42 protein-coding genes (2 of these 42 cut by a window edge) are annotated in these 57,671 nt (G+C 54.2%); 13 read left to right on the forward strand and 29 right to left on the reverse strand.

The window, feature by feature from the left end; genetic code table 11:
- On the reverse strand, positions 1-3,116 hold the 5' portion of the coding sequence (locus DYY88_RS18040) for a two-partner secretion domain-containing protein (protein WP_084607172.1). 196 nt of this gene lie to the left of the window's left edge; the window shows 3,116 of its 3,312 coding nt (coding positions 1-3,116); the start codon lies at positions 3,114-3,116; its stop codon lies off the left edge, out of view.
- Positions 3,117-3,861: 745 nt separating this feature from the next.
- Here DYY88_RS18040 and DYY88_RS18045 point away from each other — a divergent pair.
- The gene (locus DYY88_RS18045; RefSeq protein ID WP_130199505.1) at positions 3,862-4,335 is read left to right on the forward strand and encodes a hypothetical protein; all 474 of its coding nucleotides are present in this window, start codon (positions 3,862-3,864) and stop codon (positions 4,333-4,335) included.
- 31 nt (positions 4,336-4,366) lie between these two features.
- On the opposite strand, the gene DYY88_RS18050 is transcribed toward DYY88_RS18045, so the two are convergent.
- From DYY88_RS18050 to DYY88_RS18060, 4 genes are all read right to left on the reverse strand, one after another.
- Positions 4,367-8,125, reverse strand: a complete 3,759-nt coding sequence (locus DYY88_RS18050; protein ID WP_130199506.1) for a two-partner secretion domain-containing protein — start codon at positions 8,123-8,125, stop codon at positions 4,367-4,369.
- Positions 8,126-8,316: 191 nt separating this feature from the next.
- Positions 8,317-9,717, reverse strand: coding sequence for a BBP7 family outer membrane beta-barrel protein (locus DYY88_RS18055; RefSeq protein ID WP_039728987.1), 1,401 nt, complete (start codon positions 9,715-9,717; stop codon positions 8,317-8,319).
- 94 nt (positions 9,718-9,811) lie between these two features.
- On the reverse strand, positions 9,812-9,961 hold the full coding sequence (locus DYY88_RS24530) for a hypothetical protein (protein WP_207223353.1): 150 nt from the start codon (positions 9,959-9,961) through the stop codon (positions 9,812-9,814).
- Positions 9,954-12,212 (reverse strand): S8 family serine peptidase, encoded by a 2,259-nt coding sequence (locus tag DYY88_RS18060; protein WP_052288651.1) that lies wholly within the window; start codon positions 12,210-12,212, stop codon positions 9,954-9,956. Before DYY88_RS18060 ends, DYY88_RS24530 begins: the two co-directional genes overlap by 8 nt.
- Before the next feature lie 391 nt (positions 12,213-12,603).
- Between DYY88_RS18060 and DYY88_RS18065 the strand changes: the two genes are divergently transcribed.
- Together DYY88_RS18065 and DYY88_RS18070 are read left to right on the forward strand one after the other, a co-directional pair.
- Positions 12,604-15,348, forward strand: coding sequence for a CHAT domain-containing protein (locus DYY88_RS18065; RefSeq protein ID WP_084607171.1), 2,745 nt, complete (start codon positions 12,604-12,606; stop codon positions 15,346-15,348).
- Between the two features lie 420 nt (positions 15,349-15,768).
- Positions 15,769-16,095 carry a hypothetical protein gene (locus DYY88_RS18070; RefSeq protein ID WP_039728985.1) on the forward strand — a complete coding sequence of 109 codons (327 nt, stop codon included), beginning with the start codon at positions 15,769-15,771 and terminating at the stop codon, positions 16,093-16,095.
- Positions 16,096-16,210: 115 nt separating this feature from the next.
- Here the strand turns inward: DYY88_RS18070 and DYY88_RS18075 are convergent, their stop codons facing one another.
- The 12 genes from DYY88_RS18075 to cobS form a co-directional block, all read right to left on the reverse strand.
- Positions 16,211-17,293, reverse strand: coding sequence for a transposase (locus DYY88_RS18075; protein WP_160299610.1), 1,083 nt, complete (start codon positions 17,291-17,293; stop codon positions 16,211-16,213).
- 36 nt (positions 17,294-17,329) lie between these two features.
- Positions 17,330-17,557, reverse strand: a complete 228-nt coding sequence (locus DYY88_RS18080; protein WP_039728982.1) for a hypothetical protein — start codon at positions 17,555-17,557, stop codon at positions 17,330-17,332.
- A 197-nt stretch (positions 17,558-17,754) separates the two neighbouring features.
- Positions 17,755-18,324, reverse strand: a complete 570-nt coding sequence (gene cobU, locus DYY88_RS18085; RefSeq protein ID WP_039728979.1) for a bifunctional adenosylcobinamide kinase/adenosylcobinamide-phosphate guanylyltransferase — start codon at positions 18,322-18,324, stop codon at positions 17,755-17,757.
- Between the two features lie 50 nt (positions 18,325-18,374).
- Positions 18,375-18,683: a TMEM14 family protein gene (locus DYY88_RS18090; RefSeq protein WP_039728978.1), complete on the reverse strand. Its 309-nt coding sequence runs from the start codon at positions 18,681-18,683 to the stop codon at positions 18,375-18,377.
- 54 nt (positions 18,684-18,737) lie between these two features.
- Positions 18,738-21,131: a CPBP family glutamic-type intramembrane protease gene (locus DYY88_RS18095; RefSeq protein WP_130199507.1), complete on the reverse strand. Its 2,394-nt coding sequence runs from the start codon at positions 21,129-21,131 to the stop codon at positions 18,738-18,740.
- A gap of 299 nt (positions 21,132-21,430) precedes the next feature.
- On the reverse strand, positions 21,431-22,141 hold the full coding sequence (locus DYY88_RS18100; RefSeq protein WP_039728976.1) for a Uma2 family endonuclease: 711 nt from the start codon (positions 22,139-22,141) through the stop codon (positions 21,431-21,433).
- A 144-nt stretch (positions 22,142-22,285) separates the two neighbouring features.
- Entirely contained in the window at positions 22,286-23,950 is a 1,665-nt protein-coding gene (mutL, locus tag DYY88_RS18105; RefSeq protein ID WP_039728975.1) for a DNA mismatch repair endonuclease MutL, read from the reverse strand.
- A gap of 93 nt (positions 23,951-24,043) precedes the next feature.
- A complete protein-coding gene (locus tag DYY88_RS18110; RefSeq protein ID WP_044151408.1) occupies positions 24,044-24,823 on the reverse strand; it encodes an amino acid ABC transporter ATP-binding protein in 780 nt (259 codons plus the stop codon).
- A gap of 164 nt (positions 24,824-24,987) precedes the next feature.
- Complete coding sequence (locus DYY88_RS24740) at positions 24,988-26,562, reverse strand: amino acid ABC transporter permease (RefSeq protein WP_236146392.1); 1,575 nt, start codon at positions 26,560-26,562, stop codon at positions 24,988-24,990.
- Positions 26,563-26,565: 3 nt separating this feature from the next.
- Positions 26,566-27,744, reverse strand: a complete 1,179-nt coding sequence (locus tag DYY88_RS18120) for an amino acid ABC transporter permease (RefSeq protein WP_039728974.1) — start codon at positions 27,742-27,744, stop codon at positions 26,566-26,568.
- 589 nt (positions 27,745-28,333) lie between these two features.
- Positions 28,334-29,689 carry an efflux RND transporter periplasmic adaptor subunit gene (locus tag DYY88_RS18125; RefSeq protein WP_039728973.1) on the reverse strand — a complete coding sequence of 452 codons (1,356 nt, stop codon included), beginning with the start codon at positions 29,687-29,689 and terminating at the stop codon, positions 28,334-28,336.
- A 100-nt stretch (positions 29,690-29,789) separates the two neighbouring features.
- Positions 29,790-30,599 carry an adenosylcobinamide-GDP ribazoletransferase gene (gene cobS / locus DYY88_RS18130; protein WP_044151407.1) on the reverse strand — a complete coding sequence of 270 codons (810 nt, stop codon included), beginning with the start codon at positions 30,597-30,599 and terminating at the stop codon, positions 29,790-29,792.
- A 435-nt stretch (positions 30,600-31,034) separates the two neighbouring features.
- Here cobS and DYY88_RS18135 point away from each other — a divergent pair, with 435 nt between their 5' ends.
- The 5 genes from DYY88_RS18135 (at position 31,035) to nth (ending at position 36,142) form a co-directional block, all read left to right on the forward strand.
- Positions 31,035-31,487, forward strand: coding sequence for a hypothetical protein (locus DYY88_RS18135; RefSeq protein WP_039728971.1), 453 nt, complete (start codon positions 31,035-31,037; stop codon positions 31,485-31,487).
- 195 nt (positions 31,488-31,682) lie between these two features.
- The gene (gene tgt / locus DYY88_RS18140; RefSeq protein ID WP_039728968.1) at positions 31,683-32,810 is read left to right on the forward strand and encodes a tRNA guanosine(34) transglycosylase Tgt; all 1,128 of its coding nucleotides are present in this window, start codon (positions 31,683-31,685) and stop codon (positions 32,808-32,810) included.
- 119 nt (positions 32,811-32,929) lie between these two features.
- Positions 32,930-34,213 (forward strand): serine--tRNA ligase, encoded by a 1,284-nt coding sequence (serS, locus tag DYY88_RS18145; protein ID WP_039728966.1) that lies wholly within the window; start codon positions 32,930-32,932, stop codon positions 34,211-34,213.
- Positions 34,214-34,355: 142 nt separating this feature from the next.
- Positions 34,356-35,447 carry an RIP metalloprotease RseP gene (gene rseP / locus DYY88_RS18150; protein WP_039728965.1) on the forward strand — a complete coding sequence of 364 codons (1,092 nt, stop codon included), beginning with the start codon at positions 34,356-34,358 and terminating at the stop codon, positions 35,445-35,447.
- Entirely contained in the window at positions 35,444-36,142 is a 699-nt protein-coding gene (gene nth / locus DYY88_RS18155) for an endonuclease III (RefSeq protein WP_039728964.1), read from the forward strand. The genes rseP and nth overlap by 4 nt, the downstream gene beginning before the upstream one ends.
- A gap of 1,124 nt (positions 36,143-37,266) precedes the next feature.
- Here the strand turns inward: nth and DYY88_RS18160 are convergent.
- The 9 genes from DYY88_RS18160 to nfi all read right to left on the reverse strand — a co-directional run bounded on the left by DYY88_RS18160 (position 37,267) and on the right by nfi (position 45,548).
- Positions 37,267-37,680 (reverse strand): nuclear transport factor 2 family protein, encoded by a 414-nt coding sequence (locus DYY88_RS18160; protein WP_039728962.1) that lies wholly within the window; start codon positions 37,678-37,680, stop codon positions 37,267-37,269.
- Positions 37,681-37,779: 99 nt separating this feature from the next.
- Positions 37,780-38,277 (reverse strand): orange carotenoid protein N-terminal domain-containing protein, encoded by a 498-nt coding sequence (locus tag DYY88_RS18165; protein WP_039728960.1) that lies wholly within the window; start codon positions 38,275-38,277, stop codon positions 37,780-37,782.
- 385 nt (positions 38,278-38,662) lie between these two features.
- Entirely contained in the window at positions 38,663-39,019 is a 357-nt protein-coding gene (locus DYY88_RS18170; RefSeq protein ID WP_039728958.1) for a Spx/MgsR family RNA polymerase-binding regulatory protein, read from the reverse strand.
- Between the two features lie 89 nt (positions 39,020-39,108).
- Positions 39,109-39,600, reverse strand: coding sequence for an REP-associated tyrosine transposase (locus DYY88_RS18175; RefSeq protein WP_236146391.1), 492 nt, complete (start codon positions 39,598-39,600; stop codon positions 39,109-39,111).
- A gap of 181 nt (positions 39,601-39,781) precedes the next feature.
- Positions 39,782-41,539 (reverse strand): tetratricopeptide repeat protein, encoded by a 1,758-nt coding sequence (locus DYY88_RS18180; RefSeq protein ID WP_052288648.1) that lies wholly within the window; start codon positions 41,537-41,539, stop codon positions 39,782-39,784.
- The gene (locus DYY88_RS18185) at positions 41,527-42,306 is read right to left on the reverse strand and encodes an ATP-binding protein (RefSeq protein ID WP_044151406.1); all 780 of its coding nucleotides are present in this window, start codon (positions 42,304-42,306) and stop codon (positions 41,527-41,529) included. The genes DYY88_RS18180 and DYY88_RS18185 overlap by 13 nt, the downstream gene beginning before the upstream one ends.
- 9 nt (positions 42,307-42,315) lie before the next feature.
- A complete protein-coding gene (locus DYY88_RS18190) occupies positions 42,316-42,639 on the reverse strand; it encodes a hypothetical protein (RefSeq protein WP_039728955.1) in 324 nt (107 codons plus the stop codon).
- A gap of 186 nt (positions 42,640-42,825) precedes the next feature.
- Complete coding sequence (locus DYY88_RS18195; protein WP_044151405.1) at positions 42,826-44,625, reverse strand: hydantoinase B/oxoprolinase family protein; 1,800 nt, start codon at positions 44,623-44,625, stop codon at positions 42,826-42,828.
- Between the two features lie 194 nt (positions 44,626-44,819).
- Positions 44,820-45,548 carry a deoxyribonuclease V gene (gene nfi, locus DYY88_RS18200; protein WP_039728954.1) on the reverse strand — a complete coding sequence of 243 codons (729 nt, stop codon included), beginning with the start codon at positions 45,546-45,548 and terminating at the stop codon, positions 44,820-44,822.
- A gap of 98 nt (positions 45,549-45,646) precedes the next feature.
- Between nfi and DYY88_RS18205 the strand changes: the two genes are divergently transcribed.
- The 4 genes from DYY88_RS18205 to DYY88_RS18220 all read left to right on the forward strand — a co-directional run bounded on the left by DYY88_RS18205 (position 45,647) and on the right by DYY88_RS18220 (position 53,251).
- The gene (locus DYY88_RS18205; RefSeq protein WP_052288647.1) at positions 45,647-47,494 is read left to right on the forward strand and encodes a lipase family protein; all 1,848 of its coding nucleotides are present in this window, start codon (positions 45,647-45,649) and stop codon (positions 47,492-47,494) included.
- A 41-nt stretch (positions 47,495-47,535) separates the two neighbouring features.
- Positions 47,536-50,346 carry a UPF0182 family membrane protein gene (locus DYY88_RS18210; protein WP_242517641.1) on the forward strand — a complete coding sequence of 937 codons (2,811 nt, stop codon included), beginning with the start codon at positions 47,536-47,538 and terminating at the stop codon, positions 50,344-50,346.
- 395 nt (positions 50,347-50,741) lie between these two features.
- Positions 50,742-51,530: a DUF362 domain-containing protein gene (locus DYY88_RS18215; RefSeq protein WP_039728952.1), complete on the forward strand. Its 789-nt coding sequence runs from the start codon at positions 50,742-50,744 to the stop codon at positions 51,528-51,530.
- A gap of 329 nt (positions 51,531-51,859) precedes the next feature.
- Complete coding sequence (locus DYY88_RS18220; RefSeq protein WP_039728950.1) at positions 51,860-53,251, forward strand: proton extrusion protein PcxA; 1,392 nt, start codon at positions 51,860-51,862, stop codon at positions 53,249-53,251.
- A gap of 320 nt (positions 53,252-53,571) precedes the next feature.
- On the opposite strand, the gene DYY88_RS18225 is transcribed toward DYY88_RS18220, so the two are convergent.
- The 3 genes from DYY88_RS18225 to DYY88_RS18235 form a co-directional block, all read right to left on the reverse strand.
- Positions 53,572-54,921, reverse strand: coding sequence for a hypothetical protein (locus DYY88_RS18225; RefSeq protein ID WP_039728948.1), 1,350 nt, complete (start codon positions 54,919-54,921; stop codon positions 53,572-53,574).
- Between the two features lie 208 nt (positions 54,922-55,129).
- Positions 55,130-55,879 carry an exosortase-dependent surface protein XDP2 gene (locus DYY88_RS18230; protein WP_039728947.1) on the reverse strand — a complete coding sequence of 250 codons (750 nt, stop codon included), beginning with the start codon at positions 55,877-55,879 and terminating at the stop codon, positions 55,130-55,132.
- Positions 55,880-56,175: 296 nt separating this feature from the next.
- Positions 56,176-56,850, reverse strand: coding sequence for an L-threonylcarbamoyladenylate synthase (locus tag DYY88_RS18235; RefSeq protein WP_039728946.1), 675 nt, complete (start codon positions 56,848-56,850; stop codon positions 56,176-56,178).
- An 87-nt stretch (positions 56,851-56,937) separates the two neighbouring features.
- Between DYY88_RS18235 and larC the strand changes: the two genes are divergently transcribed.
- On the forward strand, positions 56,938-57,671 hold the 5' portion of the coding sequence (gene larC / locus DYY88_RS18240; RefSeq protein ID WP_039728944.1) for a nickel pincer cofactor biosynthesis protein LarC. Its footprint extends 691 nt past the window's final position; only the first 734 of its 1,425 coding nucleotides appear in the window; it begins with the start codon at positions 56,938-56,940; its stop codon lies beyond the right edge, outside the window.

Raw genomic sequence — 57,671 nt, forward strand, 5'->3', positions numbered from 1 at the left:
ATAAAGCTGCCATCCGCCGTGCCATCAGCGACTAGGCAACTGCCCGCCACCAGCAAGTCGGTACTCAAAGGCAAATCGGGGAGTTCTGACAGGTTGTTTTCAATGGCGGTAGTATCAGCCGTGGCGATGTTGACCGTGCCGTTGAGGCCAAAGTCAGAGGTGGCGGTAATGTCGCTGAGGGGGGTGAGGCGATCGCGAAACTCAATGCCAAATAGCGCCCGTGCCGTAATGCTGACGTTGCCGCCGTTGCCTAGCGAGGCACTGGCCGTAATGTCGCTATTCTCCCCCGGTATCGCAATGATGAACGGGGTGTTGATGGTGATGTTGCCGCCGTTGCCCGTGCCGGGGGGCGGCACAATTAGCCCGAGAGGATCGCCCGCATTGGCAGAGATCAGCGATTGACGACGGAGGATGAGGCGATCGCGGGCAGTCAGAAAAATGTTACCGCCGTTCGTTGAAGGCGCGGAAACGATAATTTTGCCCTCATCTTCAAGCTGCACGGTGCGTGCATTAATGGTGATGTCCCCCGTTCCCGAGGTTTCTAAAAAGCCTCTGGCCGCAACTTCGCCCTGATTACGAATTGTCAGATCGTTGGCTTCCACAAAGACTGCGCCTGCATTGCCATCCCCAAAAGAGTTGGCTTCAATCAGGCCGCGATCCACTAAGACCCGATCCGCTCGCACCGATAAGTTACCGCCGTCGCCAGTCCCGACTAACGTACCGGTGCTGATGAAACCGTTGTTGGCAACTTCAACCGTGTTTGCTCGAATCGATAAATTGCTGCCCCCGCCCGCGCCAAACGTCGCTGTGGAAATAAAGCTGCGGTTATTTACAACCAAATCATTAGCCCGGATATCAAAAACACTCCCGTTACCGGCAGCAAAAATATCTCCCGAAAATACACTGTCGTTAGTTACCAAAAAGGTGCCCGAAGCATTGACATTGACTTGCCCCGCATCGCCAAAAATGCTATTCACCAGGACTGACCCTCGATCTAAGGTCAGGTCTTCTGTCTCTAAATTGAGTGTGCCGCTACGGCCAAAAAGCTGTGCCGAGAGGTCAATTGAACCCCCATCACGAATGCTGACGTCCTTAGCCTGACGAATGGTGAGGTCTCCGGCATTGCCAAATCCCAGGGTGCGATTCAGGAAGCCACTCGTTTCGCCCGCCTGGGATGTGCCGCTAATGCTAATGTCATGGGCGGTGACGTCAATCGTGCCGCCATTGCCAAATAGTCCTAACGCGCTAGCCCCGACAAATGCGCCATCCGTCATTGAGAGGCGATTAGTGGCGAGCGTCACGTTACCGCCATTTCCGCCCGCGTTCGTTGAGGCTGAAATGCTGCTGCGAAAACCAGGGGCCGCTGCCGATTCGCCAAGGAGTTGAATCTGATTCGGGGCATTGACCGTGATATCCCCGCCTGGCTGGCCGTTAATGTTTTCCGCTGAGATTGCCCCCCCATCAAACAACAACAAGTTGGGAGCATTCACCTCAATGTCGCCACTCGTGCCCGTACTGAAATTGACCAAACTACGACTGATGAAACCAGACTGACCAAAGTTAAACGAGTTGTCGGTACCCACACCGGAAATGCTGACCGTGTCACTGACATTGACCGCAATATCGCCGCCAGCCCCGTCAAAAAAAGGCCCAGTTTTGAGCTGTGCCCCATCCGTCAGAATGAGATTAGTCGCTGTGACAGTCAGATCGCCGCTATCACCAGTGAAAGGAGCTGTATCGGCTTGGCTAGCGTCCAGTAGCGAGATGGTGCCATCTGCGATGAGGTCAATGTCGCCACCGTAGCTCCAAGTAAAGGCCGTGACGTTGCTGTAATTAATGTTGCGTCCAGCGACGAAGCGCAGATCTCCCGTGCCCCGCGCCTCGATCGCCCGATTAATATTGATGTCTCGTCCAGCTTCTGCGGTGAGCCCCACCCCTGGAGCTGTGAGCGCAATATTGGCGTTGAACGTAATGTCGCGATCCGCCTGCAGCAGGACGTTTGCCAAAGACCCACTAATGGCGATCGCTTCGGGAATGTTTACCACAATATCAGTGGGGTCGAGCAGCAATGTTCCCACAGTCCCCACGGGCGCACTGGCATCGGCTTGTCCGGTATAGCTCAGGGTGGCTGCACCGGATACTTCGATCAAACCGCCATCGCCAGCCAACTCTCCGCCCCGAGCGCTGGCAAATCCGGCGAATTCAGTGGTGTCATCAGCCCAGACGATAATGGTGCCGCCGTCACCTTGGGCGATCGCATCGGCCCGCAAGGTGCCCCCCGCTGCGACCTGGGTTTGGCTCGCAGTCGGCACGGTTCCCTGGCCTTGAAAATCGCCTCCGATTTGCATCAGCCCCCCGCCCCGCTCGCCAGAGACATCTAAGTCAGCGGTATCAGTCAGGCGTACGCGATCGCCCAGCAGTCGCACGGTTCCAGCGGGAACGGCGATCGCCCCAGTCTGCTCCACCTGATTGCCCAATAGGGTCAATGACTCGCCAGCAGGCAGTTGCAAATTCGCCGCATTCCGAATCTCGCCCTGGGGCGGTACCCCTGTCTGCAAGCCCAGGGGAATGCTGACCGTCAAAATCGAATCGCCCGCTTCAGGATTGGCGGCATAGGTCGTGCCGTCGGCAAAGGTGAAATTATCAGCAGTGCTGACAAACAGCGACCCGGCAATGTCTAAACTGGCGTCAGGGCCAAACATCACCCCATTCGGATTCAAGAAATACAGGTCGGCAGTGCCCGCAATGCCCAATAGCCCATCAATAATCGAAGCTTGATCTCCTGTCACGCGGGAAAAGATGTTCTCGACGCCCAGCGGATCGGCAAAATAAACCTGTTGCCCATTCTCAATGCCGAACTCTAAAAAACTATGGAAGAGATTTTGCGATCGCTGTGCCCCCCCTTCAATCAAGAAAGCGGGCAAGCCATTCATGACATCGCCAGTCACGAGGGAGCTTTCGTCACCCAAGCTGTTGTCGGGTATCGGTTGGGCGATCGCCACGCCATGAATCAAAAGTGGTGATGCAATGCTCAGCAGAGCACCGCATCGTTGTCGTAGTTTGGCTGGTAATGTTTGAGGGGCTTTGCGAACATCTATCCCTGAAGTGTCGTTCATGTCTTGATTAAGAGCTAATCCTGTAGGGGTTTTGTACGAGCCTATCAGAGAATCGCAGACACCTCGTTTAGCAGAAGCTAGCGGTGATTGTATAGACTAAGTTGACNNNCCAGGTGTCAACGTATTGGCCACTGCCATTGAACGTTTCTTCTTTGTCAAACAGGGCGCTGCAGCTGTTTCTAAACCCCTACAAGATTAGGATTAAGAGACGGGTGATCTTAAGCAATTTTGTTTCGTTAGCTTAGCGGGAAGTTAATAATGAGGAAAGTAGCTATTGTTCTACTCAACACAAAAATTTTTAGTTATTGCCGCGATCGCTGTAGATAGAGATCTGCCGTTGTGCAAGTCATTTTCTATGCCCAGTTACAGCGGAGATGCCATTGAGGTTGACATAGTCTGCCTGAGTAATAGTGCCGACAATCGCCATCCCGGCGGAAATCGTATCGAGTTATGTATGGCGTCAATACCAACCTAGAGGACCTTCAAACAGTCGTTTCGACTGCCACGCCGATTTGCCACTCTTTTTGATTTTGCCGTCTTTGACTCAACGCATGTAGAGTACCTGGTTAGCGATCTCTACTCACGCCATTCTGGTTTCCCTAGGTGATTCCATCATTCTGTTAGGAGTGCTGCGATCAGCCCTGCCGATTTTGCTGGAAGCGGCAATCTAATTGGTCTGAGCCGGAAATTCTGGCGCTCGTGATCGCCCTAGCATAAGGAAAATCCTTGATGTGTGGAGGCAATTGTGAAAAAGCTACTGGCCATATCGATCCCCCTAATTCTCGGAGTAGTTGTCGCTAAAGTGCAGTCTGCTGAAGCGTTCTGCCCTCTGGATACCTACGATGGCTGCAACTATTGGGAGTTGCCTGGTTATCAGGGGCCTAATGTCACGGGTGGCTCTACAGCGGGCGCTGCAAGTGGCGGTGGGGCAACGATGACGGAGGCCGATTATCGGGCGCTGTACGACGCGGCGGCTCAGTTGCCGCCAGATGTGCAGGCTGAATATGCGATGGCGATCTTAGCGTCACTGTATTCGGGGTGTACGGATGTGGGCTATCCGACTGCCAATTGTCAGTGCCTGGTGAATGATCTGCGAAATGATTACAGCGATTTCCGGCTCATGTACATTGCCATCTATAACGGTTACTACCAAGGTCTGGGCCAGACTGCCCATCCGTATTTGCAAGATGCTGGTAGGGCCTGTGGGGTAGCGATATGAGGCTGCGCGATCGCCCTGATCAGACACCGACCTAGCGACACGACACGCTCAACACCAAGCGACCATCCGCTAACTGATAAACGCCATCCGGCTCTCGGATCGTCGCGGCAGGGGCGTCGGACAATGCTCGCACCTCGCCCGTGGGAAAGGCCGACACGGAGTCACCGTCTGGACGCTGGGGCAGGCCCTCGGCTCCGGTGACAACAAAGGAGCCCTCGGTGTCATCGCTGCGGGCAATGCAGCTCCCGGCAGTCAGCGTAGCGGTATCTACCAAATCACCGGACAACTCATTCAGACTGTTTTCAATCACGCTGACATCTGGCACAGATATGTTGCCTGACGACAAGCGACCAGTTGCATTGATATCAACTCGGTTATTCAAATCAAACGGTGGTGGGCTGCCCGGGACGTAGTTTTCGCCAAAGAAGGCGGGGGTGTCAAGAATAATATTACCTCCACTCCCTTCAGGTGCAAATGCAAGGATATCGCTGTCATCCAAAGCTATGATAAGGTCGGCTGAAAGAATTATATTTCCCCCAAATCCTGCACCTAAGGGGACAAATGTTGAGATATCACTATCTCCGAAAAGTGTAATTTCATCAGCACTTACAGTGATATTACCACCCGATCCTTGAGCAGAAATAGTAGAAATATTTCCATCTTCTAAAGTAAGCGAGCCTAAATTGATCACAAGATCACCTGCATCAGCAGAGCCGAAGCTATCTGTCCCAATTTCCCCTCTGTTACTAATATTTAGAGCATTTGAATTGATCTGTATATCGCCGCCACTCCCAGTTGCCTCCGATACTAAAAACTCTACATTTCCGAACTGGTCAGCAGACTCGTCAAACGAGAATAAACTCCTAGCAAAGATACCACTTGAGAAGTTTCCATCTTGAGAAAATCCTCTGATGCCTATAGATTCTGTTGCAGAAATCAGGATATTACCAGCATCTACCTCACCAAAAGTACTTGTAACAATTTGTCCTCCGTCTAACAACTCAAGTCTTTGAGTTTCTAACGATATGTTGCTTGGCTGACCACTAGCAGCTGGGCCTACCGTTGCATTGATTAAGCTAATACCTCCATTCCCTGAGATAATTCTTGCTAAGTTGCTTACATCAACATTAATAGAACCTCCCTCGCCACTACCCAAGTTTTGAGCTAGTAAACTTCCCCCATCGATTAAAAATAGATCTCCTGTGCTGATACTGAGATCACCTGAGTTGCCCCTGCCTCCATCTTCAACTGCTACTGAGATGCTAGTAGGGTTATCCCCGTCTAATGTTCTTCTTCTAAGTTCGATCAGTTCAGACGCTTCAATAATGACATCGCCAGCATTTCCAAAGCTATTGACTCCAGCAGAGGACGCAATAAAGCCACCATCTTCAGCAATTAACTGACGAGTAGCAATATTGACATCTCCCGCATTCCCAACTGAATTCCTCTCAGCTGATGCGTTTATACTACTTGAAAAAGATTGATCGGGAGAACCACCAGAAACCAAAACTTCATCAGCGATTATGACGAGGTCGCCGCCATTTCCGAAACCATCTGTTTCTGTCGAAATTGCTCCACCATCTCTAACAATTAGTTGCCCGGTAGACAGTGAAATATCTCCAGCTCTCCCAAATCCTCTTGTCTGAGCGAATAGTCCACTAGCATCCGGTACATCACCAGCGTTCAGATCTGCCAGTGAAACCCCACTGATTTCAACAGAATTACGAGAATTAATCGAAATATCACCGCCATTACCAGTACTGTCTTCTAAAGAATCAGTGCTGATAAAGCCTCCGCTGGTAATCTTTAAATCATTTGTTTCAATCACCACATTGCCCGCATTCCCCCTGCCTCCGGTGCTGGCAACCAGTCGTGATCCATTGATTACTGCCAAGGATCCGGTCCGAATTGCCACATTGCCCCCGGATCCTGATGCTTCAGATATCCCTGCTGCCCTAGAGGAGACGCCGCTAAAGGCATAACTGCCCCCGTCAAAGACAACTGTGTCACGGGACTCAATCACTATATTTCCTGCATTTGCCCTGAAAAAGGTGTTGCTACTTAGGCTTGCCCCATTGATCACTTCTAGGTCAGTCGCCGTAACGCGAATGTCTCCCCCAGATCCCACTGCACCTGCTACGGATACCCCAGTAAAACGATTTTGCCGTTCAAATCGAACCGTATCACCTGCATTGATTACCACATCACCTGCACCCAAAAAACTTTGGGTGTCGATCAGGCTATTAGTAACCACAACATGATCTCGGGCATCGACATACACCGCCCCTCCTGGCCCCAACAATCCACCCCAGGTTCTGATACCAATGCCGCGAGAACCTTCTCCGGTAACCCAAATACTCCCCCCCGCTATGTTGGTATTTGGCTGGTATTGAGTCGTTAACAGCACCAAACCGCTGGGAGCTGCCATGAACACATCGCCGATAGTAACGTCAGCGTTTGAAGGTTCCCCAGTGACAAACGCATTCCCCCTAAAGTTATCCGTATTGTTGTTAAAGCCTGTCAATAGTTGGAGGGGCGGTTCTCCCAGCGCTTCCGGTGAGACTCCTGCCCGTACATCTAACGTCGGCTGAGCACCGCCATCGATCTGCACTAGGGTGCCATCAGACAGCGTGATATCCTCTCGCAAAAAGTCGATGTTTAGCTCTCCGGCATCAGGAGCGGTAATCGTCGCTGTCCCCAGGTCAACAGAGCCACCCGCCAAAATGTGCAGCGATGACCCCTCGTATTCATCAATCACCACATCGCCAGCGGTGCGAATGATGGGATCAACGGGACTGAAGAGATCGCCGATTTTGCCGTCCAGGGTTTCGACGCGAAAACTGCCCGCACTCCAGTAGTGGGCATCACCGCCGACGGGATTCGCAGACCTGAGCACCATATCCCCATAGCTATACAACCCACTATCAGGATGGCTCAGCGCCACAATATCAACTTGCTCATTGCCCTGCACCAGCAGATCGCCCCCCGCAAACCCAATGAACGGCACGTCCGCCGAATCACGAATCTGCACCACCTCCCGGCCCAGCAACGTCAAGTCAGCCCCCGCCGCCACCTGTCCCTGCAACTCGAGCCGATTCCCCGCCAGAGTCAGATTCTCCCCCGCCGCCAACGCCCCCCGACTCTCAATATCCCCCGACGCCGCAGTCAGATAGTTGAAAAACGACACCTCCGGGCGCACCGTCAGCAACGTACTCTGCTCCGGGTCGGTGGCGCTAAATAGTCCTTCGTCGCCCAAGAGAATCGCATCCGCCGTTGTGCCATAAAACGAGCCGGGAATATCCAGCGTCGCGTTCTCCCCAAACACAATGCCGTTGGGATTCACTAGAAACAGATCCGCAGTGCCCGCCACCCCCAACGTGCCGAAGATATTCGACGGGTTGCCCCCCGTGACGCGACTGAGAATCGACTCAATGCCCAGCGGATTGGCAAAGTAAATCGCCTGCCCATCCCCCACATTGAATTCCAGAAAGCTATGGAAAAGGTTGCTCTCCCGAATCGCGCCGCCCTCAATCAGCGTGGTAGGCAGCCCCTCGATCGCCCCCACCCCCACCGTCGAATTTTCCGCTCCCAAAGTGTCGTCGGGAATGAGTTGCGCCCCTGCCTCGTCCATCATCAAGGTCAACGACGCGATACCCATCAGGGTCGAGGCGAACCCCAGGGACATCGTAAAGCGAGGGGCAGTCATGCAATTTTTCCCTGATAAGACAATTTCGACGCCATCATCATAAAGTCCGGGCGTACGCGGCTTTTCATAAGCCTTAATACCCACGCTTTAGAGCCTCAGCTAAGCTCAGTAACGGTAGAGATGAAGGGGGATTTTGCACCATCCATCAAGAAATCCAGAAGTCTACAAGAGACCTCTGGGTGTAGCATCACGCAAAACCAGCTCACGCAGTCTTCGGTCAGATTCAACGGTGAGGTTCCCCGACTCAGGCGACACTACCTCTACTACAACGCGCCCTAAAAGCGGAGCTCCAGCCCCACAAATGGGCCATGGTATAGCGCCGAACTCCGCTCTAAGTCGCCGAGGTCTTCCAACGGGCCATACTGCGAGGGGGCCGTCGCGACATTGCCCACTGCGAGAAACTGATATCCCGTTTTGAGGGTAAAGTTGTCCGTCACATCCCACCGAGCTGAACCCTCCACCTGAAACATCGGTGACAGGCTAGTGTCGCTGTCCGACCCCGTCAACACCGTAGGGATGCCATTGTCATTCACAAACTCGCTGCTCTGATCGTTGAAATTGAGCATCAGCCCTGCCCGGGCACTCAGGCCGAGACCCAAGGCGGGCGTCAACTGGACGCCGCTGTCGAGGCCGATTTGCACCCCCACCAAGTCGTTACTGGTGTCGATTTCGTAGGTGCCGATATTGCCACCCAATCGGGTCGCCCCGTCATCAGAAATCAGGTCAAAACCTTCGTCAATGCTCATGTACCGTAGTCCGGCGATCAGAGTAGCGAAGGAGCGCTCCGATGGCGGCGTTAACGCATGACGATAATTGAACTCTAAACTGTCGAGTTCGGATTCGTATCGCAAAGTGTGGGATCGGGCCTGCACAAAGTCTTCCACCTGGTCGGTGTTGTTGGGGCCGAGACCTACCGCATCATCCTGCCCTGCCCGCACGGGGTCAATAAAGGCCACGCGCAGGTTTTCGTTCCCGGCGCTGACAAAGGTTTCCGTATCCCGCCAGTCTTGCAAACCCATAAACGCAAGTTCGTAGCCAGTTTGCGGATCGGGGTAATAGCCGACTGAAAACCGCGCTCCTGTATCCAAGCCAAAATCTAAAGCACCGGTGCCCAAAGCATTCGTATTTCCTAATAAGGAGCCATCATCGGGATTGATTTGGCCATCAATGGACGTGGTGACGTTGGGAATGCTGCGTCGTAAAAAGACCACATCGGCCCCAATTTCCCACTGGGCCTCACTGCCCAAAACGCGAGTCTCGATCGGCGTTGGTGCAGTCGTGGACTCAGTCTCGGTCGCAGCGTCTGGATCGGCGTCCTCTGCTTGGGCGATCGCTGCCACATTGCGATCGCGGACCGTGGGAGCCAAATCTCCAGCAGTGGTGGAATACGGGGCCGGAAAAACTTGAGCGATCGCCGTTGCCTCAGTCCGGTTAGCTCTGGGGGAGACCGTTCCATTACCCTCAAGGAAAACTTGTGGAGAGCGTTCATCCACCACAGTTCCTGAACCTGAACCATCTGCTGCAAAATAGTTTGAGAGATTGATTGCAGGAGACGCAGTCGTTGCTTTTTCGTCCGCTTCTGTCTGCGCGAGGGCTGGCCCTGTACCCAGAGCCAAGCTAATGGACAAGACCGCACAAAGGCGTAGATCGATACCAGATACAGTGCCAAAGTTCATGGTTCACTCCTAAACAAGAATAGTTTTCGCAAAAATTGCAGGTAATTGTTGAGGGCTGTCGCGTCGCTAGTAGTGGTGGCAGCGGGGTTAGCCTTCAAGTCAATTCATTGAGAGCGCCAGCCAACTGCAGCAGCAGGGTTAGCGGGTTGCTGTCACCGGCCTTGTTGGTCAAGTCGATGACAGTGAACGTCTGGAGATCGCCGGTCATCCTTGAGGCGATCGCTGCCTCCAGCTGATTAAGCAAAGGCGAAGTCAAACATCGGGTCGACATCGGTAGTGTCTTGCACGACCCCCACCAAATCGGTTTGGTAATAGATCAAGGTGTCCTGAGCAAAATCCCCCGCCCAATCGCCGAAGCCCAGCGAATAGTCAGCGAGGCTGCCATGGACCCGGAAGCGATCGCCCTCAGTCCAATCAAAATCGGTGATCAGGGCATAGCCTAAACCGCTGTAAAAAGCTTCGAACTGGTCACCCAGGACAAAGGTGTCAGCGCCAGTGCCGCCGGTCAGCACGTCATACTGACCTGACCCGGCATTCCAAACGGTAGGGTCTGTGCCATTCAACACATCATTGCCCGCTCCGCCGTTCAGACTGTCGTTGCCTGCTCCGCCAATCAAGACGTCATCTCCCCTCATGCCCGACAGAGTATTGCTGGAGCTATTACCGGTAATGACGTCATTGCCGTCGCCCGTCACGACATATTCAATGCTGCTGATGCTCACTGCCACGCCATCAATTTGCCCCGTGCCAGTGGCGAGATTGACCACTGTATTGGAGTCCACCGCCGCCGCGTTAATCGTATCGCTGCCCGCCCCGCCATTGATGAAGGTCGAATGGCCAGCCCAGCCAGATGCCACGTTGGAATATTCTTCGGTAAAGATGAAGGTATCGTCTAAGGTAGCAGCACTGCCATGGAAAGTTAAATCAATATCATTGATAACGATGGGAGAAATTTGAGTGCTATCCGCATCAAATAGTTGCACCGTCCAATTGCCAATTGTGTCTTCACCCCGAAAAGCATTCGAGAAAAACTGCCACCTAGATGCAGTGCGTCCGCCAGCTAGAGTGCCGTTATTTTCGCCGTTGTTGTCAATCAAAATGCTTGAAGTGCCATCGGGCGAAATCAATCGCACCTCTAGATCACCCAAGTCATACCATTGGGCAAAACTGATATCGACCTCCACATGCTCGATAGCCATATTGGTCGTCATAAATTGGTTAAACGACGTTCCCTGCTGACTAATTAATACCGAGCTATTTAGTAAATCAGCCGTTAACTCAACTTGGTTAAAGCTCGTTTGGGGAGTGGCCTCCCAAGTTTCCGCCAGCCGCACGGCTGCCTTTGCATCAACCAGGCCAAATCCATAATCATTCGAAAAATGCAGGCCGCCACCATTCCAGTTATCGGCCCCGTTGAAAGTCCAGCTATATTGCTCCGCACTCCAGGGATTAGGGCTAAAGGTCGAGCCGAGCGAGCCTACTCCCCGGGCCGAATAGGCCAGAATCTCTTGCACGTCACGCCAACCCAAATTTGGATTTGCTTCGAGCATTAACGCGACTACTCCTGACACCATCGGCGCAGCAGCAGAGGTGCCATTAAAGTCAAACATGTAGTCGCCAAAGGGATTGTCACCAGCAATCCCCACCCGATCTGTCGTGAAAACTTGCCCTGGGGTGCCAAAAGCAGAGACTAAGACAGACGCCCCTAGCGTACTGTAATCAGAGACGTAGCCGTTTTGATCAACCGCCGCTACTGAAATGGTGTGGGGGTTCGCATTCCAAGATGAGGCATTGGTATTTTGATTATCCTGACGCGCGTTACCTGCTGACTTGACTAAAATCGTCCCTAGACCGTTACGACCGACGACAACAGCTTGATCAATAACGTTGTTTAGGGCCGTCATATCTTGAGAACTTAAAAAAGAGTCAAAGAAAGATTGATCCGAGTTTCCAAGACTGATGTTGACGATATCCGCTTCCCCATCATATCCATCTTGATTTTGACCAGATGCATAAAAAATTGCATTGGCAATTTGCTGGAAGGTATCGACTTGATAGCCAAAGATAGTGGAGTCGTAAGCAATTCCGGCCCCGCCAATACCATTATTTCCGGTTGCGCCGATAATGCCGGCTACAGCAGTACCGTGGTTGTCGCTAAATTCCCCACTAGCACTGGTGTCACCATTTTCAAAATCCCAGTCCTTAAATGTCGAGTAGTTGCTCGCCAAATCGGGGTGCCACCACTGCACAGCATCATCAACAATTGCAACTTCTACGCCTTGACCAGTGTAGTCTTGCCACACATCAACAACGTTTAGATCTAATAGTCCGGGGGTGGGATTATGTAAATACCATTGATAGCCAACTAGCGGATCAGCGGGAAACCCTTGGGTGGTGCTGTTAGTACCCGTAACATTACTGTTCGCAACGAGAAAATTGGTTGTCGTTGTGTTTTCGGAAGCTAGAGTTTTGGGGCTGTAAAGCGTTGTAGACATGTGATCATCTTTCCATCTTTTAGGGGCAGCCAAGAACAGCTTTGACAATGCTGAAAGCCTGCTTTAAAAGCATCTTTATGATTGGCTTTGCTGTTCTCTTGTTGTGTAAAAGATATGATTTTCGCGAATGTCAGTCATGTACGCTTTCTGTGAAGCTAGTTAGCAGTTTCGCCCGCTCGATTTCACCATCATGACAATCGTGATTGCCTACTTTTTGCAAAATATATCTGTTTGCTGACAAGCCAGATTGCCGCTTTCGGCCAGCGCGATCGCCACAGTCGTTAGTTACACCTTCTCAAACTCAAAACGATTGTGAAAAACCATCCCAGATTTTCAGGGAACTGATAGCCTAATTAGGGTTATTAGTCCGTCTGGTCATTTCTGATATCAAATGAGACATCTACTGCGTCGGCTTTCTCTGCGGCCCTGGTTATCACTACTCTTTGCCGGAAGTTTGGGGCTCGCTTTACTGGTAGGACATCCTGGGTACACCCACGGTCATGGCTTGGGTATCGCCGCGCTCGCGCAGGTGCCGCAATCATCAGCCCTGGTTGAGCAAGGGGTTTCAGCGTATCAGGCGGGCAACTATCGACAGGCGATCGCGCTTTGGCAGCAGGCTATCCAAACTGACTCAAAAGCGCCATCCGCCGATCTAGCAATTGTTCACGAGAATTTGGCACGGGCTTATCAGCAAGTGGGGGAAACGCAAGCCGCGATCGCCAACTGGGAGGCCGCTGCCGCTGAGTATCAGGCCAGCGAAAATACCATACAGTTTGGCCGCATGTTGACCGAACAAGCGCAGGTCTATATCGGTTTGGGCCAGCAACAGCGAGCTGCGGCTTTACTCTGCGGTGATGAAGTCGATGCGTCGATCTCAGCAGAAGTCACTGCGTTGAGCTGTGCCGGGGGCGCTTATGCGATCGCAGAGATGACTCAAGATTTGACTGGGCAGGCTGCAGCGCTGGGCAGTTTGGCCGAGACCTACCGACTCCGAGGCAATAATGAAACAGCGGCTTCTCTCTTAGAGATTGGCTTGGCGTTAGTCGATGGTGAAGCTGACCTAGCTCAGTATCGAGCGCCGATGCGCAACAGCCTGGCAAATCTCAATGCCCGCATCGCCCGGACTAAGGCCCTGCGGGCAGAGGCAGCTGAACTACTAGGTCTGGAAGACACCCTCGAAAATGATGACAGAACGGTGGCGGAAAGACTCCGTGCCGAGTCTGCCATAGCTCGGCAGTCGGCGTTGAAATTGTTTGATGAGGCAATTGACGCTGCCCAAGTAGCAGCTGACTTAAATGCAGAGCTGCGATCGCACTTGGGGTTAATGTCTCTAGGCACGCGACTAGGGCCTGATCGTAATACTTTGGCGACTTCTCAATCGCGAGTGGCTCAGCTGATCAGTCAGTTATCGGCCAGTCGCGAAACGGCCTACGCCGCGATTACCCTGGCTAAGTCCTATCGCCAGACTCCGCAAAATTTTGCTTGTGCCGATCATCAAGCCAGCACTGACGCTGACGCGGTCACCACGGACGTTGATGTGGTCACCTGGTTACGAGTCGGTCAGCAAATTGCCCAGCAAATTGGGGACGACCGAGCCGCCTCCTTTGCTTTCGGCGAGCTTGGCCATATTGCTGAATGCCAAAAGGATTGGGCAGAAGCAACTCGGCTAACCAACCTGGCGCAACTCGCGGCTAACGACGCCCTAGAATCGGCCGATAGCCTTTACCTATGGGAATGGCAAATGGGGCGAATTCTGAATCAGCAAGGACGCCTGACCGATGCTGCGACCTTTTATCAAAAAGCGATCGCCACTTTAGAAAGCATTCGGGCCGATATTTTGACCGCTAACCAAGACTTGCAGTTCGATTTTCGAGACTCGGTTGAGCCGATTTATCGTCAATATCTGGAGCTCCAGCTAGCCTCTATCTCACCAAGCACAGCGCTCAAGCAGACTTGGGCGACCTCCTTACCAGTAGATCCGGTAATTATTGATGATGCGCTTCAAACTGTCGATGCGCTGCGATTGGCCGAACTCCAAAACTTCTTTGGTGACAACTGCGTACTGGTAGCGTCAGTCAATGCTCGGGAGAGATTGCTAACAGACGATATCCCGACAACTGTGATCACGTCTGTGGTCCTGACTGACCGCACCGCTTTGATCGCCAACTTGCCGGATGGCACAGCCAAAATCAATTGGATTGATGATACGCAAAAACTAGAGGAAACCGCCGACAAATTTCGCGACAAGCTAGTCCGCTTTACCGATAAGGTATATGACGGTTCTGATGGTGCCAGCCTCTATCAGCAGCTGATTCAACCTTTAGAAGCAGAACTGAAGCGCACTCAAACGGAAACCTTGGTATTTGTGCAAGATGGCTTCTTGCGGAACATTCCGATGTCGGCGCTCTATGACGGAAATCAATATCTGATTCAGCAATATGCGATCGCCACTACCCCCTCTTTGAGCCTGACCGCCTCCAGCTCAGGCAATCGAGAATATCGAATGTTGGCTGTGGGGATCGATCAAGAAGTCGTTACCGACAATGGGCGTCGCTTCGATGAGACAGGCGTTCGGGGAGTGCCGCAAACAATCGAAGCCATTGTGGCTTTGCTGCCAGGCAGTCGGAGTTTGATCAATGAAGAGTTTACAACTGAGCAATTTGCGGCAGCCTTACAAGCAGCCTCCTATTCCATCTTGCATGTTGGCTCCCACGGTCAGTTCAGTACCGTACCAGAAGAAACGTTTATCATCACTGGCCCCAATGACTCTGGCTTAGCCGAAGAAATTACGTTCAACCAATTAGAATCCTTGATTCGGCAGTTCTCGTTGAAAAACGAACCGCTAGAACTGATCACTCTCACTGCCTGCCAAACGGCGACAGGTGACGATCGTGCCACTTTGGGCCTGGCCGGAGTCGCGATTCAGTCGGGTGCCCGTAGTGCGATCGCCTCCCTTTGGAACCTACCTGGAGCCACCTCTGAGGCCCTCATGCCGAAATTTTATAGTCAATTAACAGACCCCACAGTTAGCAAGGCAAAAGCATTACAGACCGCCCAAATCGAAGCCATTCAGAATAATCCAAATGGCAACCCTGGTCGATGGGCTCCACTTATCCTCGTTGGCAACTGGCAATAACTTAGGTACAGCAGAGCAGCATGCGTAGGATGAATTATCCTCATGCGAAAATATATCTGGGTCTTGCCAGCTTTTTGCAAGCCTTGGCTCACCAATATAAATTGATCTCATAGCAAATCTAGCCCGGCTCAGCTAAACGTGTTTCGCTTCAGCTCTCGGATCTTCGAGCGTCTCGAAATGGACTAACAGTGAGCTCGATTCAACTTCGAAAGCACCCTTACTCATGGGACAGCCTCCTTCTACAGCTAGCCTGAAGTATCACCCACTCAGCGAGTATGCGTTTGCCCTGCTGAGGGGCACCCTACCGAAGAAGTCTGGCGAAGGAAGGGGCAATAAACAGCGCTATATTCTCTTGGCCTAGAGGCAAACCCGAATGGTGCCGAATTCGCTTTAGCTAAAGCTCAAAAGCTTGAGTCTGACTTGCGCTATGAAAAGTTTCAATGGGCTGATTGGGAAAAAAGTGGATCAAGCCCTGGAGAAAAGACTGCTGCCGACTGGGGTAAGGAATTTGGAGTAATCAAGGCTGGAACGATTCAACCCGACTCTTACAGTGCCAACTATGAAGAACCGCTGAGTTCTCTACCTGAAAAAAGTCTTACTGAAGAGTTGTTGGTTGGTCATATTTTGAGTCGTAGCGAGCCCAACTTGTGGGGACGCAAAAATGACTGCATGGTGTTTAAGCAAGTTGCCCACTTCGCTGGTATTGGTGTGTTTGATTTTGGACAAGTAGACTTGTGCCTGCGCTGAGAGAGCAGGCTTTAAGTACTTCCAAAGGTTGACTAAGCAGATTTTGGAGCGTCTTTGCAAGGACAGAGCTTTTGGGGCGGGTGAAACTTTACCAGTGGACAGGGCGGGCGGGGTTTCAAGCGGATGCCTTTAGGTCGCCGGGGGGGATACCTCGGGTTTTGGGCAGCGTAGCCAGGGAACCCATCTGCTGAATAAGTTGGGCAAAGCCACGTTGCACCTGTCGGGGTGTGCGTTGCTGAGTGTGTGCGCTGGGTGAATATCGTTGCCAAGGTAATGGCAATGTGTCCACGAGGTGACGTGCCAACCAGAGTTGGCCGTGGGCGAGGCTGGCCAAGCGCACCGCGTTGATTTCGTGGGATGTGAGGCAGGTTTGGAAGGCCGTTAGGAGCAGATGGGGTTTGGCGAAGCCAAAGAAGTGCTCCAGCCGGAAGCGTTGTGCATAGGCCTGTTGCCCTTGTGACGGGGTAATTTGCTGTCGCGGTTGTCCCCAAATGAGCAGCCAGAGGGGCGGACCTTGAGGTTGCGCGTCGCCATCCAAACGTTGGCAGCGGAGCAGATCGAAGGGAAACTGATGCATCGGATAGGCGCGGGTGCCACGCATCAACCGGTTGGTCCACCGCATCAGTTGCCAGGAACGGGGTAGGCCGTTCGGTTGCGGGCAAGTAAGCGTCTCTTGCTGAGCGGGTGGGGGCCAAGTCGTGGCGTCGTTGAGCTGAAAGCGTGGACCGTACCAGCGTGGGCGCGTCGGGCCGCTGACCGGGTCGGGCTGACAGTAGAAATTTCGGTTTCGGCGCACTCGGGCAATGACGACCAAATCACGATACTCTCGCAAGCCATATAAAAAAGCCGGAGTGGGATAACGGCTATCGACGGTTAAGATCTTCAGGGGCCAGTTCGTGCTTTGGGGATAACTCATTAGTTGCGCAATTTGGTTGTGCGCGACCTCGATAGCATTGCTCACACTACTGACCCCTTCCACACTCAGGGGCAGTGCCCATTGCGACCAATCAGCGGCCGCCGCTTCCGGAAAAGCGGCTAAGACCGAATAGTTGTGCCCTTCACTCACGCGACGTTGAGCCACCACTGGGGTCGAGCGATGGATATTCTGGCGGTCACTGAGGCACCGCGCAGATACCCGCTCGTTCGGCGTCTCATCCAAGCCAAATACGGGATAAGGCAACTGTGTAGGAGAGGGCAACGTGTTCAGCAGCACCGCCCCTTGCTGGTACGCTTCTCAGCTACAAACCGGGTAATCACTCTCGAGATAAGCCACCGTAATCGCTTTGTACAAAGCGCTGTACTGGCGACGAAAGCAAGCGTTCAGACTCAGTTCCACGATAGAGCGTGCCCGGTCATTGCTGCTGAAGGCGTCTAGCAGGTCCATGATGCTATCGCGGCGCTGCGGAAAACTGGCGTAAATCGCTTGGCGAAACTGGCGTAGCGGTTCAAGATAGGTTGACATTGGTGGTAGAGGCAAGACGATTGATATCCTCTACCACTTTCCTGGTTCTCATGCACACCGATTGTCCAAAGTCCAGAAATTGTTGTCATGATTAGTCGAGGGCATTGAGGGCGTCGCGTCGCAGTGGAAAAATCGTATTTCGGTTGAGCAGTGTGGATGGGTGTGAAGGTTCAGATTTGCACTCAGAGGGCGAGACATCATGCCTCACCGGAGGCACTATCAGGTTGTGGCGCGGCGATGAGGGTGCCCATTTGGCGTAAATCGATCGCGAACCCGGCCACCACGAGATAGGTGACATCGACGATCGCGGCCACCTGTCGAGTCAAACTGCCCAGGCGATCGCGAAAGGTGCATCCCAGGGGATAAGCGGGCACGACCCCCCAGCCAGTTTCTTCCGCCACCAAGATCAGCGTGCCAGGAAAGGGGGCGATCGCGGCCAACAGCGCTTCCACCTCCGCGTTCCAATGTTCTTCCGACTGTTCCAGGCGATTGGCAACCCAGGTGCCGAGCGCATCCACCAGCCAACATTCCGCTGTGGTGGCTTGCTTCAGCACGGTTGGTAAAGCGGTGGGCACTTCCAGCGTTTGCCAGGTCGGGGCGCGACGCTGGCGATGGGCAGCGACGCGCGCCTGCCACTCGGCATCGTCAGGATGCAGGCGCGATGTCGCGACATACACGACGGCCTGTGATTGTTGAGCCGCCAACTGCTCGGCCCATTCACTTTTGCCCGATTTGGTGGGGCCGGTGACTAAGATGCGGGTTCCCATAGGTAATTTTTGAATTGGAGAGCAGGCGTGACCGCCGACCTATACAGGCATCAAATCAGGGGAAATAATGCGATTAACGTGGCCACGCCGACAATGACCATCAGGCCAGCGGGCATAAATTTGCGGGTTTTAATCAGGCGGATGATGAAGGTGATGACGAGTAATAGGGAAACCGCGATCGCGAGCCAACTGCCCCACACCGCCGCCTGAAGCAGCCCCACCCCAGCGATGAGCAACAAAACGCCGGTAATGACGCCCGAAATTAACGACGGCTTGCTGCCCGCTTTTTGATAGCCGATGACGCCGCCAACCATAGACAGCACGGCATAAATAAAGGTCATGACAATGGCGGGAGACATCGCAGCTTTTCTCCTGGGGGATTTGTCTCAGCATAATTGACGATGCGCCGCCCTTCACCCATCCGCTACTGGTGGCTGCGCGAGGGTCGCCAGCTGCTGTTGCCAGAGCCACGCCCCCCAATGAAAGACGGTCACGGCCCAGAGCGACCCCGTGCTGAAATAAATCACCATGGCGAGGATGCCCAGACACAGGCAAGGATACAGATCGAAGGCAAGCGCACCATGGGGAGTTGTCTGATGGCGACGGCGCGATCGCCAACTACAGTAAGCCACAAACAGTCCCAAACTCATCCCCGACCAAATCAGCCCCGTGACCAGCCGCACCGCTTCCGTCGGATGGGGCAGCAGCAACACCCGAAACAGCAACTCTTGCACGAGAGCCGGAGTCAACAGTCCCAAACTGGCGAACTGGAGCGAAAAGCCAGGGTGTCCCTCACGGATCAGCCGCGACATGGCATCTGCCGGGAGGCGCAAGTCGAGCACCTGCATGGCGGCAAAGATTGCCAACCCCAGCAGCACGACGCCCCAATCGCGCCAGCGCGGCCACCGCAGGGACTCAATGACGCGCGAGAATGCCGTCGGAATCACGGTATATTCCCCCAGCAGTTCTGTCGGGGCGAGGGGTCGGATCGTGGGATCGGCACCGCCGACTTGATTGGTCCGTAAAAACCAGAGTTCCGCCCCGTGATTGAGCAAAATGGCGGTGACATTGTCGTAAGCGACCCGTGGCATCACCGTGCGCCAACTCAGCAGGTTGTTGAGCGGGGTGTTGACGTTGCGGGCAGGGCGATCGCTGGCTGCGATGCCCACCAGCACTTGAGCGTTGTCCTGCCAATCGGGACGGGCAATGCCGAGGGGCACCAGTTCGCGTTGCAGGCTTTGCCCTAGCGCGATTAAATCTTGAAACAGCGCCGTTTGCGGGTCATCGGGGTGGGTCTTGAGCCAAATGCCGATCTCAGGCTGTGCGGTCACCTGCGATTTGATAGCCTGAATCGTCTCGTATAATGCTTGGTTGGAATCTTGGACACAAGACTGGGCCGGTGTGACGATCGCCGCCCCGCTCCCATCCCCCGTGCGATAACGCGCCATCATGACCGCCAGTTCTCGCTGAAAAGTGGCGAACGGATTGAGGGTCGTTTCGCCAAATCGATAAACGTGACTCAGGGAGGGAATTTTGACCAACACATCAGAAATGGGTCGGGTGCCCAACCAGCCTCGCTGCAAGTTGCCCGCATACTCAGCCCACAGCGATCGCCCCGCCACAATGCCTTGGGGATTGTGCGAATACACCTGGTCGTAAATGATTTGCAGTCGCGGGGTTTGGGTAAACGGATCGAGGACCACTTCCCCAAAACCGTAGGCGTAATGACCGGTGACGGTGCCCACAACAGATCGCGGCTCGGCCTGATTGCCCCCAATGCCGCCAAAGAGATGAATGACTAAAAAGCGATCGCCCATTTGCCAATTGGGCAGCGCCGTGGGCACGTTGGGCGTCGCGAATACTGACTGAGCCGTGCCTTTGCGCTGAGGCGTCTGACGCCAGTTGCCAAAGTTGATGTAGTTCAGCGCCTCAGTCCGGCCCGTCACCAGCCGTTGCGGCGTGAGCTGAAAGAGACTGTTTGGGGAGATCGCCTTCACCCCAAACAGGCCATCGCTCTGCTGCGCGCCATAGATGTACCAGCCCGCTGCGCCGGCGGGCGATCGAGCAATCCATTGCGAGGTCGACGGGTGCACGCCATTTTCCCCAGCGGCGGCTTGCGGCCAGTAAACCGTTTCCACCGCTCCATCAAACGCCTGAGTAACCGGGTTGTAATGCCGCACCTGCTGATACTCGGGCGGACACGGTTGCCGACTGGGGCAATCAGTAGCGGGCGGATAAGCCTCATTTGGCCCAAGCACCGTCACTAAGCTGTAAAACCGCTCAGGAATTTGGATTGGAATGGCCGCAATGCGCAACACCGCATTCGCGACATCAACTTCCAAGCGATCCTCCGGTAGCGCTACGATCATGTCGTCTTCGGGGCGCGTGCCCGCAAGGGATTGCAGCGGCCCGACGTTGGCCCAGCCGTTCAGCCGAGTCGGGTGAATGCGCCCCAACTCAAGACTCGCGATCGCCGCCTCATTAAACTCAATGCCTCGGGTTACGGTCTGCAGATACGCCTGAATTTCTGGGCTGTCTTGCCACTGCAACCGCATCCACTGGCCTACCAGCACGGGATCTGGGCTGGTGTAAATTTCTAGCCACACCCAATCCATCGCCTCGGCTTCAGCGTCCGTCTGATTGGGCAAAACTAACCGCCCTGACCAAGCCGACACAGGCAAATAATCGGCTTTGGGAAACTGCTGCGCCGGATAGCTGGGGGGAACAGTGGGCGTGACCAGACCCGTTTGCGCGGTCGTGGGCGTGAGTTGCGTCAACCCCACCAGACAACATGACCAGACTGCCAAAACGATGCAGGTCCAGCGTTGGCCTATTCGGTTTTTGACATGGCGGGAAAGTCTGCCAAGCATAGGCATTTCTTGGGTTTAGCGATCGCGGAGCCAGGAGTCGGGCCCAAGGTCAGCCTAATTTTAGTGAAGAGTCCACAAAATGAACGGCGATAGCCCAAATCTGTCGATTACGTCAACCGTCATTCCAATTGCCTGACATATTGAGAAGTTTGAGCAGCGCTCAGAGAACGTCTCTAGGCAAAGCGCTATGCATAAGTGTTAGTGAGCAGTCCCCTTAGGGCATAAGAACTGCCACCTTATACCTGATCAGGATCAATGCCCATCGCTCTGAGTCGCGCTGCTAGTCGATCAGCTCGCTGCTGTTCTGCATCAGCTCTTTGCCGCTCTGCCGCTGCTTGTTGCAGGGCTTGGTCACGCGCCTCCGCTAATTCCACTGTGGTCAAAAAGCGATCGCCATTGGGCATATGGAGACCCAGGGTTTCGTCAGTAACCTCAAAGCGAATGCCCAGCCGAGGACTAACCCACCCTTGTAAATCAGCAATTGCCACCAACGCATTATTCTCCCGCTGCGACCCCACTAGTTCATTCGCATCTGGATCGTATTGGTAATACTCTTCCACGCCGTACTGCTGATAAAAAAGTAGTTTTCGCGTCATTTCCGTCCCCGTGTTGCTAGGAGACAGGATTTCAAATACAACCTGGGGCGCAATGTTGTTCTCTTTCCACTGTTGATAGGAGCCGCGATCGCCCTTGGTTCGGCCAAATACCACCATCGCATCGGGGGCTTGGCACAGCCGATTGTTCCCTTCTACTGGGTACCACAGCAAATCGCCCGCGACAAAGACTTCTGGATCGTTGGCAAAGAGAATCTCCAGGTTTTCCTTAATGGTGACAATCCATCGAAACTGAAGGGTATTGTCAGCCATCGGCTTACCATCACTGTCGGGATAGGTAATCTCTACCGCCGTGCTCGCTGTGGCGGGATTGGTCTGCGGAGAGGCCGTCATGATACTGGTCTGTTAGCAGAATGTGCTTACGTTAGCACAGTGGTCTGATAGCAAAATTCAAAAGGCAAAATTCAGAAGGCAAAATTCAGAAGGCAAAAGCACAATTGGAGCATGGGATGGTGATGAAACGCGGTGGCTCCGTCTCTAAGGTTCTAGCCCGTGGCTTTTGCCGATGACCCAACTGCGCCGAAAGTAGCGGGCGAGGCTGGATTCGTTAAGGGTGAGGCAGATAGGACGCCCGTGGGGACAGGTTTGCGGTTTGCGGGTGCGCTGCCAGGCGTTGAGGATTTGCTGCATGGCAGCGGGTTCCAGCGGGGTGCCGTTGCGGATGGCGGTGCGGCAGGCGGTGGCGACTAGTGCCGCGTCGAGATTACCGGTCTGGCTCAGTTCGCGCAGAGCCGCTTCGCAGTCGGGGCGATCGCGCAACGGGGCAGGCACCGTCCGCACCGTCCACAAATCAGGGCCAAAGGGTTCCACAGTCAGACCCAGGCGTTGCAAGTGCTCCACTTGGCGATCGCTCAGGTTCGCCAGGGTCAAGGCTATGGGCAGCTCGACAATTTCCCAGCGATCGCACAATGCCTCGTACAGCACCCGTTCGTGGGCGATGTGCTGCTCCACCAAACAGAGTCCGGCGGGGTGTTCCGCCAAAATGTAGCGATTGTGAACTTGGGCAATCGCCTTCAGGCCCAAGGGGCTGGGCGGATCATCCCCGCTTTCATCAGCCGTCTGGTATTGCCCCCCGGGTTCGGCTAGTTTGAGCAACTGAGTCAGACGTTGATGGCCGTCGCCAGCGGGAGGCTCAATCTGCGCGGTTTGCAGTAAGCGTTGAATCACCATTTCCACCCCGGTCAACCATTGCGGCAAATGCTGTAGATAGACCTTGGATTTATCAGGGGCACGGTGCCAGTCGATGTGGTGTGGTGCCGCTTGTAAATGCAAAAAGATTACCGGAAAGCGATCGCGGGGCAGCGATCGCCGCAGCCATTTCAACAGTTGTTCAGTCAACTCTGGCATCTCGACCATGCGACCGTTCAGCGCGGTAAACAACGCATCCGGACGGCGACGATGGCAGCGATCGGGCAAGCCCATCAACAAATACAAGCTGCCGCTGGCCTCGGGCAGCGCCACCATCTGCTGCATATCGCGCAAATCGGTAACATTCAGGCGCGGCAACAGTTGTGGCAATAGATTGAGCGCAGAAGCCCCCGGCCACAGGGTAAACCAGGGGCGATCGTTCAAGAGCGCCTGCCAAGTCACATGGGGATGGCACAGGGCCAAATGCTGCAGGCTTTGCTGGATGGCCCGCAACTGCGATCGCTCACTGCCCGCGTGCTGTCGCGACGGCATGGGATAAAACAACTCTTCCACCAACACACGGGTACCAGGAGCCATGGCCACCGGAGTGACTTGGGTGGGGCGGCCAGTGCGATCGCATTTCATGCAAAAGCCGCTGGTCGCCTGAGCCTGAGGCCGACTGCACACCGTCAACCGCGACAGGCGACTCAAACTATGCAACGCCTCGCCCCGAAAGCCCAAACTGTGAATGTTCCACAGATCAGCTTTTTGGGTCAATTTGCTGGTGCTATGGGCGGTAGCGACCTGGCGCAAATCTTCGACTTCTAGCCCTGCGCCATTGTCCGTCATTTGCAGCTGCCAGAGCGGTGATCGCACTTCCAGCACAATCCGGGTTGCGCCCGCATCAATGGCATTTTCGGCGAGTTCTCGCACCACCGCTGCGGGCGAGTCGATCACCTCGCCCGCAGCCATGAGTTGCACAATGTCAGGTGGCAGCGGTTGAATCCCGGCCATTTAGTGGCATCCCAGCAAACAAAAAGGGTGAGCCATTCAGCCCACCCCCCATGCTAGCGATAATTGCGCTGGCGACTCCTGAATTTGCGACGATTAGAGAATCTGCGACAGGAATTTCTTCGTCCGGTCTTCTTGCGGATTGTTGAAGAAGGCTTCGGGCGTATTTTCCTCTACCAAATAGCCGCCATCCATCAGCACCACGCGATCGGCCACCTCCCGCGCAAAGCCGACTTCGTGAGTCACACAGACCATCGTCATCCCTTCGGTGGCGAGCTGGCGCATCACGTCCAGCACTTCCCGCACCATCTCGGGGTCCAGGGCAGAAGTCGGCTCGTCAAACAGCATGACCTTGGGCTGCATCGCTAGCGAACGGGCGATCGCCACCCGCTGCTGCTGGCCGCCGGAGAGCTGACCAGGAAATTTCTGCGCCTGCTCTAAAATGCCGACCCGCTCTAACAGTTGCATCGCCACTTCTTGCGCTTTGGCTTTTGGCCAGTGGCGCACCCAGATGGGTGCCAGGGTGACGTTTTGCAGCACCGTTAAGTGGGGAAACAGGTTGAACTGCTGAAATACCATGCCGACTTCGCGGCGAATGGTTTCAATATTTTTTAAGTCGTGGGAAATCTTGATGCCATCGACCTCAATGCTGCCCTTTTGATAAGGCTCCAGCGCGTTGAAGGTACGGATAAAGGTGGACTTACCCGAACCCGACGGCCCCATTACCACCAGCACTTCGCCCTTATAAACGTTCATGCTGACGCCTTTGAGCACGTGGAAACCGTTGTCGTACCATTTCTCCACGTCCTGCGCCACAATTACAGGTTCGCCAGCCTGACTGCTAGCTGGAACGGTCTCGGTTTGAAACTGAGTCATGGGTCAAATCTCTATATATCAGAAGGAGTTGGCAAGAGTTGGATAGTTAGTAGAGGCGTTGATCACGCTGGAGCCACAGGGGCAGCAGGCCGTCAGCTATTCACATTGTGCATCAGGATATCGGTCGCCTCACTTTTGGGCTGTCAACTGTTACACGAAGCCAGTTAGTGACCCGTGTTGAGTTTCTCTTCAATTTTGCGACTGCCGAGGGACATGGCGTAGCAAAAGAACCAGTAAATGATGCCGATAAACAAATACACCTCGGCATAACGGCCCAGATAACTCGGGTTCGCCAAAATCGAGCGGCTGATGCCCAAGAGTTCGGCCAAGCCGACGATCGCGAGTAGCGTCGTATCTTGGAACAAACTAATGAACTGACCGACAATGGCGGGAATCGCCGTTTTCAGCGCCTGGGGCAACACAATCAGACTCAAGGTGAGTGGGGTGTTCAAACCCAGAGAAGCCGCCGCTTCGCCTTGGCCACGGGGCACCGCCTGCAAACCGGCCCGCACATTTTCGGCCAGGTAAGCCGCACTAAAGATGGTCAGACCAATGATGGCTCGGAGTACGCGGTCGGGGCGCATCCCTTCGGGCAAAAACAGGGGAATCATCACCTGGCCCATGAACAAAATGGCAATCAACGGCACGCCGCGAATCAGTTCGATGTACGCGATCGACATCCATTTCACAACAGGCAGGCTACTGCGGCGACCCAGCGCCAAGATGACTCCCAGCGGGAAACAGAGGGAGATACCGCTGACCGCCATCAGCAAGGTGAGGACCAAGCCGCCCCAGTCGTTGGTGCTGACAGGTTCAAACGAGAAGCCAACAAACCCCAGAACTAACCGCAAAATCGCAAAGGTGATGATGAACCCGAGAGCGAAGACCCAAAAGGTGAGCTGATAACTACGGGGAATGATAAAGACCACCAGCCCCAGCAAACCGGCAGCCACCGCGATCGCCACCACCCACGCCACTGGAGGAATCAAATATTGAAACAGAATCCCCGGCAGTACGAACAGCAACGCGACGGCAGCCGCCGACGAGAGCACCGTGGCCACGATTTCGCCGCCTTTCTGACCTCGCTCATTAATAATGGGGACGAGCTTTGACGACAGCACCCAGCCGACGACTAAGCTCACCACCAGAGCAATGAGGCCCGCCAGCAACGTCTGACTAAAGGGGCCGCCGCCAATCAGCCAGATCGAGATGAAATAAGCGACAAACCAGAGGGACGAAATCCACGCGCCGATGCCTGAAACTCGCTGTCCCAAGCTGCGACCGGCCCAGGCCATCGCGGCAACAATCGCCACCATTAGCAACAACTTCGGACTACTCGGGCGCGTCGGCGGAAAAATCACAAATCCTGCCGCCACGACCCCAAAGCCAATCAAGACATTGCGGCTAAAGAGCTTGGGCAGATTGCGGGCCAAGACGCCCCAAGACAAGCCAGATAGGGCACACATCAAACCCAGCAAAATCCAGATGCGCCAATACTGGTCAGTCGGATATAAACCCGACATAAACAGACCGATATTGTTGGGAATGACGACCCACTGGGCCACTGTCACCGCCCATTTGAACATGCTGAACAGGCCATAGCCCAAAATCGAGACCACCACAATGGTCAAGATGCTGTTGAACCAGTCGCTAAATAAATTCTTCTTTAGCCACTCCCCAGCGCCCAGGCGTTTGACTTCAGGAGCGGTTGACATATTGTCAGGTGTCGTTGTGGTCATGGTTTAACGCTCCTTAAACTGCACAGTTTGGTTCAGCGTATTCATCCCCAAAGTGATCAAGAGGTTGATGATGAGATAAGTCGCCATCAAAATGACAAAGACCTCAATCGGTCGGCCCGTCTGGTTGAAGGTGGTATTCGCCACGGAATACAGCTCAGGATAGGCGACGGCAAAGGCCAGTGATGAGTTCTTCGCCAGGTTCATAAATTCGCTGTTGAGTGGGGGAATGATCACTCGCAACGCCTGGGGGAATACCACGAGTCGCATGGAAAGGCCAGAGGGCAAGCCGAGCGATCGCGCCGCTTCCCACTGGCCTTTCGATACCGACTGAATCCCGGCCCGTACAATTTCCGCAATAAACGCCCCGGTATAAAACACCAGCGCCGTCAGCGAGGCCACATATTCTCGCGAGAGGCGCAGGCCGCCAGTTGCGCCGCCGCCATCTAGCACCTCGGGTGGCGCCCAGCCCAAAGCAAAGAAGAAAATGCCTAAGCCCACCAAAGCCATGACGCCCAGAATGATGAGCTGCTGCTGACCCGAGTCGCCCTGCTCAACCATTTTCTTAATGCGCCACTGCCAAACAAAGGAGGCCGCGATCGCCAAAGCGATTAATACCAGCAGCCAGGCCCAAGCGCCACTAGCGCTCGGCCAAGGAATATAGATGCCTCGATTACTCGCGATGATCAGATTGCCGACATTAATTTGCGCGTCTGGGGTGGGCAATAAACCGTAAATTGCAAAGTACCAAAAGAATAATTGCAAGAGCAGCGGCACGTTACGAATCAGACCCACGTAGGCGCGGCTGATTTTATGCACGAGCCAATTTTGTGAAAAGCTCGCCACACCAGCGGCAATCCCTGCGGTGGTCGCCAATATGATGCCAATGATCACCAGGGTGATCGTGTTGACCACGCCCACCACTAACGCCTTACCGTAGGGATCATTGGGGCGATATTCAATCACACTTTCGCCAATGCTAAAACCAGCCGGACTGGATAAAAACCCAAATCCAAAACTTGATCCCTGCTGCGCCAAGTTGGCGTTGAGGTTGAACACGAAATACCCCAAGATTGCCGCCACGACGACCACGGTAATGACCTGAAAGGCCACTTTCCAGAAGCGATCGTCGCGTAGCAGTTGTCTCAGGCTGAATTTTTTCGACTCGCTAGCGTCGCTAACCATCTGTGCAAAATTTCCAGCAAATGAACAACGGGCTCCGTAGTTTGCCCGAGAATTTTTAGAACTCTATGACAAAACCCTCCTAAAGAAAAGTTGTATCTGTTACGGAGCGATACAAATGACCTTGCTGAAGGTGGCGTGGTTGAACTTGCTGACAGAACGGGATGCAGGGGCAAGGGGGATGCAGGGGCAGGGGGGCAAGAGAGTAAATGGGGACAGGACAAGATGATGGGCTGATGAGAGTTGCCTCAATCAAATCAGCGACAAGCGACAGCCCATGACGCTGCTGAGCCGCGTCAAACAATAAAAAAGAGGGGAATATCGCGAAGGCGCTAGGGGACAGGTCCCTGTCGGCTCAAATCAGAATTGCCTGGAATCTTCCAAGGGACCCGTTCCCTGATGGAGCGATTTTCAGGGCAAGATATCAAGCCAGGCTCGCCATAAAAATTGGCTAGCCCGCACACGTGACTGCACCAGCCATCTAGCCACATTGGCTGGCATCGCGCTAACCCTCGATACGCTTCTGCGATCGCCTGCCCCTCTTGCCCCCTTGCTCCCCTGCTCTTCCGACCTGTCTGTGCCCCTCAAACCATCAGGGCTCCTCTTCGGACGCTGCATCACGACCAAAGGTGAGATTTTCTAGCGTTTCCCCCGGGGGCAAATCGACGAAGACAAGATCGCCTTCTTCAAGCCCCTCCACTATCTGGATTTGGTTGCCAGCCTGAGTGCCCAGCGTCACCGGGCGAAAGCGGGGGCGATCGCGATCGCCGGGCACTAACACGCCCGCTTGTCCTTCTTGAGTTACCACCGCCACCGTCGGCACTACGAGGGCATTGGCGAGATCATCGCCGATAAATGCCACGGTCACATTCATGTTCGAGCGCAACAGATCCTGCCCGGTGGTCAGCTCAATGCGCACCTGAAAAAGCGTGACATTTTGCCGCTCGATCGCTTCGGGGGCAATCAGCCGCACGCCCCCCTCAAAGACCTGATCGGGATAGGCATCAGCAATGACTTCAACCGGTTGCCCCGGACGAATCTTGGCAATGTCAGCTTCTGGGATTTCGGCCACAATTTCGAGATCGCTGGCGATCGCCACAATCGCAGTCGAGGTCGCCGAAGTGGCATTTGAGGCCGAAGTCGTCGGCGTCACAAACGCCCCTTCATTGGCAAACTTTTGGGTGACAATGCCCGCAAAGGGTGCCCGAATTTGCGTATCGGCCAGCTGCACCTGCGCTGCCTGTAGCTGGGCTTGGGCTTGGACTAGTCGAGCTTCCGCTTGGGCGATCGCTTCGGGGCGCGGTTCGTTACGCACATCAGCCAAGCGTTCTTCACTCTCCCGGACCTGCGCCTGGGCGCGTTCAACGCTGGCTTCAGCACTCTGCACGGCTTGTTTGAAGCTATCCAACTCATTGGCCGAAATCGCCCCCTGGGCCGCCAGGGCTTGATTCCGCTGGAGCCGCGATCGCGCCAAATCTAGCTGGGCTTGCAAATCTTGTACGGTGGCCTCGGAGGCGACCACTGCCGCTTCGGCTTGCGCGATCGCCTCCGCGTCACTCCCTCGCCGCACATCGGCCAGACTGGCCTGCGCTTCTGCGACTGCCGCCTCGCGCTGGCGCACTACCGCCGCCACATCCTGGCTTTCCATCTGCGCGATCAACTGTCCTGCAATGACCGCATCCCCTTGCTCAACCAGCAATTGCTCTAAAATGCCAGACGTTTTGGGGCTAAGGTTTACTGTCTGCACAGGCTCCACCGTACCGCTGGCCGTAATGCGTACCGTGAGGGCCGTCGTTTCCGCCGAGACGGTCAGCGCCGCCAAGTCATAGCTGGCTTCTCGATTGCGAACCACAAAGGTAATCGCGCCTAAGGCCAGGGCGATCGCGGCCACACCGCCCGCCAGCCAAAGACCCGGGCGGCGCACTTTACCCACTAAGGGAAATTTCATGAACGAAATCGTCCTAACGCTTGCACCAAAACTGTTCTAACTATAGCGAGGGAACCTTGCCCTCAGGGCAAGCCAGCTGTGAAGGCCCCTCCTCACACCGTCACACCCAGCCTTGCAGTCCTACCATCACCCCCAACACCAATACCTCCGTCCACTCGACGATCGCGCCATAGGTATCGCCCGTGTGTCCCCCCAGTTGTCCTTGCAGCCAGGCTCCCATAGCCAGGGCGATCACGCCGCCGCAGAGCGTGACCTCCAGCAGCCATAACCCGATCTCGGGGGCGATCGCCCCCGCCAGGCCAGAGATTCCCAACAGCGCTACCAGCCCCCACAGCCAGTCTGTTGTCGGGTGAGCATGGATTTTATGCAGGGCTCCCTTGCCCGTTTCACGCAGGTAGGGATAACGAGCGATCGCCACCACCTGACCCCACCGCCCCCAACCGGCCGCTAGGGCAAACGCCACCCAGCGCCCAGTTTCTAAGTCCATTAAACAAACTGTTTTCAGCCCCAGCAGCACAATCGCGACCATGACGCCAAAGGCTCCCGCTCGGCTATCTGCCATCACGTCTAAGCGACGCGCGGGGTCCGGTACAGCTAACCCATCTGCCGTATCCATCGCCCCATCTAAATGCAGTCCGCCGGTCACCCAGAGCCACAACGCTACCAGCAGTGCGCACCGCGTTGCCAACGGCAGCGCCAGCGTGGCGAGCCCCCAGTCAATCGTGGCTAACCCCATGCCAATGCCGATCCCGACCCAGGGGGCAAACCGTGCAATGCCTTCAAATCGCATTAACCAGTGATGGGGTATAGGAATCTGAGTATAAAAAGTCACCGCCCCCAACAACTGCTGCCCCCATAGAAGGGGTTTGCTCGGCTCCCGATCATCCGACTGATCTCTTGAAACCGACATATCTTAGAGTCTCCAAATGTCTGCGATCGCAGCTAAAAAATGACGATTTCAAGTCTTAGCTACTAGATATAGCGTATGGCAATTGCCGACATGACTAGAGAAATTGATATGAGTATGAGTTCAACATGCTGCACCTGATCGAAAAGAGTCTTTACCTTCGGTAATTAATGTTCAGCGATCGCCCAATCCCGACGCTTTCTGGGTTATCTGACACACTTGTCACGATTTACCATGTAAAAGCTGAGGTCTTTGGCTGTCAATGCTTTGAGGATTTTGATTGAGTCTCTGACTCAGGCGATCGCCCACAAAAATTAGAAAACCGTCCCATTTCGGATTCCCATTCTGGAATGATCGACTATCGTGAATATAGTCTCTGGAAACGACCCAACTTTTTTGGTGTTTTTCAGGACCAAAGTTTGAATTTGTGATAGTCCAATGACCCACGATTCTGCTGGTTTGTCCAATGTGCCTGCACCATGTTTGGTTGATCAGGGCATTGTGGTTAATAAAACTGACATGCTGAGGCTGCTCAGTGATTTGGGGCAAGTGAACTACACAGATATGCACGAAGACGGTGTACTCAGCAGTGGCACCGGTTATGTGATGGACGTATTTGCTGAGCCAGGTGTTTCCACCCTGGTAGCCAATCAAAGCCTTTATCTCAACGTCTACAGCTTTGATTACATTCAGCTTGATAAGTTGCCTGACAATCAAACCTGTTTCAAGCTCTTCCAAGAAAGCCGTTGCTTACAGCTGGTGCCGCTCACTTCTCCCATCAAAGAGCAGGCCAAGCGTGACCTCGATGCCGCTGCGATCGAAGAAATCGTCGCTGAGGCCCTCTCCGCCACTTGGGATGCTTGCCTCGACGATGACGGGCCGCTAGCATAAGCTGCTTCTGCCTCGACAAATTAGCATTTTTGCGGGAAGTCCCGTCAAACTGCTTTACCCATTCATCCGCTTAAGCCAGAGAGGCGGTAAACTGCTGGCTGCCCTGCTCTCAGTTTTTGCCAAAGAAACTGCTGGGTAATGCCCATGCCATGAGCATTGGCATCCTGACCGCTCACCGCCCTGGAGTCCCGAACGTTGAAGCCTTTTGAATATCAAGTAGAAGCCACCTGCCAGTACACCGCCGCCCGCGCAGGCAAGTTTCAAACTCCCCACGGCATCGTCGAAACGCCTCGGTTTATGCCTGTGGGTACCCTCGCCAATGTGAAAACCGTTACCCCCGATCAGCTGCAGCACACCGGGGCACAAATGGTATTGGCTAACACATATCATCTGCACCTGCAACCGGGCGAAGCTTTAGTGGAGATGGCTGGCGGGGTGCATCAATTTATGGGCTGGCATGGCCCCATGCTCACCGATTCCGGTGGCTTTCAGGTCTTTAGCCTCAGCGACATTCGCACCATTTCGGAGGCCGGGGTCCAGTTCAAATCGCCCCGTGATGGTCGCATTATCAACATGACGCCGGAGGAATCCATTCGCATCCAAAATGCTCTGGGCGCGGACGTGATTATGGCCTTTGACGAGTGTCCCCCCTATCCCGCCAGTCGCGAAGCAGTAGCAGTGGCGACCGATCGCACCTATCGCTGGCTACAACGCTGTATTGCCGCCCATCAACGCCCCGACCAAGCCCTCTTTGGCATTGTGCAGGGGGGCGTTTACCCTGACCTACGGGCCCAGGCTGCCGCCGCCTTAAAGGAATTAGACTTGCCGGGCTACGCCATTGGCGGAGTCAGTGTAGGGGAACCCCCGGAACTGATCGAAAAAATTGTCCGCGCGACGACGCCCTTGTTGCCGCCCCACAAGCCCCGCTATCTCATGGGCGTCGGCACCCATCGGGAAATGGTGCAGGCGATCGCCGCTGGCATGGACTTATTCGACTGCGTGATTCCCACCCGGTTGGCCCGTCACGGCACCGCGATCGTGCAGGGCGAGCGGTGGAACTTAAAAAATGCCCGCTTCCGCCAAGACCTGACCCCGTTGGACGAAACCTGTGGCTGCTACACCTGTCGCACTTTCACCCGCGCCTACCTGTGCCATCTCATCCACGCCCACGAAATCCTCGCCCACACGTTGCTGTCGATTCACAACATCACTGCGTTGGTCAGCTTTACCCAACGGATTCGGGAGGCCATTTTGAGCGATCGCTTCGTAGAAGAATTTGGCCACTGGCTCTCCCCTGAGACCGCCCTTTCGGAACTGGCCTAAGCCGCCCAGGGTCAGGTTCTCCCAAACTCCCGCTGCATGTATCTTGGCAAAGGCGTGATACCCTGACATTCTTGTATTGGTATTGGGTACTGGGAACGCAGGAAAGGGGAAGCGATCGCGTGCTGGATTTGAAAACGATTCGCCAAAATTTTGACACGGTGCAGGCCACCCTCAACCGTCGCGGGGGCGGCTACGATCTGCAGACCGTAATCGATTTAGATCAGCAACAGCGCGAGATCGAAGGCACGCGATCGCAACTGCAAGCCCGCAGCAACGAAATCGGCAAAGCCGTCGGCCAAAAAATTCGCGAAGGCGCTGACCCCAAAGGCCCAGAAGTCGCTGCTCTGCGAGAAGAAGGCAACCAAGTCAAAGCCCAACTCGGAGAGCTAGAACCCCAAGAGCGGGAACTCAAAGCCCAAATTGAAGCCATCCTCCTCGGCATTCCCAACCTACCCAGCGACACCACCCCCGATGGCAAAGACGAGTCGGAAAATGTGGAAGTGCGCCGCTGGGGCGATGAATATTTGCCCAAAGACAGCGCCGCCCTCAAGCCCCACTGGGAAGTGGGCGAGGCGATGGGCATTTTGAATTTTGAGCGATCGGCCAAAATTGCCCAAAGTCGGTTTGTGGCACTGATGGGCGTCGGGGCCGCGCTAGAGCGTGCCCTCATTACCTACATGCTCGATCGCCACACCCAACATGGCTATACCGAAGTCATCCCCCCCTACCTGGTCAACACCGCATCGCTCACCGCCTCAGGCCAACTCCCCAAATTTGCGGAAGAGAGTTTTCAGTGCAAAAACGACGATCTCTGGCTCTCTCCCACAGCAGAAGTCCCTGTCACCAATTTGCACCGCGACGAAATTTTAACCGCTGAAGATCTGCCCTTTCACTACTGCTCTTTCACCCCCTGCTTTCGCCGCGAGGCGGGCAGCTACGGACGGGACACTCGGGGACTCATCCGCCTGCACCAGTTCAACAAGGTCGAGATGTACAAGTTTGTGCGTCCCGAAACCTCCGAGGACGAACACCAGGCATTGGTCAAAGACGCCGAAGCCATTCTCCAAGGGTTGAAATTGCCCTATCGCGTGATCGAATTATGTACTGGCGACCTCGGCTTCTCGGCCAACAAAACCTATGACCTGGAAGTCTGGCTGCCCTCCTCAAGCACCTATCGCGAAATTTCCAGTTGCTCGAACTGTGGCGACTATCAAGCCCGGCGGGCCAACATCCGCTTTAAGGAATCCGGCAAGAAAGGCACGCAGTTTGTCCACACGTTGAACGGCTCCGGTCTCGCGATCGGGCGCACCATGGCCGCCATTTTGGAAAACTACCAACAGCCCGATGGCTCGGTGAAAGTGCCAGAAGTCCTACAGCCCTATATGGGCCGGGAATGGCTATAGGTTCGTGAGCAACTTCGAGTTGTGCCGCTTGGGATGGCCCCACGATAGGTAGATTCGCAATCTCCGAAACAAGTTTTCCGGTGATAAATGGTCCAGGCAGATAGAATAGGGAAACGTATTTGTTGCGACACTTAAGAAATCTATGTCCGTTTTGGCCGCGATCGGCGTCATCGCTCTGCTGGTATTTGTTCACGAATCTGGGCACTTCCTAGCCGCCCGACTGCAAGGCATTCACGTTAACCGCTTTTCCATCGGCTTTGGTCCCATTTTGTGGAAGTACCAAGGGCCAGAAACTGAATATGCCGTGCGGGCCATACCGTTAGGAGGCTTTGTCGGTTTCCCTGACGACGATCCGGATAGCGAGATTCCTCCTCAAGACCCCAATCTGCTGAAAAATCGGCCTATTTTGGATCGGGCGATTGTTATCAGCGCCGGTGTAATCGCCAACTTAGTGTTTGCTTATCTCGTATTTGTCGTCCAATTCGCATCAGTCGGCATTCCCCAGTCTTTTACCCCCGAACCTGGGATTCTGATTCCGCAGGTCGTGTCTGAATCCTCGCCTGCAGCCCAAGCAGGCATTGAATCAGGGGACGTGATTTTGTCCGCCAACGGCACCGACTATGGCACCGATGAAAGCGCTGTCAAATTGTTTGTTGATTTGATTCAAACCAATCCCAATCAGTCCATCGATTTAACCATTGAGCGTGATGGCCAGATTCTGGATCTCACCGTCACGCCAGAGTTAAGTCCTGACAACACCGCTGTCATTGGTGTGCAGTTACAACGCAACGGTGAGTTCGAGTATCGTCGTGCCAATAATGTGTTCGAAGTTTTCACCCTAGCGGCGAGAGAGTTTCAAGACATGCTCTTGCAGACGGTGCAGGGCTTTGCCATGCTCATCACCAATTTCTCGCAAATGGCTGGGCAAGTGGCAGGGCCAGTCAAAATTGTGGAGCAGGGAGCAGGCTTAGCGGCTTCCAATGCGGCGACGCTATTTCCGTTTACTGCCATCATCAGCATCAACTTGGCAATTATCAATATTCTGCCGTTACCCGCACTCGACGGCGGGCAACTCGCTTTTCTGTTGGTAGAAGCTTTGCGTGGTAAACCCTTACCCGATCGCGTTCAAGAAAACGTGATGCAGACTGGCTTAGTCTTACTGCTGGGTTTGGGCGTCTTCCTCATTGTGCGTGACACCTCACAGTTGGCAATTTTTCAGGAATTGCTCCAGTGAGTTCCCGCCGAAAACTGTTGCCGAAGAAAAAGCGTGCTCTTGAAGCCTTGTCTCGGCTCAAACAGCTGTATCCAGACGCGACCTGTTCGCTTACCTATGAGACGCCTGTCCAGCTCCTAATTGCGACGATCTTGTCAGCGCAATGTACAGATGAGCGGGTCAACATGGTGACGCCGGCTTTGTTCGATCGGTTTCCCGATGCCCATGCCATGGCGGAAGCGGACTTGGCCGAGATTGAGCAATTGGTCAAATCGACAGGTTTTTACCGCAACAAGGCGAAAAACATTCAAAATGCCTGCCGCAAGATCGTCACTGATTTTGGCGGCGAAGTCCCCCAAACGATGGAAGAGTTGACGAGTCTACCCGGAGCAGCCCGTAAGACGGCCAATGTCGTTTTGGCTCATGCTTTTGGCATCAACGCCGGGGTCACAGTTGATACCCATGTGAAGCGTCTGAGCCGCTTGATGGGATTCACCAAGCACACCGACCCCAAAAAAATCGAGCAGGACTTGATGAAGTTGATTCCCCAAGTCGATTGGGAAAATTGGTCGATTCGGCTGATTTATCACGGTCGAGCTGTTTGCAATGCTCGCAAGCCGGACTGCGATCGCTGCCAACTGGCTGATTTATGCGCTTCCGCCAAACTCACTCCAGTTCCGAATGATGCGGAACCATCAACCACATCAGCTCGCTGAAGACGACATAGGCAGTCGTTCTTAGGAGATTCTCTGAAAAAGAAATTACCCGAAATAAGGTGCGGTGTAGGTTGCCGTTGACGTCAGGAAACCCAACAGCATCAAGGATTCAAGCATGTTGGGTCTCGTGCCTCGACACCAACCTACGATGGGAAATTTGTTTCTAGAGAACCCCTTAACCCATGTCAGGTAACCAGCATCCTGGCAAGAAATTCACCCATTGTGTGCCGACGGAGTCGTCAGTAATTCTGGTTGAGTTCGTTGACCATAGCGGCCAACCAATGTTCAAAGGGCTACAGTCGGCGCGTCATTCCCCGGGTATAGCGTTGCGCAGATCGCTCCGTTCATCTCTTCGGCAGAAAAATGAGGGGCTTAGGAAGCTGGCAGATAAAGTCCATCGTCTTGTCGCGCAGGCATCTTGCCTGTGTCGGGACAGCCGAGACGGCTGCCCACACTGAGATTGAATGACCAGCTTTAACTCTCGACACCTGACTGCGGATTGTCATAGAGGAGGAGATAGCGAAACGTGACTTCGATCACATCTTTCCCGTAACACAATCACATTGGGGGTTTGTTCGCGTCACGGGAAAGAGTCTCGCAACTAAATATGATTTGAATACATAAATCTCTTTGATTTTGGCTTGAAAGATGGCTAATCCCTGTTGCCGACCACTAAAGCAGAACCCGTTTAATTCGTACCGTGATCCCGCTACTGGTAAATGGATTGTGGTAAAGCCTCGGGCCTAGAAAATCAAGACGATCGCTTAACTGATGAAGAGCGATCGCCGGCTAAATCTGCTTGATTTTCGTAAGGCCATGCACGTTACCAGGGCGCATCATCCATCAACTTCAGAAACTTATTAAGGCGAAGAGTGGCCGCATACTCCTATCTATTGCAACAGCCGCGATCAGTCGGTCATGAATTTTGAAGGTGGCACCAATAATAATGCCAGTCACTAGTAGCTACTAGTGACTGGCATTAGACGAATTAATACAGTAAGGAATTAGGATTTTATAAAATCCAAGTTTTGTCGGGCCAGGCATCTTGCCTGCGCTTGAACAGCCGAGACGGCTGTTCACACTTAATCAAATTCCCATTCCTAAGTATTCCGTCTACTTGATCTTCAAGAGCGTAAAGTGAGTAACTCTTGCATCGAGGCGAGCAGTTTTACCCGAACAAAGTAAATTTGCTCATTTTCGTTGATCTCAAAAATCCAGGCTACGTTGACCTTAAAAACTATCGCCTTCACTCGACCTTTGACGACAACCCGACGGCAGCCCGCGTCTAATTTCTCGACTTCGAGGGATTCTGGATAGGCTTGCATCCCTTCGGCTTCGGCTTTGAGATAGCGAGCGATCGCGGCATTACCGACAATCGGTGACTCAAAGGGCGGATTCAACGTGCCATCAGCGGCAAACAGGGCTGCCGTCGCGTCAAAATCGCCCGCGTTGAAGCTAGTAAAGTAGCGCTCAACCAACGGCTCAGCCTGCAAAGCGCTGACTTGAGTTGAGTTGGAATGGGTTTGGGTAAGGGTCATAAAAGGTTGTGGCAAGTTTACAATCACGATGAGCCGCCATGGTTGGCTGTGCAAGATACCCGAGGGCAGCGCCTGTCAGCCAACCATGGCAAAGTCTATTTACGCTAGAGGATCAACACCCATAGCGACAACGGCTTGGCGCATCACAGTAATCTGCTGACCAAATTCCAGTCGGGAGATATCGTCAAAAACCCGCAACGCAGCATTCGACAGCTGGTAATAATCAGGCACTGGAATGACGACGCCGTCTTCCATCAGAACCGCAAGTTGATACCAAAACGCTAGTTTGGTGTTGTTGGTCAACACTCCGTAAGCGCGGGTTTCAGGAGTGTTGTTATTTTCGACCAAGTCGCGCATGAACTGCAATTGCAGAGGATGAGACATGCCCTGCACCTGCTCAAGCAGACCAGCGGCAAACTGCAAGCGTGCTGCCCCAGGAGCGGCAGGCGTAATGGAGCGGCCCATGTTTTTGTAAAGCGTCCACAACAGCCCAAGCTGGTCATCTGTGGTCAACTGCTGAATCGCTTTGGTCGTGGCCTCGACAGCGTTAAATGAAGTGGTCTGGTTGTTTAAAGTCTTCACGGTTGCGTAGGTCATTCAGACCTCCTTATATAGTCTTTGCGTCTTGCTACATAAAGAAATGTAACAAATAAAAACATTTTTTACATGTGTCTTCCATAGAAAAGCGTTATATGCATCCAAGGCGATCTCTATGCGATCGCTCCAGCAGATTGACTGCTTGCAATGGATGTTTTGAGGAGTGTGGGTTTCCGACTTACAGGTGATTTTGCGGTAGCGGCTTTGTTTTTATCTTGAAGAAAGAATTCCGCAAACCCATGACAGGATTAACTATGCCAGCCACGATTCCCACGCTACTGACCCTCGCCATCTTTGCCTGGTCGATCTTTATTGTGTTGGGGCAATTGGGCGGTTAGCGACGTCGCCCAAATATCTTTTGGGCGACGGAGACTCTCCAAAGCGATTATCCGTTCAGGGTTGCCTGCAAGACATCTTCCTTGGCGCGAAAGCCTACCAACACAGCCTGGCCATCCTTTACAAACAGGGGGCGCTTCAGCAGCATGGCATTCTCGGCAAAGGCGGCGACCCATTGCTCGTCGCTCCAGGTCTTTTTCTCTTCGCCAATGGCCCGGTAGGCCTGACCGGAGGTGTTCCGCATGGGTTTAGACCCCAGCGTTGCTACCCAGTCGGCAATCATGTCGCGGGTCGGAGGGGCTGTTTTGGTGTCGATGAATTCGTAGCTGACGCCGTTCGATGCCAGCCAGCTAAAGGCTTTTTTGCATGTGCCGCAGTTGGGAATACCGTAAACCTGAAGTGCCATAGCGGTGTAAAACAGTGACCTGAAAAGTGTTTTGCCGCTAGCAGCGTAGCAGACAAAGCTAGCTCATCGTCAAGCGATCGACAGCGCGATTAACCCTGCCCATATCGATGCACACTCGAAAATGCCCAATCAGTAGGCCGCTGAACCAGCCCATGTTTGACCGGATTTTGGTGGATGTACGCCACATGATTGGTGAAATCCCGTTCATCCCGCAGGCAATGCTCCATATACCGCCGCTGCCATAAATTGCCTTCCCGCCGCAAGTGGCCTGAACGCCCTTTCTCCAGCGGTAAGGCTAATTCTTGTCCGGCTGTCTTGGTTACCATCAGCTTGATCAGCCGCCAGCGCTGAGGAAAATCGGTATCCCCCTCCGGCAACGTCCAAATGCAGTGAAAGTGGTCGGGCAGCAGCACAAACGCATCAATCGTGAAGGGATGCTTACGCCGCACGGCGATGATGGCGGCGCGGAGGGCGTGTCGGCCAATGTCGGTGCACAGCCAGGGATAGCGCTGGTAGGTAACATGGGTGAAGAAGTAGCTGCCACCAGGGCGGTAAAGACGGCGGTAATTGGGCATACGCATGGACGCAGTGGTTGTTACCAGAGTGCCCAATCAGCCCGTAGGGTGCATCCGCGCAGCGATGCACCAAAGAAATCTCATAGGCCTCAAGCATTTTCGAGTGATATGGCGGTCATCAGATCCAATGCGGTGCATTAGCTGCGCTGAATGCACCCTACGGAAGCGGCCCTTTTAGCCAAGTTCATCACGTCTTCTGTTGCTTCTGCTTTGTGATTTTCTTCTTCAAACGCGCTAGCTCACCTGACCAGACACGGACGACTGGGTGTTTAGCGCCTAGCTCTCGTTTGATAATAGAAATGGCGTCTTCGTAGGCGGAGGCGGCATCATCAAATCGCTGCGTCTTTTCGTAGAGTTTTCCAAGAGTATGAATACGCCTTGCAAAGCTTTGTTCTTGGGTCTCTCGGCGTTGAAGTTTGACTTTTCGCCAGCGTTCAAGAAATGAGATGGCTTCTTCGTATCTTTCGCAATCGTGATAGAGCGATGCTAAATTATTGAGGATGGTTGCAGTGTCAGGGTGGTTTTCGCCCAGTTGCTCCTCATGAATCTTGAGTGCCCGCTGATAAAGCGGCTCAGCCTCCTCATATCGGCCCCTATCCTGATAAAGCGATGCCAAATTATTGAGGGTGTTTGCAGTATCAGGATGATTCTCGCCCAGTTGCTCTTCTCGAATCTTGAGCGCACGCCGATAAAGCGGCTCAACCTCCTCATATCGACCCATCGCTTTATAAAGCAATGCCAAATTATTGAGGCTGGTTGCAGTATCCGGGTGATTTTTGCCTAGTCGCTCCTCGCAAATCTTGAGATCTCGTTGTTGAAGCGGCTCAGCCTCCTCATATCGACCCATTGCCTTATAAAGCGATGCCAAATTATTGAGGCTGATTGCAGTATCCGGGTGATTTTCGCCTAGTCGCTCTTCGTGAATCTTGAGCGCACGCTGATGAAGCTGCTCAGCCTCCTCATATCGGCCCCTATCCTTATAAAGCGATGCCAAATTATTGAGGCTGGTTGCAGTATCCGGGTGATTTTCGCCTAGTTGCTCTTCGCGAATCTTGAGTGCACGCTGATGAAGCGGCTCAGCCTCCTCATATCGACCCATTGCCCAATAAAGCGATGCCAAATTATTTAGGCTAGATGCAGTATCCAGATGGTTTTCACCCAGTTGCTCTTGACTAACTTTGAGGGCTTGTTTGCAGATTGGGATGGCGGCCTGAGCATCACCTTGGTCTTGCTTGATGCTGCTCAGATCACGCAATAAGCTCGTTAGATAGCGCCAATCTTTAAACGCTATAGATTGAAAATACTCTTGAGCTTGTTTCAAGAGCTGTTCAGCATCTTGATAATTTGCCTCTCGGCTTTTGCTCAAACCTCTTAAGTGTCTTAGAAAGCCAAGCCCGAAGGAGACTAAGCGACCCGCAGCCTCATGTTCTGAACACACCTGAATCGCAAACTGAATCCGATCAGTCTGGTAATACGTCCACCAATCAATTGCTCGATCTAACAGTCGTCCTCGCTGATTCTCCTCTTCGCCCAGAATCTCGTGATAGCAAAACTCGACATCTTCCTCTGGCGAGGTCTTTTTATCGAAAAAGTAATTAGCGGCAAGCTCTGAAAGCGATAGAAACTCAGTTCGATTCTGCTGCCAGAGTTGGCTCAGCAATACCTCTCGCGTCAGTTCATGAATGTTGTGTCCATGTCCAGGGAACTCTTCCACAAACGTGAGTGCCTGCAAGCTTTCATAAAGTGTTTCTGCCTCATCAGCCAGTTCTGGTCGTAGCGCTGCCAACACTTGTGCATCAAAGAAGTGAGGAATTGCCGCAGCCCAAAGCATCGAGACCAAGGCTTCAGGCATCTGGCTCATTTGTAGTTCCAGCAAGATCCACTGCCGTCCGGTTTCCGTCTCGGCTTGCTGAACTCTTTCCAGTAGCTCTTCTATGCTGACCAACTTTTTATCGCTACCGACAACATTTGATGGACATTTGCTGGGTGACCTTTACATCCCAACGCAATCGCCTTAATGGCCTCTTCGGGTAATGCCGAATCCGGCAAATCTGAACAAAAGTCGCACCAAGCCTTCACCTCAATGATGGGAGTGAGCGGAATGTGTTCACAATCATCACCCCACACCGAATTATTGGGGTCGGGGATATCTTGCCCCGCAATAACGGTCGCAACATTATGTAGCTGTCGGCTAACGGCACGTAACCATTTACTCTCAATCCAGTCTCTTAAAGACTCGCTGGCTTCTTGATAGGTATCGAGGGTAACGACCAGCCGAGAGTCAAAGGATGCCAAATCCTGGAAAAAAGCTTGTTGGAGTTCTGCCAAGCGGTACTGTTGAGTGGCTAGGTCGATACTGGAGTTGATCGCGATGTTGATTGCATCCCTGGCAGCAATGTCGTTTTCAGAAAAATCAACACCGCCCTGGACAAACAGTTTGACTTTGCCTGAAAAGGTTTGAAAACGTTCGCGCCCTAAATCGACGACAACTTCCGACAAAAACGAGGCAATGCTATCGACGCCCTTACAGTCAAATGGAACATAGGCAACCGTTTCAGGACACTGCTGTCTGAATCGGTTGAGGAGAGAGGTTTTTCCCATTCCCGATTTTCCTTCGACAAGCATGATGGAGCAGTCATGCTGTCCACCTGCCATTTTTAGGAAAAGCTCAAGTTCTTTGGTGCGGTTCGCTAAGTTACGCAGTTTTGGCATCGATCGGCGTTACTGATTTTCCTCATCGTTGGCGTCAGTTGCCGCCTCGTCATAGCCTAGTTCTACTTTCTGCTTCCCGTCCACGTCATTCTCAGAAAATTCACTGTTCCGCATCCGATACTCACCTTCACCACGCAGCTTATTGCCCTTGAAAACGACGCTAACCGGCTTATCGTCTGGAGGACTCTCGGGCGTTTTCGCCTTCACGTTCATTTTGGCTTCTTGCCCACTGAGCGAGAGCCCCAACTCTAAAATCCGGTCTCTCAACAGGTACACAACCCAAATGACGACGATCGCAAGCACAATTACGATAACGACAGCTGCTGCATCCATGTATAGATTTCATCCCGAGGAAAATCTTTCCACGCCAATTATGTCGACTCAGACGACAGAGCGGCAACTAAATTGAGAAATCTACTGGAGTCACCCGACCTCTTTGATATGGCAATCTGCCCTAAACCAGTCTCCGGATCTTCGCTGCTGCCAGCATAAGTTGCTCTCGAAAATCACCTAGAGGTACTATCCGGCCATCGTCTGGCGTAAATCAGCGGTAGCTAGTGCATCAATCTTCAGACTCACCGGATCAATCACTACGCCATAATCGCGCTTTGCCGACTCGATGCTGACAAACTCATCCAGCACATCCTCCAGCACCAGGGCCGGATCGCGCTCCAGCGGGTTGCCATAGCCGCCGCCGCAGGGGCTCACCGTGCGCAGGGTATCGCCCAGCTTGGTCTTACGGCAGGGAAACTTTGAGGGCAGATCCTCCATCGTCTCCTCATGGGGATTGAACACCTGCACCGCCCCCGGCGTGCCGTCCTTGCCCTCAAAGATACCCCAGGGGGCGTACTTGTTGCCTTCCCCCTCCAGCGACATCTGCCCCGGCGCGAGGAACTGAATATCGCGGATGGAGCCGAGACCGCCGCGATACTTGCCCGCCCCGCTGGCATCTTCAATCAGTTCGTAGCGGGTGACCCGCAGGGGCAGATGCGCCTCAATATCTTCGATGGGGTTGTTGCGGGTATTGGCGTAGAGGGTATCGACGCCATCCATGCCGTCTTTGCCGTAGCGCCCACCGTAGCTGCCCTCGGTGATGTCCATATACACCCAGTAGTCCTCATCCAGCGCGCCGCTGTAGGAGGTGACTTTGATGTTGCCGATGCCGCCGCTGACGTTTCGAGGGGCAACTTGGGCCAGCGCTTTCATCAGCGTGTCCGCCACAATGTTGCCGGGGCAGCAGCGGGCAATGACCGGCGCGGGATAAATGGGATTCGCCAAACAGCCCTTGGGGGCAACGATGTGGACAGGACGAGTGAGGCCGGAGTTTTGCGGCACGTATTCCATCAGAGCGGTGTCGAGCAGCACCGATCTCAGCGTCACAAAAATCGCAATATCCACCGTGCCGACGAAGGGCATATTGATGGGGCGATCGTCCACCTGGGGTGCGGTGCCCGTCAGGTCGATGGTCATGTCGCTGCCGTCGATGGTGACGGTGACAGCAATTTTGAGGTCTTTTTTACCGGGGTCGGGATCGTCCAAAAAGCCGTCGATGAAGCCTTCGGCATAGTACTCACCATCAGGCAAGCGCTCGATCGCCTGCCGCATCATCCGCTCAGAGTAGGCCATCAACTCGCCGCTAGCGGCCAGCACCGTATCCAGGCCGTACTGCTCCACCAGTTCTAAAAAGCGCTGTTCACCCACGCGACAGGCGGCGACTTGGGCTTCAATATCGCCGACAACAACGTTGGCACTGCGAATGTTTTGCCGCAGGATGCGCCACACCTGGCGGTTTTGCACGCCTTTTTCGTATAGCTTCACCGCTTTAAATTGCAGCCCCTCGGCAAAGGCATCCACCGCATCCACAATGCCGCAGCTACCGGGTGAGGAGGAGCCAATATCCAAATGGTGAGCGGTGGTGAAGGAATAGCCGATCAGTTCCTCGTCCTTAAAAATGGGAATGCCGATGCCGATGTCGGGACCGTGGGAGGCCCCGTAATAAGGATGGTTGTGGAGAATCACGTCACCGGGATAAAACTCTTCGCCCTCTTCGGCCATAGCCTTGAGGACGCCGCGCATGTAGCCGGGAATGGGGCCAAGCTGCAGGGGGGTGCTGTAGGCGCATTCCGCCAATTGCTGACAGTCGGCATCCAAAATTGCCGCGCCAAAGTCTTCCGATTCGCGAATGATGCTGGAGTAAGACATGCGCGCCAGCTTGTGGCCCATTTCCAGGGCGATGCCGTTGAGGGCACCGGCGACCACCTGAGCGGTGACGGGATCAATTTTGGGCAATTGGCGAGGCTGAGGTAAGGAGACCGTCATGGCAAGTTCGATGAGGGAAACGTTCTCTGTTTATAGAGGGCGGCGGGGCCCCGAGTCGTAACCTGCACTACGAGAGGGACAACTATTTACCCACATTCGCGTCATGGGTGGAGTCGTCATCGAGCCGTTAACGATGACGGCAACTGGCGTGTCCCCAGGGGCTCTATGTGGAAGAGAGGTGTCCCGCAGATCAGCTATAGCAGCGACATTTGTTCAGTGTCGTCGTCTTCACAGCTGGACTTGAGCGGCGGCAATTGGCCTCGGTTAGAGGCGAGGCGATCGGCCAGGCGAGTGGTTTCCGGCAGGCGATATTTGGGAGTGCATTGCCGCACATAGTCCAGCGCTGTCGGCAAGGTGATGCGGTGTCCGGCGGACACGTACAACGGCTTGGTGTTGGTGCGGCTGCGGTAGACGGCTCCGATGGTTTCGTCGCGATCGCGCAGGGGTACCCACGCTCCTTTCTCGCTGGGCACTGCCTCATGGGTGCCGATCAACCGCGATTTCGCCACCCCAATGGTGGGACAATCGACCGTCACCCCTAGATGACAGGCAATACCAAAACGACGGGGATGGGCGATGCCTGCACCGTCGCAGAGAATCAGATCCGGAGTAAGTTTCAGCTCCGCGAGGGCCGCCAACAGGGTGGGCAGTTCCCGAAAGGAGAGCAGGCTCGGCACGTAGGGAAAGGTAGTGGGACGTTTGGCCAGTGCGGTTTCCACCAGTTGCAGGCTGGGAAATTCCAGCACGACCACAGCGGCGCGGGTGACTTCACCGTTTTCCTCAAAGCCGACATCGACCCCAGCCACGAGTTTGGGAGGCGATCGCACCTCATCTTGCAGGCGCACTTGCGATCGCAATTCATTTTGCCGAGAGATCGCTGCTGCGGCATCCGTCGGCCAGGTGGTCGGGGCCTCAAACTTCATCGGGTTTACGGTTATCAACAAAGGGTTAAGGGTCGCATGCTAGCGGGAATTTTTTCGATAGCATTAGGCATCTATCATTTCACCACGCTGACAGGGTTATGGGTATTAAGCGGGCATCTTGCATCGGGTTGGGCGCTTTGGGGCTGGTTTTGGCCGGGTCGGGAATCACGCGAGCGCTGGCGGCAGTGGTGACCAACGTCGCCGGCCAAAGCAGCCGACTCACGCCAGAAGTGGTGCTCCAGTCGCAACTGGGAGCGCAGTGGCTGGCGGCCTTTGCGCTATTGATGGGAGCGATCGCGGCAGTGGCCGGGGTCGATCGCTACATCAAAAATCAGCGGTGGGAGCGGCGCGATCTGGCTCGGCGCATGTTTGAGGAATTTGCCCGCCGCGAAGCCGTGCGAAACGTGGCAGATATTCTGGATTTTGAAGAATATCGCGTATTTGAAGTGCGCCTGCCGACGGATGGGCAGGTGGTGCGCTTTGAGGCCACCGATGAACGCTTGAAGCGAGCACTGCGATCGCACGACCAGATGGTCAAAACCCGGCAGGGCTTGAATATGCTGGGCCAGATGAATCGTCAGCAGCCAGACAAAATGGACGAAAACACCGTCCGCGTATTGCAGCAATATCGGGACGAAGAATTCGTCATTGAACTCACGATTCGCAACTGGTTTGACGAGTTTCTCAGTGCCTTTGAAGCTTGCGAAAACGCGATCAAGTCGGGGCTAGTCACCGCAGAGGATTTGGAACCTTACATCATCTATTGGGTACGAGTGATTAGCGATCGCAGCTGTCGCCGCGAAGGGGGCTCCGCCTTTTACGATCAGCTTTTTCACTACATCTATTGGGCCGGTTACGAGGGAGTGCAGGACCTATTTGAGCGCTATGGCTACAAAATTCTGCCACCGCCCTACAGCACTCACGACTTCAGCAATATTGAGCGTGACAACGCGGTGATCAATGCCTTTCGGGCCTTATGCATGGCCAAAGCGGCGCACCTGGTGTACGAAGATCCGGGCTATGTGGCCGACATTGTACGGCTGTGGTTGAGCCGAGATAACGACCTCCAATGGATGGAACAAACCCCCGCCGATTATGTGGTTGACGTCATCAAGCGGTGGCTGCGAGAAGGCGAAACCGACAACAAAGGCGTGAATTTGCAGAACCACTACCACTATTTTGTGAATCGCCTTACCGATACCCAAGCATTCATCTTTCGCAAAGATCAGCACATTGTGTTGGTGTTTCGCGGCAGTCAACAAGCCGCTGACTGGAGCACCAATTTCAAGTTTCGGATGAAGCAGTTTGCCTTTACCCACACCGCGCAAGAAGCCGTGCCGCCCCAGGGTGAGGTGCATCGGGGGTTTCACGACGCCTGGCAAAGTGTCGAACATGAAGTGCTCGTGCAGCTTAAACGGTGGTGGACGCCGGAAAGCCAACTCTGGGTGACCGGACACAGTCTGGGCGGTGCCCTGGCCGCCCTGGCCGCCACCTCGCTGGAATATCAGGGGTTCAAAGTATCGGGCTTGTATACCTTTGGGCAGCCGCGAGTGGGCGACTGGGCCTTTACCCGCGAGGTGAATAGCCGCATGGGCGATCGCATGTTCCGCTATGTCAACAACAACGACATCGTGCCGCTGATTCCTCCCCAGATAAATCCACTCAACCCGGGACGGCTGTATGGTCACATGGGGCAGTTCCGCTACTTTGGCTTTCGCGGCAATCTTCACGAAAGCTCTTACATCAGCCAACGCTGGGGCGATCGCCTGTTGGGCTTTTTGGCGGGGATCAAACAACCCGGCCCAGACGTCGTGGCGGATCACATGATGGAATTTTACGTGCGCTATTTGCAGCGCGAACTCGACAAGCAAAAAGACCAGCTCAAAGCTGAAAAAGAAGATGCCCTAGAGGCGCAAGAAATCCGCGAAATGGAAAAAGCTCGCTAGGGTGAACAGAGAACCGCCAACTGTAGTGATCAACATCGACTGTGAAACGCGCAAACATTCCTGACTTTGGTCGTCGCCCCCCGCTATTTTTGTTCGTGGCGATCGCCATCCTCGTCCTCATCGCCTTATCGGGGGCGCTCGTCCATTTGCTGACCGAGTCCTGGTGGTTTGCGGCCGTTGGTTACAACAACGTCTTTTGGACTCGCATTCGCTGGCAGGTGATCATTTGGGTTGCCACCCTGGTGAGCTATGCCGCCTTTTTATATGCCAACTATCGGCTGGCGCTGTGGGTGACCCGCGAGTCGCCCTGGCGCGTGTTAGAACGGCGCAACTTGGGCGCGATGGCCGACTATCTACCCAAATATTTGGCCGCACTGTTAATTACCCTACTGTCCTTTGATGCGGCCATGAGCGCCGCTGGGGCTTGGGACAGCATTCTCAAGTTTCTTAACCCCACTGACTTTGATCGCCTTGATCCCCTCTTTCAAAAAGACATCAGCTTCTATATCTTTCGCCTACCCATCTACGAGGGGTTGCAAGGGGCGATCGTTCAGCTCTTAATTTGGTCGATTCTGCTGGCCTTTGGGGTCTATGCCCTCAAGGGCGAAATTCGTCCCGAGCGCGGCTGGAAGTATTTCCTCACTGGGGAAGTCAAAAGTCACCTCTGTGTGTTGTTGTCGGCGTTAGCGATCGCCGTGGCCACTGGCTTCTACTTTGGGCGGTACGATCTGCTGTTCTCTGCTGATGGGGTGGTGTTTGGCGCTGGCTACACCGATGTTCATGCCCGCCTCCACGCCTACTGGACCATGGCCTTTGTCACCCTGGCGGTCGCGGCCCTGTTCATCGCGTCGCTGTGGCGCAGCGGCTTTGTCTGGCCCACCGTCGGCATTGGGCTGTATATGCTGACCCTCATCGTGGTGGGCGGCCTGTACCCCTGGTTTCAGCAGCGCTTTTTGGTCGAACCCAACGAACTCGCCCGCGAGCGCCCCTACATCGAGCACAGCATCGCCTATACTCGCGAAGCTTACGCGCTGGATCAGGTGCAGAGCGAACCCTTCCCCGCCGAAGAAAATCTTGATCGCACCGTCCTCGACAACAACAGCCTCACCGTCGACAACATCCGCCTGTGGGATTATCGGCCCCTGCTGAGCACCTATCGCCAACTGCAAGAAATCCGCCTGTATTACCGCTTTCAGGACGTCGATATCGATCGCTACACCCTCAACGACGACTACCGTCAGGTGATGCTCTCGGCGCGCGAGATGGACTATTCCGAAGCCCCGCCCGAAGCACAAACCTGGGTGAACCAGCGGCTGAAGTTTACCCACGGCTACGGCATCGTCATGAGTCCGGTCAACCGGGTGACCCCCGACGGTCTGCCCCAGTTGATGATTCAAAACGTGCCGCCCGTTTACACCGTTGACCTGGAAATCGAGCAGCCCCGCATCTACTACGGCGAGGCCACCGATTCCTATGTCTTTACGGGCACCACCACCGAAGAGTTTGACTATCCCGAAGGCAATACCAACGCCACTTACAACTACACCGGGTTGGGCGGTGTGCCCCTGAGCAACTGGGGCCGAAGATTGGCGTTTGCCTACGATATGGGCAGCCTCAAGGTCTTAATTTCCAACTACATTACGAACAATTCCCGCATCCTTTATCACCGCAATGTGCTCGAACGGGCTCGACAAATTGCGCCCTTCTTGAGCTACGACAGCGACCCTTACATCGCCGTCATTGATGGGCGACTGAAGTGGATTATTGACGCCTACACGTCCAGCGATCGCTACCCCTATTCCGAACCGCTGAACCGCAGCAACGATATTGGCTCCTTGCTCAACAACGACACCATCGCCACTTTGGCGCGGGGCGGCAGTAACTACGTGCGCGATGCCGCTAAAGTCGTGATCGATGCCTACGACGGTTCGCTGGAATATTACGTGGTGGATGAGGCCGATCCGATCCTCGGCACCTATCGGCAAATTTTCCCTGATTTATTTAAGTCAGCAGACGAGACTCCCCAGGCCGTTTGGGAGCATTTTCGCTATCCCCAAGATTTGTTTGCCCTCCAGGCCCAGATGTACCGCACGTACCACATGGCCGATCCCGAAGTGTTCTACAACCGGGAAGATATCTGGCGTTTTCCCACCCAGGTCTACGAGGGGGAACAAGTGCGCATGGAACCCTACTACCTGATCATGAAACTGCCAGGGGAAACCACCGAAGAGTTCATGCAGATCCTGCCTTTCACCCCCATCAACAAAGACAACATGGTGTCTTGGATGGCGGGTCGCTCTGATGGTGACAACTATGGCAAGCTGCTGCTGTACGAATTTCCCAAACAGCAGTTGGTCTATGGCCCCAGCCAAATCGAAGCCCGCATCGACCAAACCCCGGAGATTTCCCAACAGCTCACCCTGTGGAGTCAGGAAGGCTCGCGGGTGATTCGTGGGGATTTGCTGGTGATTCCCATCGAGCAGTCGCTGCTGTATGTGGAACCCGTATATCTGCGGGCCGAGCAGGGCGAACTGCCAGAACTGCGCCGCGTCATTGTCGCCCACGACAACGACATCGTCATGCGCGAAACCCTCGACGAAGCCCTGATTGCCATCTTTGGTGAAAGCGCCGCGTCTCCAACGGATGCGCCTGAGCCGACGGAGGGTGTCACCGACGAGCCCGTAACCGACAGCACCCCGACCTTGCCGATCGCGCAAGCCGATCGCATTCAAGATGCGCTGAACGCTTACGAGGCGGGTCAACAAGCTCTGCAAGACGGCGACTGGGAAGCCTACGGCCAAGCCCAGCAAGAGCTCGAAAGCATCCTCAATGAGTTGAGCAACCGCAACTGAAGCAACTGATCACCGCTCACTGCCGCTGGCAAGACCTGAGACCTGATTCTCCGGAACTCAGTGCTCGGGGGTAACGGAGGCGCGGTCGCCGCGATCTCCGAGGAGGCCGCTCAGGTGACCATCACAATCACCACCACGGCCACGATCAGAATAAACAGACAGCCAAACCAGGGTGGGGGTGGGTCACCGATTTCTTTATTGCCGCCGATACCGCCACCAGAGGTAAACATCGCTTCAAAATCTATCGTGTGGGCAAGAGGTAGGTTCAGACTACCGAATCATCGCCAACGGCATCAACGACCTATGCGTCCGTTCCGGCACGATGACGAGATCGCCCTATCCCCCAATTGTGCGAAACCTCGTTACGCTGATTGAGTCCTGATGTTTGCGCCAACATGCCTGTGCCCGCCACCGTCCCGGTTACCGTCACCCCGACCGCTGACTTCATTTACACACCGCCCCCAGCCGCAATCAATGCCAAAACCATATTGGTGAAGCCGAATTTGGGATATCCCGTAGGACCGCCCGTGACCATCAGCATGGCGGTGTTGGGTCAAGTGCTGCAGGGCTTACGGCAAGCCAATCCCAACGCCGAAATCTTGATTGTGGAAGGAGTCTGCTCTAAGGTCTCCTTTAGCGACATTATGGGCAAGTTGGGCGTGTATGACCTGCTGGATGAGGGAATGCAACTGCTGGATGCGGACACCCTAGAGCTAGTGGAATATCCCAATCGAGCCCTCCAACCGACCCGGTTCAAAACGCTGTGGGCACCAAAGCTACTGCAAACGGTGGACTGCCGCATTTCGGTCGGAGCGTTTAAGAAAACCAGCTTAAAGGGGCGATCGCTGATCTCCGCCTCCCTCAAAAATCTCTACGGCCTCTTTCCCCGGGCCAAATACAAAGCCCGTAGCCATCACTCACGGGGCCAACTGCATCGGCCCTCAGTGCCAGAAGTTTTGCAAGATGTCTATGGCACCATCGGCCATCGATTCGACGGGGCTGTGGTGGACTGCGACCAAAAATTTATCAGCCGCGATTGGCGACCCGACGTGGGGGATGGCATCTCCATTGGGCAGGTGATTTTTGGCGATGACTTGTTAGCAGTCGATGAGCGCGCTTGTGAAGTGGGGCAAGAAGCGATCGCCCCTTATCTGCAACCCATTCGTGCGCAGCGTTTGCTTTAGCGCCATCGCTCCCAAGGCTGACACAATGCTGCCAACGAGGCAAAATACGAATCACCTGATCTGGAACAAGCTTATCCCTGCTGAATGCCATCGCGATCTCATTGACCATAACCGCTCCCCTATCTCCCCTCTCTGGCATGACTAGCGAATTGCCATCCGACTACCGTTTCCCCTAATAGCTTTGGCTTACAATAGCTCTGAAGTTTTGAGCATTGCCCGATGGGGGCGACTGTCTGTTAACCGCCCTGGCTTCGTCTTCAATCGACTCCTGAGACTTCAGCGCCGACGCTCTGCCTTTACACTTTTACATCAATCACCGGTAATTCCTGATGGCTATTCCTTCCCTGCTTCAGAAGGCGCAGCAGTGGTTTTTTAAGACACCTGAGCGTGCCCTCGACCAAGCTTACGAAGCTGCCAAGATGATCGAAGCGATTGAAAATGAGCATTTCAATGGCAATCCTATTGCGGCGGCCTATGGCAACTACGGCAAAAGCTCGATGGCTTATTTTCAAGGGGAGCTGAAAAAGTATCTGAATTTGATCGAGCTGCGCATGACTGAGTTTCGTGCTAGCAGTGCGGTGGTGCGAGTCTCTGATCCCAAAATTATGGAAATTCAGGTGGGCGATCGCGACGAGCCAAACCTCACCCTGAATGTGATTGATAAACCCGCTATCTTTTTTCGCAAGCTGCAATTTGTCGACGAAGTGCGATCGCGCTACAGCCGCGCTGAGTCGAGCCCTCAGCCCACTGTCGTCATGGTGCCTGAAAATGCCACTGCCCGTCCCCGACCAGCTAAGTCAGCGGCTGCGCTTCCGGCCCAATCGCAAAACGGCAGCACCAATGGGGCGATCGCTCCCCTCAGTCAGCCTTCGGTCAAAGCCACCCCAGCAAACCAAAATGGCCAGACAAAATCCGCGGGCCTATCCGGTAGTGCCAACGTCCTGCCCCGCTCCATCTTGCGTACCGTCGATCGCATTCGCCAAGATCTCGACCCCAACGCTGAAGAAGAAGTCGTCAAAGAATTTCGCTCCTCACGCGGCCGTACCACCACCGCCATCAAGTTTCTGTTGTTGCTGATCATTGTCCCGCTACTCACCCAGCAGTTCGCCAAAAACTACGTCGTTGGCCCCATCGTTGACTACACCCGCGCCCAACAAGAGGCCGGCATCTTCTTGAACCTGGAGATGGAAGAAGAAGCCCTCCACGAACTTCAACAATATGAAGAACGCCTGCGCTTTGAAGTCTTGATCGGCAAAGTCGAGCCCATTCGCGAAGCCGAAATCGAGGAGCGAGTCGTCGAAAAAGCCACCGAAATTGAAGAGGCCTATCGTCGCCGCAGTGCCGACTCCGTGAAAAACGTCTTTTCCGACATGTTGGCGGTAGGCGCCTTTGTGCTGCTATTGGTCAACCAAAAAAGCGGCATCCTCACCCTCAAAAGCTTTATGGATGAAATCGTGTACGGCCTCAGCGATAGCGCCAAGGCGTTCATCATCATCCTATTTACCGACATGTTCGTCGGTTTCCACTCGCCCCACGGTTGGGAGGTTTTGCTCGAAGGGCTATCGCGTCACCTGGGCTTCCCGGCCAACCGCGAGTTTATCTTTCTCTTCATTGCCACCTTCCCAGTGATTCTCGACACCGTCTTCAAATACTGGATTTTCCGTTATCTCAACCGCATCTCACCGTCCGCCGTCGCCACCTACAAAAACATGAACGAGTAGTACCACATTTGCCTTTTATCCAAGTGGGATCCCTCCCGGAGCCACTATCTCAGGATATAGCGTTGAGCAGATAGTTCCGTTCATCTCTTTGGCAGAAAAACAAGGGGCTGAGAAAGCTGGATTTTATAAAATCTAAGTATTGTCGGGCAGGTATCTTGCCTGCTCCGGGACAGCCGAGACGGCTGTCCACACCCATGATTCAATGCCCATTCTGGAAACTTTTGGGCTCTCGGTACCTGACTGCGGATTGCTATATGAGGCAAGTTCCACGACTTGGTAAGTTCCGCGCAGAGAAAAATTAGCATCGGCGATCGGCAATTCTAAGCGGGCATGAGCACCTCCATAATTTGAGCGATGGACTGCCCTTGAGCCAAAAGCCCCTGGGTCATCTCCAGGAGTTGCTGCAAGGCTTCGCGTCCCAAGGTGTAAAGCCGCTGTCCGATGGTGTGCTCGTGGTTTTGAGCAAAGTCGAACCGTTCCGATGAATGCCCAGAGCCGGGCGTGGCTTGAAGCAACGACTGCGCCACGCAACTCAGACAGAAGTGGCGTTTCACCGCTTCCTCCTTGCGCAGCTGAGCCGACTCAAAACCGACGACTTGCTTGGCAAACTCATGAAAGGTCTCAATCGGCCAGCGATAACTCCAGGTCGCAACGGTACGGGCACTGTCCCAATGCAGGGCATCGGTCAACAAAAACCGGGGCGCATCACTCAGGTCGGCGGTTTCATGCACGATAACGAGTCGTTTGGAGCCGTACTTTTTCAACCGCACGGTCTTGCTAAAAGCCCAAATGTCTCGTTTCTGGCCGTTTCGGCAGGTGACGGCTTTGGGGCGAAAACTCTCGGGATGTTCTAGGCGCAACGTCTGGGCGACCCCATCCACCCGCTGCCACTGCCCTTGCCAGAGAATCAAGCGTGAGCTTTCAATCTCACTAACCCAGTGCTTGCCCGAAGCTTCAATCAGTTGCGTCAAGGGCCTAGAGAGCACCCCACAGTCGAAGGCATAGTCCGCTTGGGGAAACTCGCCTCCAGCTTCCAACTGGCGCACGATGGCCCCCGCGATCTCGGTGCGCTTGCGATAAGCCAGACGATTCTTTTGATAGTGCAACAGCTCTTCGAGGCGCTGATGCACTTGCTCCATCTGCTCGTAGCTCTCTTGGGCCGTCATCTCTAGATACGCCAGTTCTTCTCTTTCATAGTTCGGATATTGCACCTCAACCGCTACCCCATCGACCCGATGCGGATTGGCAATCGCGGCAGTCACCACCGTTTGATACCGACTCCAGCAGCGGTTGACGTAATCATAAGCCGCTTTCGCACCATAGATTTTCTCGCTGTAGGGATGATGCGCAAACGTCCAATCCAGGCTTAAGACCGCGCGACCGCGACCGCGATGCGCCGGAGCCACGACCTGACGATGCCGTTGCATCAAGCCCTCGCAGGTCCAACCCGCCGACTCAAACACCGCCGCATGCATCGCTCGACGCTGAACCCCCTCGCCCTCCGGCCACACCCACTGGGCATGGATGCCTTGCAACGTCTTATTCGGGCTGAGCAACAGGCCCGTCAGGTAGCGACTCACTTGGGCAAAGCCGGCACTGCGACAAAACACCGAACGATATCCTTGCAAGTGCTTTTGCAGCGTTTGAGGAATCTGAACCAACGGCAGCATTGAAGCTTCTCCACATCCAGCTCAGGTTCATTTTCCACCACTGCAAACCCACAGCTTTTTTTCTTTCTTCAGAACATGCCAAGTCGTGGCAAGTTCCTTTTAGTAGTGCCTTTCAATTAAAAAAGCAGCTAACCCATAAGAGCTAGCTGCTGACTTGAGTCGTATTCAGGTAGAAACCATGTTTTCTCCGGGCAGGAGAAGGAAAGGCTTACGCCTCAGCTTGCTTACGGCGGCTAGCCAAGAAGCCAGCACCCGCAACCAAACCCAGCCCCAACATCGTCGCAGGCTCAGGTACCTGAGCACCAACCACCTTGAAGTCAGGACCATTAAAACTAGATTTGCTAACAACAGTAACTGAGCCAGTGTACCTAGAGATCCCGTAATCTAGCAGGTCGATACCGTAGCTGCCCACCTTCTGCTCATTGGGGGTGATTTCAGTAGTTTCAAGCTTGTAATCGGTAATGCCTTGAGCGAATTGAGTGCGGAGAATCTTGATCGGCTCAGCGACCCCTTCAAGAATGACCTTTAAATCACTGTTATAGCCTCGTTCCCAGAAAAATAGCTTGTTAAAGGCACCATCGAAGTTGAGCTTAATTTTGAATTCGCCATCATCCTCAGTATCAATGATGCTGCTGAGATACTCATTTCCTAGAGAAGTCACAATGTCTTCATCGCTAGGATTTTCCTCATTTGTTCCAACAGTACCCATAACGGTAATGTCAGAGCTAGCAGCGCCGGTATTACCAGTTGTGTGAAGCTCATTTTCGATGATTTCGGCTTCATCGACAAAAACAAAGTTCTCAACTTTGATGCCATCGAATTCGACTGATTCCAAGATGACGTCGTCTTCAGGACCGTTGCCAATCGTATTAGTTGTAAAGGTAAAAGCTTGGGCACCCGCAGCTGACATCAACACACAGCTAGTGGCGACGCCGAGAGCCATTAAGTTCTTATTCATCGTGTCTCCTTGAGTTTTTGCTTAATGCTTAGTGAATTGAGAAATTAGGTAGATACTCAATTTGCTTTGCAGCGTGCCTCGCTGATGGGTCAGCCACTGCGCACAATCCTATGTAAATGCATCGAATCGAAAGGTGCATCTTTTCACGGAGAGATTTACCCAAGCTTCATTGACATGTCCGTAAATGTAATACCTTCATATATCGGCTTATACGTAAAGCCCGATGAAGACGAGCGGCTAGTTTTGCGGGCTTTGCCTCATAACAGTAATACCTTTGCCATATGTAAGCCTGCACTTTAATGCGGCGAAAGCACAGCCGCTTCTGCGACTTCAATGCCGAGTTCGGCGGCCTGTTCCCAGCCGAGTCCTCGTCGTTCGACCATGGGTTCGGTTGGTTCTTCTAGGCTCAAAATGGTGGAAAGGCCGTAAGTGAGGTCGCGATCGTCGTCGATGATCAAGTCAACTTGTGGCCCCACGATGTCAAAGAGTTCGGCCTTAGAGGGCACTGGCGTGGCATCGAAATCCAACAGCGATAGGGCCGATGTGGAAACGATGGGATTGCCCAGGGCTTCGATCAGAGCCAGGCAAATGGGCGAGTCGGGTACCCGAATGCCTGTGGTTTTCCGCTTTGGGCTCATGACGAGTTTGGGCACCTGTTTGGTCGCAGGCAAAATGAAGGTATAAGTGCCCGGAATCAGATGGCGAATCTGACGATAGGCAGGGTCACTTACATAGGCGTATTCAGCAATATTTGACAGCGACGAACACATGAAGGTGAGGGGTTTGTCGTTCGAAACTTGCTTGAGTTGGCGGACGCGATCGATCGCGGATTTGACCGTGAGGTCACAACCGATCGCATATACCGTATCTGTCGGGTATAGCATCACCGCCCCTTTGCGCAGGGCGTCACGAATGGCGGCAATTTTGCGAGTCTGGGGGGTTTGGGGGTGCACTTTGTAGAGTGTCGTCATTGAGAACTTCCTCGCGCTGTATTTGTGCCGTTCGGGCAAGGTAGTCTTCATTATGAAAGATGGTCATGGTGGATTTGACGACTTTGTATGAAGACTTTAGCCTTTGTGGATTGTCCGACTGGCATTTCGGGGGATATGTGTTTAGGGGCGCTGGTGAGTGCAGGGGTGCCGCTCGACTACTTGCAAAGCCAGATTGATCAGCTACAGCTCCCCGAAAAAGTGCGGTTAGAGGCCCGCAGCGTTCGCAAAAATGGCATTGCGGCCACCAAGGTAGACGTGCTGCTGCCCCACGACAGCGAGGCCGCTGCCCCCCATCCCCCAGCGCGACATCTGCACGATATCGAGCAGATCATCATTCGAGCATCTTTGCCAGAACGCGCGATCGCGTGGAGTCTGGCCATTTTTCGGCGCTTGGCCCAAGCCGAGGGGGCCATCCACGGGATTGATCCCCAGCAGGTTCATTTTCACGAAGTCGGGGCAACGGATGCGATCGTCGATATTGTGGGCACCTGTTTGGGATTCGACTGGTTGGGCATTGATGAGCTGCATTGTGCGCCGCTGCCGACCGGCACGGGCACTGTGCGAGCGGCCCACGGTCGCTTGCCTGTGCCCGCCCCGGCAGTATTGAAGCTGATGGAGATGGCGCAGGTCCCTATTTACAATGCAGGGCTGAGGGGAGAACTCGTAACGCCGACGGGAGCCGCGATCGCGACGGAATTGGCCACCCACTTTGGCGAACCGCCAACCATGCAACTGCAAAAAATTGGCCTCGGAGCGGGCAACAAGGATTTGCCGATACCCAATATTTTGCGGCTGTGGAT

This window comes from Leptolyngbya iicbica LK, from assembly GCF_004212215.1.
GTDB lineage: Bacteria > Cyanobacteriota > Cyanobacteriia > Phormidesmidales > Phormidesmidaceae > Halomicronema > Halomicronema iicbica.

Coding starts and splice junctions, on each gene's coding strand:
- nfi (WP_039728954.1), bottom strand. CDS start 45,548: ATGAAGTTTGAGGCCCCGACCACCTGGCCGACGGATGCCGCAGCAGCG.
- DYY88_RS18135 (WP_039728971.1), top strand. CDS start 31,035: ATGACCCACGATTCTGCTGGTTTGTCCAATGTGCCTGCACCATGTTTG.
- DYY88_RS18055 (WP_039728987.1), bottom strand. CDS start 9,717: ATGAACTTTGGCACTGTATCTGGTATCGATCTACGCCTTTGTGCGGTC.
- cobS (WP_044151407.1), bottom strand. CDS start 30,599: ATGTCGGTTTCAAGAGATCAGTCGGATGATCGGGAGCCGAGCAAACCC.
- DYY88_RS18205 (WP_052288647.1), top strand. CDS start 45,647: ATGGGTATTAAGCGGGCATCTTGCATCGGGTTGGGCGCTTTGGGGCTG.
- DYY88_RS18080 (WP_039728982.1), bottom strand. CDS start 17,557: ATGTCAACCTATCTTGAACCGCTACGCCAGTTTCGCCAAGCGATTTAC.
- DYY88_RS18225 (WP_039728948.1), bottom strand. CDS start 54,921: ATGCTGCCGTTGGTTCAGATTCCTCAAACGCTGCAAAAGCACTTGCAA.
- rseP (WP_039728965.1), top strand. CDS start 34,356: ATGTCCGTTTTGGCCGCGATCGGCGTCATCGCTCTGCTGGTATTTGTT.
- cobU (WP_039728979.1), bottom strand. CDS start 18,324: ATGGGAACCCGCATCTTAGTCACCGGCCCCACCAAATCGGGCAAAAGT.
- DYY88_RS18065 (WP_084607171.1), top strand. CDS start 12,604: ATGAGACATCTACTGCGTCGGCTTTCTCTGCGGCCCTGGTTATCACTA.
- DYY88_RS18100 (WP_039728976.1), bottom strand. CDS start 22,141: ATGACGGCCTCTCCGCAGACCAATCCCGCCACAGCGAGCACGGCGGTA.
- DYY88_RS18170 (WP_039728958.1), bottom strand. CDS start 39,019: ATGGCACTTCAGGTTTACGGTATTCCCAACTGCGGCACATGCAAAAAA.
- DYY88_RS18190 (WP_039728955.1), bottom strand. CDS start 42,639: ATGGATGCAGCAGCTGTCGTTATCGTAATTGTGCTTGCGATCGTCGTC.
- DYY88_RS24740 (WP_236146392.1), bottom strand. CDS start 26,562: ATGACCACAACGACACCTGACAATATGTCAACCGCTCCTGAAGTCAAA.
- DYY88_RS18060 (WP_052288651.1), bottom strand. CDS start 12,212: ATGTCTACAACGCTTTACAGCCCCAAAACTCTAGCTTCCGAAAACACA.
- DYY88_RS18195 (WP_044151405.1), bottom strand. CDS start 44,625: ATGACGGTCTCCTTACCTCAGCCTCGCCAATTGCCCAAAATTGATCCC.
- DYY88_RS18175 (WP_236146391.1), bottom strand. CDS start 39,600: ATGCGTATGCCCAATTACCGCCGTCTTTACCGCCCTGGTGGCAGCTAC.
- DYY88_RS18235 (WP_039728946.1), bottom strand. CDS start 56,850: ATGACGACACTCTACAAAGTGCACCCCCAAACCCCCCAGACTCGCAAA.
- DYY88_RS18220 (WP_039728950.1), top strand. CDS start 51,860: ATGGCTATTCCTTCCCTGCTTCAGAAGGCGCAGCAGTGGTTTTTTAAG.
- DYY88_RS18120 (WP_039728974.1), bottom strand. CDS start 27,744: ATGGTTAGCGACGCTAGCGAGTCGAAAAAATTCAGCCTGAGACAACTG.
- DYY88_RS18230 (WP_039728947.1), bottom strand. CDS start 55,879: ATGAATAAGAACTTAATGGCTCTCGGCGTCGCCACTAGCTGTGTGTTG.
- DYY88_RS18160 (WP_039728962.1), bottom strand. CDS start 37,680: ATGACCCTTACCCAAACCCATTCCAACTCAACTCAAGTCAGCGCTTTG.
- mutL (WP_039728975.1), bottom strand. CDS start 23,950: ATGGCCGGGATTCAACCGCTGCCACCTGACATTGTGCAACTCATGGCT.
- DYY88_RS18165 (WP_039728960.1), bottom strand. CDS start 38,277: ATGACCTACGCAACCGTGAAGACTTTAAACAACCAGACCACTTCATTT.
- DYY88_RS18110 (WP_044151408.1), bottom strand. CDS start 24,823: ATGACTCAGTTTCAAACCGAGACCGTTCCAGCTAGCAGTCAGGCTGGC.
- DYY88_RS18125 (WP_039728973.1), bottom strand. CDS start 29,689: ATGAAATTTCCCTTAGTGGGTAAAGTGCGCCGCCCGGGTCTTTGGCTG.
- DYY88_RS18090 (WP_039728978.1), bottom strand. CDS start 18,683: ATGTCTCCCGCCATTGTCATGACCTTTATTTATGCCGTGCTGTCTATG.
- DYY88_RS18185 (WP_044151406.1), bottom strand. CDS start 42,306: ATGCCAAAACTGCGTAACTTAGCGAACCGCACCAAAGAACTTGAGCTT.
- DYY88_RS18215 (WP_039728952.1), top strand. CDS start 50,742: ATGCCTGTGCCCGCCACCGTCCCGGTTACCGTCACCCCGACCGCTGAC.